This window comes from Rhodococcus sp. FH8, assembly GCF_019266085.1.
Taxonomy (GTDB): Bacteria; Actinomycetota; Actinomycetes; order Mycobacteriales; family Mycobacteriaceae; genus Rhodococcus_F; species Rhodococcus_F qingshengii.
Genome location: NZ_LPNQ01000077.1, coordinates 115,344 through 173,014, shown reverse-complemented (window position 1 = coordinate 173,014; position 57,671 = coordinate 115,344). Strand labels below are relative to the sequence as shown.

Genomic DNA, 57,671 nt, shown 5'->3' with positions numbered 1-57,671 from the left:
CATGTGGTTGGCACACAACGGGGTGGGCGACGCCGCAGCCACAGCGCTGAATATTCATCGGCATACGTTGCGCAGCAGACTCGCTCGGATCGAGAGCCTTCTCCAGCTCGACCTCGGCTCCCCCACGGAACGTGCGGAGTTGTGGCTCGAGTACCGCCTGCTCGGCGACGCCCCGACCATCTGACCGACAACCAACGAACCCTGAACGACCTGAAGGGCCTCCGCCGGGTTACGGCAGAGACCCTTCAGAGTCGATACGTGCGAGTCGGTACCGACCGACCTTCCCCTAGCTTCCGCCCGTCGGTATCCACTCGCGGAGCACGTTGGCATCAACTACCTGCGCGCCCAAAACCTTTGTCCAGATGATGGTTCCGTTTTCGTAGACACGGAAAGTGCCTGCTTCGGAGGGCAACTGCATCTCCGGGCCGGCAGGAGCACCGAGAGAGCCGCTTTCACCGCCGAGCTCCCGATACTTCTTCTCGATCTGCGTCTCCGTAACCGTACCCGATGGATCGTCGGATGGCGAATTAGATTCCGGCACTTTCGATTCCGAATCCGGTGCCACTACCACACCCGCACCGTCACCGATGGTGAACCAGTCGGATTTCAGGCCGAGTTTCTGGCGGAACTGAATTCCGGTGGCGCCAACAGTTGCATTTGTTCCGACTACCTCGACTGCCGTCACTCGCCCGCCGTCGGTACCGAATCCGTTGCGCGAGAGAATCTTGAGCGATTGCAGCTCACCCACATCGAAGGCGTCCGCAATCTGCCCTGCGGTCAGATTCACTGTCCAGTCATGATTCGGAGAAAGGGCGTCACCGAGATCCTCGACGGCCGGGAATTCACCGCCGGAGCTGTAACCTCCTGTGGACGAGGAGAATTCGGTGGCAACGATCTTGCCGTCACGCGACAGAACGGCGCCGGCGGTGGACCGGACGGCTTCGGTGGTGCGGGGATCTTCCTTGCCCGCTCCGCCGTAGACCTGGCAGTCCTGAGTGTCGCAGGTGTCGGCGTACGAGCTGCGATGCTCGGTCGCAGCGTACGAGCGTGCTGCCACGGCTTGCGCCCGTAGCGCTTCGGCCCCACCGGAATCGGCCCATTCGGCCTTCGCTTCGACCGGCACCACGCCGAGCAGGTAGTCCTCCATGTCGAGGAGATTGACTGTCCGAGCCGAGCCGTTGTCGAGCACTACGCCGAGGGCACCGCGATAGGGCGCGTCGTTGTTGCACAGCTTCAGGAACTGGTCGGCGGGTCGATCAGGACCGAGGTCCACCGGGTCCACCCACGGATGCTCGGTGACCGCTTCCCAGACAACCCCGCCACCACACCCGCTGGTGACCACTACCTGCGCACCGCCACCGGGCAGTGCAGTGAGATGGGCAGCCTCGCCGGGCGCGGTGCGCTGACCGTTGACCACGAGGCCGGCGTCGGAGTAGACGTCGAGCGTCGAGTTGTCCTGGGCCGTGAGCCGCACACTCATCTGGGCGGGCGGCATCGAGTCCAGGATGGTTCCGCCGTAGTAGTGACTGAGGATTCGCTCGCCGGACCAGCCGTCGTTCTTGGCGTAGCCGTAAGCGCCCCACTGGCCCATTCCACGGCCATGTCCGTTGCCGTGCCCGGAGAGCGTGAATTGCGTGTCGGCAGCGACGGCGTGCAGGATCGACGGCTCGTCAGCGCGGATTTGCGTGAAACCTCCGATCGCGACGCCGAGCGCAAGAGCCGGAACGAGACCGAGGACCGAGATCCGCATCAGCGAGGTTCGCCTCCCGGGTCCGCCCACCAGAAAGCGACCTGCGCGACCGGACACAGGCTTCTTACCTGCAGTTCCGCTTCTTCCGCTTCTCGCCATCAATGCTCTCCTCATCGCTACCGGCCTCACGAGTCCGCGAAGTCGGTACTTCGCGCGCAGGCCAGTCCACAACGATTTAACTAAAGTCTCACCCTAAGGTTGAGCGTTATGGACTTTTGTGACTAGTGTGGCAAGAGTGTTTGGAGTTAGCAACACCAGTCACACGAGTCACATCAGCATCACGAGTTGCAGACGTACGCGTCCGAAAACTGGAGTTCAACCCCAGAACATGGCATCCGACCTGCTCGGATCCGGTTTTGAAGGATTCCGTTCACGGCCGTCATCGGCCCTGAAGTTCGCTCGCAAGTAACTACAACCGAGGAGTAATCCCTTGCCACACCGTCGACCGAAGCCCTCGCTCGTACTCGGGGCTGTAGCCGCAGTGGCTGTCGCAAGTCCTTTTGCGGTCTACGGCTTCACGAGCACTACGTCCGATGTACGTTCCGCGAACGAGACGACGTCAGTAGCAGTGCCGACCCAGATCGCAGAGGTGCTCCTCGCGTCGGTGCCCGACATCATCATTCCGGTCAAGGAGCTGACCGGTCTCGATCTCCCCGACATCAACCTCGGTGATCTGAGAAACCTCAAGCTCCCGACCGAAATCCCGCTACCTCCCGGGATCACGCTGCCGACCGAGCTGTTCCCGGCACCCGCTGCTCCCGGCGCCCCGACCGAAACCGCTCCGGTTCCTTCCGAGGAAGAGCCAGGTGCCGTGGTCAAGGAAGTCACCCGCGACACTCCGTTCAGCATGGTCGCGTTGACCTCGGACACCATCGCCTCGGCGCAGTCCAAGGTCCGCGCCCTGGCCGAAGACGGCACCTGGGGCCCGTGGTTCACCCCTGACGCCATCGACTCCGCCAGCTCGGATCAGGCCACCAACGCCGGTACCGCCACCGAACCTGTCTTCGTCGGCGCCACCAAGTCCATCCAGATCCTCACGCCGCAGGGTGCCGCTGCTCCCGCAGCCGAGGTTGTGCCGGCCCCGACTCCGGAAGCTGCCCCCGCGCCCGCTCCGGAAGCTGCCCCCGCTGAAGCACCCGCAGCCACCGGCGAACTCGGGTACACACCCGCTTCGGTGTCCAAGCCGCTTCGCCAGGTGACGACGGCAGCAGATGCCGTCACCGCCGTGTTGATCGACCCGGGTGCCAGCGAGGCAGACAGCAATCTGCAGGCCGTCGCAGCGCCGCTCGGCGGCAGCGGACCGTCCGTCATCACCCGTGCTCAGTGGGGAGCAGACGAGTCACTTCGCTGCGACTCCCCCACCTACGACGACTTCATCGGTGGCGCGACCGTTCACCACACCGCAGGTAGCAACAACTACACGAAGGCCGAATCGGCCGGCATCGTCCGCTCGATCTACGCCTACCACGCACAGACGCTCGGCTGGTGCGACGTCGGATACAACGTCCTCGTCGACAAGTACGGTCAGACCTTCGAAGGCCGCGCAGGCGGACTCGACAAGGCAGTTCAGGGTGCACACGCGGGTGGATTCAACGAGAACACCACCGGTATCGCGATGATGGGCGACTACTCCACCGTCGAGCCTTCGCAGGCGACGCTCAACGCCGTCGGCAAGTTCCTCGGTTGGAAGCTCGGCATGGCCGGACTCGATCCCAAGGGCCGAACGACGATGTACTCCGAGGGCACCGAGTTCACGCCGTACCCGCAGGGCGCAGCAGTCGATCTGCCGATCATCTTCGCCCACCGCGACGTCGGAAACACCGCGTGCCCGGGTGATGCCGCATACGCACACATGAACGACATCCGGAACATCGCGGCCGCGAACATCGGGGGAACGTTGAACCCCTCGAACCCTTCCAATCCGTCGACGCCTGCGCCCAAGCCGACCACTCCGGTCGACACGGTCACCGGTGGCACCGGTTCGTCGATCCCGGATCTGGTCACCCAGATTCTGCAGATCACCGACAATTCACCGCTCGCGCAGAAGTGGATCGCCGAAGGTGGCGAGATCGGACGCCTCGGCCAGGCACTGTCCGGAATTCTGCAGGCGAAGCTCGGCAACCAGGGTGCGCTGTTCCAGAACGGCGCTGTCTACACCTCGCCGAACGGCGGAGTGTTCACCGTGCTCGGCGAGATCTTCAAGTCGTGGCAGAGCTTCGGTTCCGACGCGGGTGAACTGGGATTGCCGATCTCGGACGAGTACTCGATCCCGGACGGCCTGCGCAGCGACTTCGAGAACGGTTCGCTGATCTTCAACCAGATCACCGGCATGGTCACGAAGGTCCTCAAGACCTACAACGAGACCTTTGCCCAGGAAATGGCCAACAGCGCGCCTGTCGGCTGACACTCGCGCAGTACACGTCCTCGGGCGCTGGTGGGTTCTACGACCACCAGCGCTCGAGGACTTTTGCGACCCCGTGCGCCGAATTGGTGTCGGTGACCTCGTCGGCTGCGGCTTTGGCTTCGGGGTGAGCGTTGCCCATGGCAACGCCGAGGCGTGCCATCCCCAGCATCGGGATGTCGTTGGGCATGTCCCCGAAGGCAACCAGACCCGACAGGTCGAAGCCGAACCTCTCCGCGGCAGCAACCAGGCCCGACGCCTTCGTGATGCCCGGCGCCGAGAGTTCGATCAGTCCGTTCTCGGTGGAGTACGTCATGTCGGCGAGCGCACCGACGTGCGGAGCGAGCGTGTCGTACATCGCCGTGCTGGTCATGCCTGGACGGCGAATCAGGAGTTTGACGGCCGGCGCCGCAAGCACTTCGTCCTCGGACATCTCGGTGTTGTCCGGGTTGAGCCAGGCATGTTCGTAGTCCGGTGAGCTGACGAACTGTGGGGTGGCGGCGTCATGTGCGCTCTCCCCCACTCGTTCCGCGGCCAAACCTGCGCCCGGGAGTGCAACCAGTGCCAGCTCGGAGAGTTCGGTGAGTGCGTCGACCGACAAGGTCGCGGCGCTGAGGACGCGGTCGGCGTAGCTGTCGTAGACAACGGCTCCATTGGCGCAGACGGCGAGTGGCGCGTATCCCAAGCCCTCGACGACGGGCGAAATCCATCGCGGAGGACGCCCGGTTGCCAGCAGGAACGGCGTGCCGGATTCGACGACGGCATGCACGGCGGCGCGGGTGCGGGCACTGACCAACTCGTCGTGATCGATGAGGGTGCCGTCGACATCGGTCGCAACCAAGGTTGGGCGGTCAGGGCTGATACGACGGTCTGGGCTCACACCGCCATTGTGCCTGCCCGGTACGACGGTCTCGCTCAGCGCGCCCGCTTCGCGCGTTCCTGTGCGTCCATGGCCGCAGCTTCCTCCGGCGTCGGTGCGCCACCGCCGAGTCGACGAGGCACCCAGTACGCCCCGGGCTCGTGCACGAACCCGTCCTGAACGTGGCGCAGGATCGCATCCATCTCGATGCGCAGGATCTCGCTCAGCGCTTCGGCGGGCTCGACCGGATCGATCGGTGCACCCACCTCCACCGAGATCGGGAAATGATTGCGGCCCAGATTTTTCGGTCCGCCCTTGGTGACGATCCGCTGGGCGCCCCAGACGATCAGCGGAATTATCGGTACGCCGGCGTCGATGGCCATCCGAGCTGCTCCGGATTTCATTTCCTTGATCTCGAAGCTCCGGCTGATCGTCGCCTCCGGGTAGACGCCCACCAGTTCGCCCCGTTTCAGGGCGTCGACTCCGGCTCGATACGCCTGCGCTCCGGCAGAGCGATCGACTTCGATGACGCCGCATCCACGCATGAGGACGCCGAGGACCTTGTTGTCCGCCAACTCGGCCTTTGCCATCACCCTGAGCTTGCGTTTCGCGGTACCGACCGCCAGGGCCGCCGGTATGAAATCGAGGTAGCTCGTGTGGTTGATCGCGATGACGGCACCGCCGGACACCGGGACGTGTTCCGTCCCGGTGCGGGTGACTTTCACGCCCTGGAAACCGCTCAAACCACGCGCGACTACCTCGACAGCGGTGTAAACGGGTTCGAAGGACATCGGTCAGCCTTCGGACTTCCGCGCCTCGCGAGCCTTGGCTTTCGCCTCGGCCTCATCGGCATCCATCTTGTCGGCCTGCTCGAGCGTCGGCGCGCTGCCACCGAGGCGGGCCGGCACCCAGTACTCGCCGGCGGGATGGTCGTAGTTCTTCTGCAGATCGAGCAGCAACTCCTGCATCGTCGACCGCAGCTTCGCCGTCAGCTCACTCGCCGGCTCGAAAGGTGCAATCGGCTCGCCGACGGCAATGGAGATGGGAGTGTTGGTGCGGCCCAAACGCTTCGGATAACCCTTCGTCCACACGCGCTGAGCGCCCCAGATGACGACGGGAACGATCGGGACGCCCGCCTCGATCGCCATGCGGGCGGCGCCGGACTTGAATTCCTTGATCTCGAAGCTCCGACTGATCGTGGCTTCGGGGTACACGCCCACCAATTCGCCGCGCTTCAGGAAATCTACGGCCGCCTTGTAGGAGTCGGCGCCCGCGCCGCGGTCGACCGGGATGTGCTTGAGGGCCCGCATGATCGGTCCGGAGATCTTGTTGTCGAAGACCTCTTTCTTGGCCATGAACCGGATGTAGCGCTTCGGGGTCCGTGCCGGCAGTCCCGCATACGTGAAGTCCATGTACCCGGTGTGGTTGATCGCGATCACGGCGCCACCGGACGCCGGGATGTTCTGCTCTCCCTTGACGGAGAACTTCAGGCCCTCGAAAGCGAAGACGGTACGGGCGATGCCGATGACTGTTCTGTAAACGGGATCCACAGTTCGCTAGCGTAGACGGGAATCCGTGATCTGACCCGCAGCAGTTCTGGGGTGGATGTTGGTCAGAATGTCGCAAAAGGGGCGTACGAACGAATGAAGTCGGCAGGACGAGCGGCAGTGGGGGCAGTCGCACTCGCCATGACGTTGGCGATAACCGCATGTGAGGACGACGGACGGACGGGAATCCTGACGGACGAACCGTCTCCGCCGACGACTGAAACCACGACGACAACCACTCTCGCACCCACGACGACAATTGCGCCCGCTGCGCCGGTCGCGCCACCTCCGGTTGGTGACGTGCCCGGCAATCCGGCTGCTGCGCCGGCCTTGGCAGCTTGGGCAACGGACCTGGTGTCCTTGGACGTGGCTGCGCTCACGAATGCATGCTGGACGATGCCGCCCACAACGATCGCCGACCGATATTCGGATGTTCCCGCCATCTTGACGGCCGTCGCTGCACCAGGCGTCGACGGCCAGTACGCGGTCACCTGGAGCGGCGGCGGACTCTCCGTCGCCGCCAAGCGCTCGGAGATCGCTTCCGGCTATGCGTGCCCGTTCGTCTTCCCTGCGGGGCAATCAAACTTCTACACCGCGGCCGACGCTTCCCACGCCGTCGTCAGGTTTCTCTCACGCGCCACGGGACGGCCGGTCAATACCCGCGACGTCGAGACGTTCTATCCACTGATCTGCCCCGGCAACAGCCCGTGGGATCCGGACGGCACCGGCGCCACCGGCCAGCCGCCTCTCAAGCTCGATCCGAATCAGCTGGCCGGTATCAAGTCTTTCGACGCCGACGCTGCAATAGTCACTCCGGTTCGCGGCGACTACGTCCGTGTCACCCTGCCCGTCAGCGACGGAACCGGTAACTCGCGCTCGATGCAGTTCACCCTGTCGATCGGCCCCGAGGGATATTGCCTCGGGGCCGCGACCTGAACTGTTCCGGTCAGGAACCGAACGGAAGGAAATCGCTTGAGCCAGCGCTTCCTGAACCGAGGCTGCCCGTGCCACCGCCGGTTGCAGCCTTGATCTGAATTGCGTGGGCCGTCGAGGTGGATCCTGTGAATCCGGTTGCCCCGCTGTAGATTGCCGAAATCGAATGCGTGCCAGTTGTGGTGAAGGTGTGGTTCAGCGCCGCGATCCCGTTGACCACTGCCACAGCGTCACCGATCGGAGTATCCCCATCCATGAACTGCACCGTTCCACCGTTCTGCACCGAACTGACAGTCGCCGACAGGGTCACCGACTTGTTCACCACGGCATCACCAGGCACCGTCACCACAGTCTCCGTGGTGACATCCGAAGGCGCAGGGTCCGTTACATTCACCGTCCGCGCCTGGGCCGAGGATCCGACTACACCGGCTCCTCCCGAATAGACCGCAGTGATGCTGTGCGCACCCGCAGAGGTAAACGAATGCGTCAGGCCGGCAGCGCCGGCCGTAACCGCTTCAGGACCGCCGATCGCGACCCCACCGTCGTAGAACTGCACGGTTCCGACGCCGACAGCATCATCCGACGACGTTCGGACGGTTGCCCACAAGTCGGTCGCCACACCAGTTTTGGCGTCGGTCGGAATATTCAGTTCGACGACGGATTCCTGGTCGGCAACACTGACCTGAACTGACTTCGCACTCGCAACCGAGTTCTTGAATCCGGCACCCGCGGTGAAATCCGCGGTAATGCTCTGCGCGCCAGCGGCATCGAAGGAATGCGTAAGCGTCGCGGTCCCACCGGACACCGTCACCGGTGAACCGATCGCAGTGCCATTCGACTTGAACTGCACCGAACCCACAGCATTGTTCGGAGCTACCGTCGCGGTCAGATCAACAGCCGTGCCCGTGATGGCAGTCGCGGGAACCGAGAGTGAGGTCGTGGTCTGGACATCCACCGGAGCCGGATCCGACACCGTCACCGTCTGAGCAGGCGCCGACGAACTCACAAACCCTGCACCGGCAGTGAAGTCAGCCGTAACACTCTGAGCACCAGCAACATCGAACGAATGCGAGAGCGTCGCAACACCACCAGTCACCGTGACCGGAGTGCCGATTGCAGTGCCATTCGACTTGAACTGCACCGAACCCACAGCAGTATTCGGAGCTACCGTCGCGGTCAGATCAACCGCCGTACCCGTGATTGCCGTCGCCGGAACCGAGAGCGACGTCGTGGTCTCGACATCCACCGGAGCCGGATCCGACACCGTCACCGTCTGAGCAGACGCCGACGAACTCACAAACCCTGCAGCAGCAGTGAAGTCAGCCGTAACACTCTGAGCACCAGCAACATCGAACGAATGCGACAGCGTCGCAACACCACCAGTCACCGTGACCGGAGTGCCGATCGCAGTGCCGTTCGACTTGAACTGCACCGTACCGACAGCGTTGTTCGGAGCAACCGTCGCCGTCAGATCAACCGCCGTACCCGTAACCGCCGTCGCGGGAACCGAGAGCGACGTCGTGGTCACCACATCCACCGGAGCCGGATCCGACACCGTCACCGTCTGAGCAGACGCCGACGAACTCACAAACCCTGCAGCAGCAGTGAAGTCAGCCGTAACACTCTGAGCACCAGCAACATCGAACGAATGCGACAGCGTCGCAACACCACCAGTCACCGTGACCGGAGTGCCGATCGCAGTGCCGTTCGACTTGAACTGCACCGTACCGACAGCGTTGTTCGGAGCAACCGTCGCCGTCAGATCAACCGCCGTACCCGTAACCGCCGTCGCGGGAACCGAGAGCGACGTCGTGGTCACCACATCCACCGGAGCCGGATCCGACACCGTCACCGTCTGAGCAGACGCCGACGAACTCACAAACCCTGCAGCAGCAGTGAAGTCAGCCGTAACACTCTGAGCACCAGCAACATCGAACGCATGCGACAGCGTCGCAACACCGCCAGTCACCGTGACCGGAGTGCCGATCGCAGTGCCGTTCGACTTGAACTGCACCGTACCGACAGCGTTGTTCGGAGCAACCGTCGCCGTCAGATCAACCGCAGTACCCGTAACCGCCGTCGCGGGAACCGAGAGTGACGTCGTGGTCACCACATCCACCGGAGCCGGATCCGACACCGTCACCGTCTGAGCAGACGCCGACGAACTCACAAACCCTGCAGCAGCAGTGAATTCAGCGGTAACACTCTGAGCACCAGCAACATCGAACGCATGCGACAGCGTCGCAACACCCGACGCAACTGCAACCGGTGAACCGATCGAAGTGCCGTTCGACTTGAACTGCACCGCGCCGACAGCGTTGTTCGGAGCGACGGTAGCGGTCAGATCTACGGCCGTACCCGTGACCGCCGTAGCCGGAACTTGAAGCGTTGTAGTCGTACTCAGCGCTGAGCTCGAGATCTCGATGGTCTGAGCTTGCGCGGTCGAACCACCAAAACCTGCAGTACCTGAGTAGACCGCAGTGATCGAGTGTGATCCCGTCGTGGTGAACGTGTGATCCAGGGTCGCCGCTCCGCCAGTCACCGCGATGGGTCCGCCGATGTCGATGCCACCGTCCTTGAACTGGACCGTTCCACCGTTAGCTGCCGGTGAGATGTTTGCGGTCAGCGCGACCGAGGTCTGCTCGACGGCACTACTCGGCACTGTCAACGACGCAGTCGTCTGTACATCGGCAGCGGCCACGCTCACTGTGCGTGCTGGTGACGTGGATGTCAGAAACTCGAGAACACCGTCGTATACAGCGGTGATGGAGTGACCGCCTGCCGCGGTGAATGTATGTGGCAGTGTGGCAACGCCATTGACGACGGCCACCGGGGCGCCGATGTCAGTTCCGCCATCCTTGAACTGAACGGTGCCGCCTGTCGGTGCCGGGGAGACCTGCGCAACCAAATCGGTCGACTGACCGACCGTTGCAGCCGCGCCGGATGTCACTGTGGTCGAGGTCGCCGCCTGCGAGACGACGTTGACGGTGGCCAATGCCTGACCACCCGCATTCAACCCACCACCACTCGAATCGCGCGGAGAGCAGTTGTAGCGCTCCCAGTACCCCGGCCAAAGGGTCTCGTACTGCAAGAACGTGAACGCATTCTTCGGCGAATTGAACGCACCCGAATCACCATCTGTGGCACGCAACTTCGGCTGCACCGTACTACCCGCGGCACCGGCAACCACCGTCACGTCGATCGCGGGCAACCGGAAGGTCTTCCCTGCCCCTACCTCGATTCCACCGTCACTGTTCTTGCTCGTGCTCGGGCCGTTACCGCCCTTGTTGTTCGAGTCAGCAGTCTGATTGTTCCCCGAAATACGCAGATGCGTACCCGCGCCATCCGGCGAACCGCCGTCGTTGATCCGAATCACCGACGGAGTTACACCGGACAAATTCGACGAAGTACCTGCCACGACCTGAGCATCCACCAACGACACCCCTGCAGGTATATCGAAGTCGTACTTGAGCCGCGTCCATTTACCGACACTGCGGCCTGCATGCCCACCCGTCGGCACCGACATCACGTTCGGCTGAACCCGATAGGTGAACGTCGACCCCGCCACCACCTTCTCCGGTGCAGACACCGTCACACCCGTCGAATGAAACACATCCGCGATATCAACAGCCAGATGTTCATAACCATCGCAACCCAGCTTGAACCCGATCGAGTTCTCCACCGCGGGAGATGACGTCGGAGCTGCCGAAGCAACGCCACCTGCCACCAGCACGCCACCGACCAACGCCGCCACCACGACCGCGGAACTTCTTCTCACCAACACGAACTCTCCTCAGCTAGCAACAGACGTGGATCGGGAACCGCACGGAAGGAGGTCACTCGAACAGAGCGGAAATCGGAATGGAGCTGGACGCTCGTACAGTACCCGTCAAAAGTAGTACTTGTATCAGTTATTTCAGACAAATATTCACGAATTGCCAATAGTTCAGCTAACGACCAATCAGCGATTCCCGAAGAGCAATGCCCCCTTGCACCTATGGGCGCAAGGGGGCATCACATCATCGGAGAATCATGAACCGAACGGCAGCGACAGTGAACCGAGCGAACCGGAGCCACCACCCCCGTTACCGACGTTCACAACCGATGCAGTCGACGTGGAACCCGTGACGCCCTGGGCTCCGCTGTAGACCGCGGTGATCGAATGGTTGCCGGTCGTGGTGAAGGTGTGGCTCAGCACGGCCTGCCCACCGACAACATCAACGGCAGTTCCGATCGGAGTCGTTCCGTCGAAGAACTGGACGGTTCCCGACGTCGCGCCGGAAGAACTGACCACAGCCTTCAGCTGCACCGCCGTGCCGACCTTTGCCGAGGACGGAGCCGTCAACGACGTAGAGCTTTCGACATCCGACGGGGTCGGAACCGTGACATTGACGTCGACAGACTCCGCAGTGGACGACGTGAACACACCGGATCCACTGAATACAGCCGAGACTACAAAGGTGCCTTCTGCTCCGAACACGTGCGGGAGCTTGGCAACTCCGTCAACAACCGCGACCGGGGCACCCTGATCGACTCCACCGATCTTGAACTGGACCGTTCCGCCGGAAGGCACCAGGGCGTCCGAGGGATCTTCGGACACTGTCGCGAAGAGATCAACAGGCAGTCCGACCTTGGCTTCACCCTGAACACTCAGCACCGTCTTTGTCGCCTTGTCGACCGGAGCCGGATCAGAAACGGTCACCGTCTGAGCCGGCGCCGACGAACTCACAAACCCTGCACCAGCAGTGAAGTCAGCCGTAACACTCTGCGCACCAGCAACATCGAACGCGTGCGACAGAGTCGCAACACCGCCACTCACCGTGACCGGGGAGCCGATTGCAGTGCCGTTCGACTTGAACTGCACCGTACCGACAGCAGTATTCGGAGCCACGGTAGCGGTCAGATCAACCGCCGTACCCGTGATCGCCGTCGCCGGAACCGAGAGCGACGTCGTGGTCTCCACATCCACCGGAGCCGGATCCGACACCGTCACCGTCTGAGCAGGCGCCGACGAACTCACAAACCCTGCACCGGCAGTGAAGTCAGCCGTAACACTCTGAGCACCAGCAACATCGAACGAATGCGACAGAGTCGCAACACCACCAGTCACCGTGACCGGAGTGCCGATTGCAGTGCCGTTCGACTTGAACTGCACCGTACCGACAGCAGTATTCGGAGCCACGGTAGCGGTCAGATCAACCGCCGTACCCGTGATTGCCGTCGCCGGAACCGAGAGCGACGTCGTGGTCTCGACATCCACCGGAGCCGGATCCGACACCGTCACCGTCTGAGCAGGCGCCGACGAACTCACAAAGCCAGCACCGGCAGTGAAGTCAGCCGTAACGCTTTGAGCGCCAGCAGCATCGAACGCATGGCTCAATGTCGCAACACCGCCAGTCACCGTGACCGGGGAGCCGATTGCCGTGCCGTTCGACTTGAACTGCACCGTACCGACAGCAGTATTCGGAGCCACGGTAGCGGTCAGATCAACAGCCGTACCCGTGATCGCCGTCGCCGGAACCGAGAGTGACGTCGTGGTCTCCACATCCACCGGAGCCGGATCAGAAACGGTCACCGTCTGAGCAGGCGCCGACGAGCTGACGAACCCTGCACCAGCGGTGAAGTCAGCCGTAACGCTTTGAGCGCCAGCAGCATCGAACGCGTGCGACAGAGTCGCAACACCGCCAGCCACCGTGACCGGGGAGCCGATTGCCGTGCCGTTCGACTTGAACTGCACCGTACCGACAGCAGTATTCGGAGCCACGGTAGCGGTCAGATCAACCGCCGTACCCGTGATCGCCGTCGCCGGAACCGAGAGTGACGTCGTGGTCTCCACATCCACCGGAGCCGGATCAGAAACGGTCACCGTCTGAGCCGACGCCGACGAGCTGACGAACCCTGCACCAGCGGTGAAGTCAGCCGTAACGCTTTGAGCGCCAGCAGCATCGAACGCATGGCTCAATGTCGCAACACCGCCAGTCACCGTGACCGGGGAGCCGATTGCCGTGCCGTTCGACTTGAACTGCACCGTACCGACAGCAGTATTCGGAGCCACGGTAGCGGTCAGATCAACAGCCGTACCCGTGATCGCCGTCGCCGGAACCGAGAGTGACGTCGTGGTCTCCACATCCACCGGAGCCGGATCAGAAACGGTCACCGTCTGAGCAGGCGCCGACGAGCTGACGAACCCTGCACCAGCGGTGAAATCAGCCGTAACACTCTGCGCACCAGCAGCATCGAACGCGTGCGACAGAGTCGCAACACCGCCACTCACCGCGACCGGGGAACCGATTGCAGTGCCGTTCGACTTGAACTGCACCGTACCGACAGCAGTATTCGGAGCAACCGTCGCCGTCAGATCAACCGCCGTACCCGTGACGGCAGTCGCCGGAACCGAGAGCGACGTCGTCGTCTCCACATCCACCGGAGCCGGATCAGAAACGGTCACCGTCTGAGCCGACGCCGACGAACTCACAAATCCTGCACCAGCAGTGAAATCAGCCGTAACACTCTGCGCACCAGCAGCATCGAACGCATGGCTCAATGTCGCAACACCGCCAGTCACCGTGACCGGAGTGCCGATCGCCGTGCCGTTCGACTTGAACTGCACCGTGCCGACAGCGTTGTTCGGAGCCACGGTGGCCGTCAGATCAACCGCCGTACCTGTGATGGCAGTAGCCGGAACCGAGAGTGACGTCGTGGTCTCGACATCCACCGGAGCCGAAGCAATGCTGATCGTCGCGAGTGGACCTGCACCAGCGTTGAGAGGCGTGGTGTCCTTGTTCTCGCGAGGCGAGCACCGGGTCGGAGCCCACTGTGTACCAAGGAAACTCGCCTTTGCGAGCTGAGTGCTGAAGTTTTCGCTGGCACCGAGGTTGCCGGCCGCACCCGCGGTCCTCACCTTCGGCTGGATCACTCCCGTCGCACCAGCGACCATTGTTACGTCGACTGCGGGAAGTCGGAACCACGTGTCTCCGTTGCCGTTTGTCGAGCCATCGAGGTTCTTCTTGGACTTCGGTACTCGAATTCCACCCTCCGAGTTCGTGCTCGTCGTCGGACTGTTGCCGATCACCTGGTTGTTTCCTGACAACCGCAGGATCCCGCCGCTGCCGTCGACATTGCCAGAATCGTTGACTCTGAGAACATTCGGTGCGACATTGTCGAGTCCGATGGAGGTACCTGCGACGACGGTAGCGGAAACGTACGTCGCATTGCTCGGGATGGCATAGTCGATTTTCAGACGTGACAAGTTCGTAGTAGTCGCTCCGGAGTCCTTGTCCGGATATGACGTTCCGCTCGGCTGAATTCGGTAGGTGAAAGTCTCGCCGGGCTGGACAGAAGCCGGGGCGTCGACCGTGATGAGGTTGTCGGTGGCCTTGTGGACGTCTCCGATAATCGATCCGGCAACGCACGCTGTTTTGAAACCGGTGGTCGAGATAGCAGCTGACGCGGGCGTGCCGACCAGCAGCATTCCGGCGACCATGGCGGTTCCGGTTATGGGCACGGCGAATCGCCGCAACTGAGAGATTTGGGGCATGGGCACTTCCTTCGGAAGGGCAAACATGAGCAGTGGATTCGGACAAAACGTGTGCGCGCCGTCACAACATAACGAAAAAACTAGTACGTGTACTACTTTTGGCAAGACACTTGTCCAATTCACCCCGGACTCACCCTCGTATCACCAGACGCGGGATGGAAAGGCAGGGTATGGAAACTCGATTGAACGCAAAACTATCGCCAAAGCGGCCCATCGACAACGCTTTTGGTGGTCACCGCGCCAATCGGCGGGAAAAAGTTGATATTTCGTCAGTTCAGAAAAAGTTCCAAACCTACCAGTACGAAAGTACGAAAAGGGCCGCGACGGAGTCCGTCGCGGCCCTGATTGTGTTGGTTCAGCGTGTCAGCGAAGCACATCCGTGCCGACAAACGGCACCAATGCCTCGGGCACTCGCACCGAGCCGTCGGCCTGCTGATGGTTCTCGAGAATCGACACGATCCAGCGCGTCGTAGCCAAGGTGCCGTTGAGAGTGGCGGCCGTCTGCGGCTTGCCGTTCTCGTCGCGGTACCGAACTCCGAGGCGGCGGGCCTGGAACGTCGTGCAGTTGGACGTCGATGTCAGCTCGCGGTAGGTGCCCTGCGTCGGGACCCATGCCTCGCAGTCGAACTTACGCGCAGCCGAAGAACCGAGGTCTCCGCCGGCGACGTCGATCACGCGGTACGGAACGTCGATGGCTGCCAACATGTCTCGCTCCCACCCTAGGAGACGCTGGTGTTCGGCGTCGGCGTCCTCGGGACGGCAGTACGTGAACATCTCGACCTTGTCGAACTGATGGACACGGATGATGCCGCGGGTGTCCTTGCCGTAGCTTCCGGCCTCGCGGCGGAAGCACGAGGACCAACCGGCGTAGCGCTTCGGGCCTTCGTTCAGTTCGAGGATCTCGCCCGAGTGGTAGCCGGCCATGGGCACCTCGGAAGTTCCGACGAGGTACAGGTCGTCATCTTGCAAGTGGTAGATCTCGTCCGAGTGAGCACCGAGGAAGCCGGTACCCGCCATGATTTCCGGGCGTACGAGCACCGGCGGAATCATCATCGTGAATCCGTTGGCGATCGCCTTCTGCGCAGCCAACTGCAGCAGTCCGAGCTGGAGCATGGCCCCGTAGCCGGTCATGAAGTAGAAGCGCGAACCCGAAACCTTGGCGCCGCGTTCCATGTCGATCAGGCCGAGCGACTCGCCCAGCTCGAGGTGATCCTTCGGCTCGAAGTCGAACTTCGGAATCTCACCGACGTGTTCGAGCACGATGTAATCGTCCTCGCCGCCGGCCGGCGCACCTTCTTGTACGACGTTGGAAATCGCACGGTGTGCGGCGTCGAGCGCGGCCTGCGCCTCGTGCTGCGCGGCCTCGGCTTCCTTGACCTTTGCGGCCAGTTCCTTGGAACCTTCGAGCAGCGCGGGACGCTCCTCCGGAGATGCCTGTCCGACCTTCTTGCCGAAGGCCTTCTGCTCTGCGCGGAGGTTGTCTCCGGTCAGAACGGCAGCGCGTCGGGACGCGTCGGCTTCGAGCAGAGCGTCGACCAGTCCTGGATCTTCTCCACGGGTGCGCTGCGACTCGCGGACGATTTCGGGGTTCTCACGGAGAAACTTGAGGTCAATCACGACTTCGAACTTTACCCACTCACTGCAGCTCTCCGACGGTCACGTCCACGTCGGAGAGGGGGAGATCACGATTCGAGCAGACTCAGGTAGTCCTCGCGTCCGAACATCCGAGCCGCGTCGACCGCCGTCGGGTGTCCACCTTTCGGGTCGGCTCCCCCGCTCACCAGCGCTTTCACCACCGCATCCTCGCCCTTGAAGACCGCTCCGGCAAGGGGCGTCTGGTTCTTGTCGTTGGGCCGGTTGACGTCGGCGCCGCGCTCGATCAGGGCAACGACGGCGTCAGCGTGACCGTGGTACGCCGCCAACATGACGAGCGTGTCGCCACTCTCGTTGGTCAGATTGACGGGAACTCCGGCATCGACGTACGACGCCAGCCCGGCTGCATCACCGGTTCGTGCCATGTCGAAGAGCCGGCCCGCCAGCTCGACAGCCTCGGGATCGAGTGGGGTGTTTTCGCTCATGACTACAAAATACTCACAGACGCGATTGTGAGTTTTGTAGTGAAGGTTCGATATCGCCACGGCAACAGGCATGATGGAATCGATGTCCGAAGACAAGATCGAGAAGTCGCCAGATCCGGCCGATCCCCAGGGGACGCCGGCGAAGAAAACTGTCTCCGCGAGTCGCACCCGTCGGGTCCTGGCTGCTGTGGCGGTAGGTGCGGTGGTCGCCGCGATCGCAACGATCGCGATTTCCGGTGGATTGAACAAGGACGACTCGTCCTCGGTCAGTGTCAGTGGTGGCGGTCCCGCAGCGACGGGATCTACTCGCGACGACGCTTTCACCGCGGCTGCGGCCGGAGACTGCCTCAACTGGACGCCTGCGACCGAGTCGGGCGGGGACCGCACGGACATGTCGAAGGTTCAGTGCGGAAGTGAGCATCGCTTCGAGGTCGCCGGTCCACTCGACCTGTCGGTGTTCCCCGGCGCCGAGTTCGGCCCCGGTTCCCGGTACCCGGGCGCCCTTCGATTCGCCGAACTCCGCGACGAGCACTGCACACCCATCGTCATGTCCTACCTCGGTTCGAAATTCGATCCCAAGGGCAAGTTCAGCGTCGGCCTGATGTTCCCGAGCGAATCCGGTTGGGCCTCGGGCGAGCGCGCACTGCGTTGCGGCTTGCAGTTCTCGACGACGACCGGCGAACTTCAACCGTTCGCGGGCCGCGTGGCGGATCAGGACCAGTCGAACGTGTGGGACGTCGGCACGTGCATCGGCATCAACCAGAACCTCCCGACCGATCCGGTCGACTGTGCGAAACCGCATGCATACGAAGTTATTTCGGTGATCGACCTCGGCACTCAGTTCCCCGGCGCGATGCCGTCGGTGGAAGATCAGGACCGCTATCTCGAAGGCGTCTGTACTCAGGCATCCAACGAGTACCTGGGTTCCGCAGACGCACTTCGCGACAAGACGCTGACGCTGTTCTGGGACAACATTTCACTGGAAAGCTGGTTGGCCGGTAGCCGCCGAGTCAATTGTTCGATCGGCAAAGAGGTCGAAACCGGCGGGTTTGCCGCGATCACCGGAAGCGCCAAGGGCGAGATCCTGATCAACGGTGCCGCTCCGGTTCCGCCACCCGCTGCACCGGAAGGTCGGTCGTTGCCGACGCCGTTGCCCGGCGCAGCTCCGCCGTCGTAAGCCATGACAGTGACTATGACGCCCGACCGATTCGAGGAACTGGTCGGCGAGGCACTAGATCTGATTCCGCCGGAACTTGCGAAGGCCATCGACAATGTCGTGGTGCTGGTCGAAGCACGTGACGAGGAAGAACCGGGGCTGCTCGGTTTGTACCAGGGCGTCGCTCTGACCGAGCGGGATTCTCATTACGGCGGGTACCTGCCGGACACGGTCACAATTTTCCGCGATTCGATCCTCGATATCTGTGCATCCGAGGACGAGGTAGTTCACGAGGTTGCAGTGACCGTCATCCACGAGATCGCGCATTACTTCGGCATCGAAGAAGACAGGTTGCACGAACTCGGCTGGGGCTGAGGACAAAGTCGTCCGATTTCGGGGGGAACCAAAAGCGGGCGGTATGCATCAAAGTATGTGCGGGGGGAATATCGACGGCTGTGCGCACGGCCTCCCGACCACTTATCCGCCCTGGTCAGGAAGGAGTTCGGCACTATGCACGTCGACCCTCAAGCCCTAGTTGCCGCCGCACTGGAACTCGAGTCTGCGGCGACGCGATTGCGCGGAATCGTCTCTACTGCGCAGCCGACGCTACGCGTTCTCCCAGCCGGATCCGAGGAAGTGTCCGGTAGCGCGGCAAATTACTTCAACACCATCTCGGGCAGCCTTGCCTCGTCCACCGATCGGGCAATCGAGGAGCTCACCGCGGCTGCGGCAGCTCTGCGCAAGAATGCAGCTGCCTACGAGCTCGAAGACCAGCTCACCAAGTCCAGCCTGGCAGCCGCACCGATCTGATCGACAGAAATCGAACTCGGTAACTCGGCAACACAGTCACACTTCCTGGGGGGAAGAACAATGGTCGGCATCACCGGCGTCATCTGGTATCCACGGGGCGCAGCACCCAACTCCGCAGCACTGGTCGCCGGAGCCGGGCCGGTCCCTCTCGGCGTGGCGGCCGGAGCCTGGTCCACCGTGTCGTCCGGACTCACCGACACCGCTGCGTCCATCTCTCGCGTGATGGCGGATCTTCGCACCGGGTGGTCCGGAGAAGCAGCGGATGCCGCATTGAGCAAATTCGCACCGTTCCAGGAATGGGCTGCAGCGGCCGCGTTGCTCGCGGGAGAAACCGCAGGTAAGGCCCAAGTACAGTCCGGTTCCTACACCGTCGCCACCCTGGCCATGCCGTCGCTGGCGGAGATCGCGGCAGTTCAAGCGGCAAAGGTAGCCGCGTACTCCATCGGCGGTGCCCTGGTCGGCGGTGCCGCCGCCGCCGAGGCTGCCGAAGAAGCTCTCAAAATTCGAGCGGCGGTGACAATGGAAACGTACGACGCCGCAACGGCCCACCTGGCCGTGCAGCAGAACTTCGACTCACCACCGTCCATCGCGGAACCCACAGCTGGGGCATCCGCTTCGGCCGAAAGCCCAGGCAGCGCCGCACGACAGTCCGTCGTGCAAGCGGCATCCACGCTCGCTGACGCAATCGCGGATCCCGTGCGCGCCGCCACCGCTGCTGTCGCATCCGTAGTTTCCAACCCGGTATTTGCCGCCGCTGCCTCACAGGCCGGTGCCATCTCCGGTGGAGTTGCCACCGCAGCCAGCGCCACCACCACCGCAGTCACAGGCGCCACCACTGCCGCATCAGCTCTCGCGACGGCAGGAGCAGGACTCACCGGACTGGGCGGCGCGGGACTCGGCGGCGCAAGACTCGGCGCTTCCACACCATCACTGTTCGGCACCCCGTGGGCAAGCCGGGCACCGGCACAGGTCAGCGCAGCATCCGCGACTACAGGAGCCGGAGCAATCGCGGGCTCGTCGTCGAGCAGCAACACCGGTCGGCACGCTCTTCCTGATCCCTCCACCGGCCAGAGCGCCACGCGCCAGAACCCCGTGACCTCGCCGGTTCAGGGCACCGCGCATACCGTCAAGGTGGATCCGGCCCGAACCGCAGGCGGATCTGCGCCGATCGCCGGCGGCCGTCATGCGGCCCAATCTGAAGACGAGACCGAGCACGACACACCCGATTACCTGAAGCACTTCGAGCACTTCGCCGACGGCCGAACAGTCATCCCGTCCGTGATCGGTGGCGCACTCGAAACTGCAGAGCATTGATGGTGGATCTCGGCACCTCACCTGAGGGGTGGAATTTACCTGTCGTCGCCCTGTCACAGGACGAAATCGACTATGTACGTGAGCGACTCGGACTCGATGCGCTTCCCGTGGTTCTCGGTGGCGCGACGGTTCACGGCAGTGCGAGCGCTCACCGTACGGCGATGCAGTCCGCGGCAGATTCACTCTCCGAGCGCGATCTCCTCCCCGGCGGGGAGATCCATCACGACCTCAGTGCCCGCCTGCGCGTCCTGACCCACCCCAAGTGGGAGTTGGCGCTGCGTCGGCATGTCGGTGGAGGGATTTCACGCCTCTGCGTCGCGCAGGGCGAGTTCCTTTGTGTCGAAGCAACTTCAACCGGTTCTTCGTTCGCATTGCGCAGCGTCACCGCCGAACCGACTGCACCCGTTGTCACCGCGCTCGGCAGCGCCGAAGCAATGCCGATTGCCGTGATCAACGCACCGACCGAGATGCTCAGCCTGGCATTCGGCGTCGGCCCGGATGCAGACAGCGTGAGCTCGGCCTTGATCAACGCCGGGATACCCGAAGACGACGCGCGCCAACTGGGTAGCGCAATCGTCACATGCACCGCCTTCGCCGAATTGGTCGGAATACCACACAGTTTGGGAGCGACGACGCTCATGACCGGCGCAGTGACTGTGTACGACACCTTGTCGGGTCGGCTGGTCGGTTCGACCACTCGGGCCGCCGACGGCACCGAATGGACGTCCATCAGTTCCGGAACACCCCATCGCCTCCGACAAGCCGTGAACGCTCTGGTAACTGAACTCGAGGAATCGGCGCCGGAGACTTCCGGGTAACCTCGGGGCGTCCCTTCAACGCCCGGAGCCTTACTTCAGCATGCAGTTCTCGCGTCAACCGTCGTCACCGGGCGAACAAGGCTCGGTCGCCACGATCGACCGGCCGAACGAAGAACGGGCAACAACACCGCACCGACAAGACCTGAACGGACTGCGTGGCCTCGCCATCGGTTTGGTGGTCGTATTCCACGTCTGGTTCGGACGGGTATCGGGCGGGGTGGACGTCTTCCTGGTTCTGTCCGGATACTTCTTCGTCGGCTCACTGGTTCGACGCGCCGAAGCCGGGGGTTCACTCAACCCGGTCCCGGCACTGCGGCGGGTGTTTCTGCGGCTGTTCCCCCTGATCGCGGTGGTCAGCATTTTGACCGCACTGGGGACCGCGTTGCTGCTGCCACGCACACGCTGGGCCGATCTGGGCGATCAACTGATCGCGGTGCTCGGGTTCTTCCAGAACTGGCAGCTCGCCAGCACCGCAAGCGACTACCTGGCCGCCGACGGCTCGGTCACTCCCCTGCAGCACCTGTGGTCGATGGCCGTACAAGGTCAGTTCTATCTCCTGGCCATCGCACTGGTCTCCGTGATCGCTTATGTCGCTTCACGCGTGAATCCCAACTATTTCCGCCCGTCACTCGCGGTCACCCTTCTGGTTCTGACCGCAGGATCTTTTCTCTACGCACTCGCCAAATCTTCGCGTCACCAAGCCTGGGCGTACTACGACTCCGGCGCCAGGTTGTGGGAATTGGCCCTCGGTGGTCTGCTGGCCGTTCTGATGACCAGCACACGCAGTCGGCAGATCGCATCCCTGCCGTTCTCGGTCAGAGCAACGATCGGCTGGGCGGGGCTTTCGTCGATCCTGTTGTGCGGCATAGTGCTCGACGGCGCCCAGCAGTTCCCCGGCCCGTGGGCGCTGGTGCCGGTGCTGGCCACTCTTGCGCTGATCCTGTCCGGAGTCGGCGACGACACGCCTTGGACGTCGAAGACTCTTGCCCATCCGGCACTGACGTGGCTCGGCTCGTTCGCATTCGCGCTGTACCTGATTCACTGGCCGATTCTGGTGTTTGCACTCGTGATCACCGGACGCCCCGAAGCCGGCCTGCTCGGCGGGGCACTGATCATCGCCCTCTCCGTCGCGGGGGCGCTTGCACTCCGGCGCCTGGTCGAGGTTCCGGTGGAGCGCGGAGGCCGCTCGCGCCGGTACACCGTCCTGGCTTGCGTCGTCACCGCTGCCGTGGTCCTCGCCGCTTCGGTCGCCTGGCAGTCGTACGCGAGCAGCCAGACGACGGGCCAGCGGGCAGTCGACACCCTCGACCTCCCGACCCATCCCGGCGCACTCGCGCTCACCGACGGTGCCGAAGTACCTAAGGCGTCGATGGTTCCCTCGATCTTCGATGCGCCACTGGACCTTCCGGCCAGTACGCTCGACGGCTGTATCGCCGATTTTCTCGAGCGGGACGTCGTCCACTGCACCTACGGCGACGCCGATGCAGACAGAACCATCGCGCTCGCGGGTGGTTCGCACTCCGAGCACTGGCTCACTGCGCTCGACGAACTCGGCAAGAGTCACGGGTTCCGCGTCGACACGTATCTGAAGATGGGCTGCCCGCTCACCATCGACTCCATGCAGACGTTGTCGGACAACGACTATCCGGATTGCGTCGACTGGTCGCGTGGAGTACTGACCGAGTTGGCCGACGCCTCACCCGATTTCGTGTTCACGACGGCAACCAGGCCGAGTTCCGACGGCCCTGGCGACGTGACGCCCGAGTCTTACGTACACGTGTGGGAGGAACTGGAGCGCGACGGTATCGACGTACTCGCCATCCGCGATACCCCCTGGCTGCACCACGACGGCGTCGCCTACCGCGCGATCGACTGTCTGGCGACAACCACGTCACCCGATCACTGCGCGATGCCACGGTCCGAAATGCTCAGCGACGTCAATCCGGCGCCGTCGGCAATCGGCGATCTGACCAACGTCCGTCTACTCGACCTCAGCGACGGCGTGTGCGGACCGGAGCTGTGCCGCGTCGTGGAGGGAAATGTGTTGGTGTATCACGATTCCCACCACCTGACAGCCAGCTACGTGAGAACGCTGTCCGCTGAACTAGGGCGCCAACTGAGCGTCCAGACCGGTTGGTGGTGACGCCGGCCGTCAGCCCATCACGTCGTCGGCACCGGGGATGAGTCGGTGCTCGAACGGCGGGTTGACGGTTCCCCAGCGCAGGCACTCCCAACCGCCGTCGACCGAAGGCAACAGTTCGACAGTCTCGGTGTTGGCCAAGTGGTTGTTGGCTGCGAACAGACCGGGGACACCGGCAAGCTGGGCTGCGACAAGACGGATCGCTGCACCATGACTGACCACGACGATGTCGCCGCCGTCTCGTGAGCCTTCGAGAAATTCTTCGCGCAGCGCATTGACGACGGGGACGTATCGCTCCAGGACGTCGTATCCCGTTTCACCACCGGGGATGCGAGCGCCGAGGTTGCCGGTGTGCCAGTGATGGAACGTCTCCATGAACAGTCGGTGCGCGGCCTCGTCGGTACGATCTTCGAGGTCACCGGCCTGCACCTCGTGCAATCCGTCCCGCACATCCAGGGATACGCCGGCGGCCTGCTCCACGAAACCTGCAGTCTGCCGGGCACGCAAAGCCAACGACGATACGAGTGCCAGCGGCGGCGCCGAAGCCAGGCCGATGCCCAACGTCTCGGCCTGTGCCAACCCTTCCGGCGTGAGCTTTGCTCCGGGTAGTGCGGTGTCGAGACGTTTGGCGACATTCGCCTCCGTCTGACCGTGCCGAACGAGGATGAGCCTTCCGGTCATCGTTCTCCCCCTCCATGCTTGAGTTCGTCGATCCACCGAATCGCTTCTTCGTCCGAAGGAGGTTGTGGCCCGGTCGAATTCGCTGTCGCCCACGACCCCAGGAAGCGGACTCCGGATTTACGATGCAGCGCACGCATCGCCTCGGCCACCAGCGAGTCCTCGACGTGTCCGACGCAGTCCACGAAGAACCGGTACGTGCCCAATTCCGTTCGCATCGGCCGTGATTCGATCCGAGTCAGATCGATACCGCGAGCGGCGAATTCGGAGAGTGCACGCACCAGGGAGCCGGGAGCGTTGTCGAGGTGAAGCACCAGCGCGGTGCGATCGGCACCGGTCCGCGCCGGAACCGGGGCCGGCTTGGTGACCAACACGAAACGTGTGCGGGCGCCGCCTACATCGGCGACGTTGTCCGCCAGGCTGTCGAGTCCGAGCATCTGACCTGCCAAAGCCGTGGACACACCGGCGTCGACGGTTCCGGCCTGCACATCCAGGGCCGCACCGGCGTTGGACGACGCCAGCACCACCTCGGCCTGGGGCAGGTTCTCGGCGATCCATCCGCGGACCTGCGCGCCCGCATGCGGGTACGCGCCGATCGTGCGGACCTGATCGGCGGTGGTCCCGGCCCGAACCAGGATGGAGAAACTCACGTCCAGATCGGTTTCGGCGACGATCTGCAGCGGCGAACCGAGAGCGAGTGAATCGAGCGTCGGAGCTACGCCGCCTTCCACCGAGTTCTCGAAGGGAACCACGGCTCCGTCCACGGAACCGTCGCGAACCATGTCGAGAGTCGCCGGCGGACTGCCTGCCGGTACTCGCTCGACGGTTTCGCCGAACGCGCCCTCAGCCTCCAACTGGGCGAGAGCTATCTCCGTGAAGGTTCCCGACGGACCGAAATACGCGATTCTTGGCACGCCTAAAAGATTACGCACCGACCCACGCCGGTCACTGCAAACCCGCGGCACGCAAAGCCGTTTCCACTGCAGGCAGATCCGCGACCTCGATCGTGAGCAGCACCTCACGCATGGCCGACGCGGCTTCGGGGATCAGCGCGGCAAGTTTTTCCGGCTTCGGATCGACCATCGCGGCGCGCACGTCGTCGCCGCGCAGTGCAGCGACGGTGCCACACAGCAGGGCGATCACCTCGTCGCCGTCGGCCGCGCGGGCTACGAAACCGACGGACTCGTGCGCGAGTACCGCCAGGAAATCAGCCACTTCGGTGGGCGTAAGACCGGCGGCGAGTCCGGGGATCCGGCCACCTTCGCACAGACGCAGCGCCGCTTCGGCGGGTGTCAGATCCTCTTCGCCGCCGTCGACATACACAGCGAGCGGAGCGGGCAGGCGCAGCGCGATCGCGTCGTCGATCTGGTCGGTGGTGACGTCGACGTCGAAACGGACGGCCTCGTACGACGCTTCCGTGTCCGCACGCAGTTCTTCCGGATCGATATCGAGACGGACGACAACCCGGCCTGCTGCTTCGCCACCGATCAGAACCGACGCCGGAACAACCGGGAGAAAGAGTGCTTCGAGGAGTCCGCGCGAGTTTCTCGGGGCGGGCAGCCCGAGTGAGAGAGGAATGGCCACAGACAAACCGTAACCCCGGCGCAGGCGGCGGATTCCACGCGAGTTGCGCAAAAGTCTTGCGATTCACACCGAAGCGCCTTAGGTTAGGGTTACCTCATCATCCGATGGAGTTCGAGAGAACACCCGCCAAGGGGGCAGCATGGCAACGAAGACCAGCACCGGCCCGTCCACCGCCGAACGCGTCCGCAGCGCCTGTGTGCGCGCACAAGACGCAGTTCTCGCCATCGAAGGCAGCGATCCCACCGTCACGTCGGTGCATCACCTGCGTTCGAACGGTGACGTCGTCGTTGCAGTCCCACATGCCTCCGCTGCTGCGGCTCTGGCCTGGAACTCCGGCGGCGGCGGCCTGCCTGCCGTCCTCGAGATCACCGATCACGCACCACTGCGGCTGCGTGAGCCCGTGCGCTCCCTCGTGTGGCTTCGCGGCTCGTTGCACGCCGTGCCCGACTACGAGGCACGCGTTCTCGCCGACGACGTCGCATCCGAACATCCACACCCGGGGCTCCTCGACATCGGCCACACCTCGGTCCTCCTTCGCTTGAGCCTGGCCTCGGCTGTAGTCGCTGATTCAACGGGGGCAGAACCCGTCGCCGTGGACGAACTGCTGAACGCCAGCCCCGATCCCTTCTGGGAAATGGAGACCGCATGGCTGCAGCATCTCGACGAAGACCACCGCGACCTCGTGGACCTGCTCGTGCGCAAGCTTCCCCCGTACATGCGCACCGGACGCGTTCGCCCACTCGGCATCGACCGCTACGGACTTCGCCTGCGGGTCGAGGATCACACCGGTGACCGCGACGTGTGGATGCCGTTCGCCAACCCCGTCGACGACGCTCCCGCGCTGAGCCGCGCCATCCGCATGCTGGTCGGGTGCCCTTTCCTCAACGGCCTCCGATCGGGCGGCGCATCAAACGGCTAGCGTTGCGCGGGTGAATGCCCGCGAAACCGTCCGCACCTGGTTACGGCCGCCGACTCCCGTCCCGGCCGGCCCGGCCCTCGATCCGGCCGCCAGACGCGGAGTCTGGATCGAGATCACGATCGTCCTGCTGGTCACCTTCGGACTCAGCGGATTGTCCGGGATCCTCTCACTCGCCGAATCCTTGGCGACGCCGGTTGCGCTCTCGGATCAGACGGTTGCACTCAACCCGTCACGGGCCGCCATCGACTGGATCGACCTGGCGCGCCAATTGCTGGGCGTCGCAAAGCTTCTCGCGTGGGCAGCGCTGGGACTCTATCTACTGTGGCGTTCGGGGATCGGTCCACGTGCTGCGGGACTGACCCCCAAGCCTCGATTCGGGCGCGACATCGCTCCGGGATTCGGCCTCGCCGCTGTGATCGGTCTCCCCGGTCTGCTGTTCTATCTCGTGGCTCAGGCACTGAGCATCAACCTCACCGTCCAGGCCAGCGCGCTCGACGATCACTGGTGGCGAGTGCCGATCCTCGTACTGTCCGCGATCGCGAACTCCGGTGCCGAAGAGGTGCTGGTCGTCGCCTACCTGATCACTCGCCTCCGAACGCTGGGTTGGAGCGAGAACAAATCACTGCTCGCGTCGTCACTCCTGCGCGGCAGTTACCACCTCTATCAGGGGTTCGGTGGCGGCGTCGGAAACGTGATCATGGGGCTCGTGTTCGGCCGGTACTGGCAGCGCACCGGGAAACTCTGGCCGCTGGTCATCGCCCACGCTCTCATCGACATGGTGGCGTTCATCGGTTACGCCCTCCTGCGCGATCACATCTCCTGGCTGCCGTGACCGGTACCGTGAACTGGTGACCGGCGACTCCGAATATCCTCAGCGCCCTCCGCGGCGCCAGCCGCCAGGGCCACCTCCGCGTGGACCGATGCCTCCGAGGCAGAACCCTCCACGCCAGAATCCACCCCGTCAGGGCCCACCCCCGCAGCGGCGTCCACCGATGCCGCCGGAAGGGCCGACGGTCATTCGCCGCGACGGACGCCCGCAGCAGCAGAATCCGGCCAATCAGGCCTGGTCACAGGTCCCACCACAAGCGCCGCAGCAGCCCAGGCGTGAGGACTGGGCGCCGACCCAGCGCCCGCAACCGTTTCAGGACGACCCGCGCAGGCAGGGCCCGCCGCGTCAGGATCCGCAGCGCCAGGCGAAGTATGCGCCCGCACCGCCGCGCCGAACCCCGCCGAACGCCCCGCCGCGCCCTCCCGAACCTCCGAAGCAGCGACGCCCCCGCAAGCGTCGTAGCTGGGGTAAACGTATCGGCATCACGTTGTTGGTCTTGCTGCTCGCGCTGGCCGGCGCGATCTACTACGTCGACAGTTCCCTCAATCGAATCGACGCGCTGCCCGACTACGCGGGACGCGTCGCCGATACTCCGGGCACGAACTGGCTGATCGTCGGCTCCGACAGTCGTGAGGGGCTCACCCCCGAGCAGGAGCAAGCCCTTGCGACGGGCGGCGACACCGGTCCCAAGCGCACTGACACGGTCATCTTGGTCCACGTCCCCAAAAGTGGGAAGACGACGATGGTCAGCATCCCTCGCGATTCGTACGTTCCGATTCCCGGCTACGGGTCGGACAAGATCAACGCCGCCTTCGCCTTCGGTGGCGCTCCATTGCTGGTGCAGACCGTCGAAGAGGCAACGGGGCTTCGCATCGACCACTACGCCGAGATCGGATTCAGCGGGTTCGCCGGCATCGTCGACGCCGTCGGTGGCGTCAACGTGTGCCTGGCACAGCCGATCGACGATCCGCTGGCCGGGATCAACCTCCCCGCCGGATGCCAGGATTTGAAGGGTTCGGACGCACTCGGGTTCGTGCGAACTCGCGCGACGGCGCTCGCCGACCTCGACCGCATGAACAACCAGCGCCAGTTCATGTCGGCGTTGCTGTCGAAGGCGACGAGTCCGACCACGTTCCTCAATCCGTTCCGGTTGTGGCCACTCGTCTCCGATACCGCCAAATCTCTACAGGTCGACGAAGGCGATCACATCTGGAATCTGGCCTCACTCGCCTGGGCGCTTCGCGGCGGGATGACCACCACGACGGTTCCGGTCGCCGGTTTCGAGGACGTGGACGGTTCGGGCAACGTGTTGTTGTGGGACAAGGCGCGCGCTTCGCAGTTCTTCGACGCCCTGGCCAACGATCAGCAGATTCCACAGGATCTGATCACCACGGGGTAATCGCCCTGAGTTCCGGTAGTACCGCGGGAGGACAAGCCCGGCGAACAAATCGCTTTCCGGCAGGACGCGGAATCGGCGGCCGAAAAATACCGTGAAGGTATGAACACAACATACCGCCGATTCCGCACTCTCGCCGTCGTTGCCGCCGCCGTCGGAGCTGCTGCACTCGTGACGTCCTGCTCCGGAACCTTCGAGAAGTTCGACGACTCCAAGGCGTACAAAAAAACCGAAACCTTCTCTTTTGCACAAGCATCCAACGGAATCGACACACTGCCGAGTTGGGTTCCCGCCGGCGCAACGGGTATCGACGAGGTCATCCGCACCACCGGCAACGAACGCATCCTGCGAATGACTGCGAACATCGCGGAGATAGATCACAACAGCTGCATCGCACGACCCACCGTCGAAACTCGTCCCGCATCGTTGTCCGCACAGTGGTGGCCGACGGGGGTCGAGAAGGGCAGTTCTTTTCAGTGCGGCGATTGGTACGTCGGCGAAAAGGACTCGTTCGTCTACGGGTACCGACCGGAAACTGTGGGCTTCGTCATCGATCAGCTCGACAAGAAGTAGCTCCCTCTCAGCGGCGACGACCCAGTAACCTGTTGGGATGACACAGGCGAAGAACTCGAGCGAATTCACCACTCTGCTGCGTCAGCAGATCCGTAACGAGTTCACTGCATCGCAGCAGTACATCGCGGTAGCGGTGTACTTCGATGCACACGATCTTCCGCAGATGGCCGCGCGCTTCTACAGCCAGGCCACCGAGGAACGCGGTCACGCGATGATGATGATCCAGTACCTGCTCGACAACGACCTCGACGTGGACGTTCCGGGCATCGACGACGTCGTGACGAAGTTCGACAGTGTCCGGGCTCCGGTCGAGTTGGCACTCGAGCAGGAGAAGACGGTCACGGAGCAGATCACGCAGCTGGCACGCACCGCGCGCGATACCGGCGACTACCTGGGCGAGCAGTTCATGCAGTGGTTCCTCAAGGAGCAGGTCGAGGAAGTGGCAAGCATGACAACACTTCTCACCATCGTCGACCGCGCCGGCGACAACCTGTTCCACCTCGAAACATTTGTCGCACGCGAGATGAACACCCCGGCCGCTGCCGACGCAATGGCGCCGACGCCCGCCGGCGGCGGCGTCTGAGGGCCACCGGCCTACCGAGTCTCAGGCCGCTCGGCGGCGTTCAGTGATCTGAGGAAATTGTTGTACGCCTCAAGATCACTGTCGCCGTCGATCTCGGCGCGGCGGTCCAGGTCGGCATTCATCCGTTTGTCGTCGCGGTTCCAGCGCATCGCGAAGATCACGACCACCACCAGCGCGACGGGCTCTCCGTACGACCACGCGAGGGCGCCCGCCAGCTGCTGATCCTGCATCACGTCCACGCCCCACTCCGGAGGCGGATCCACGAACGTGGTCAGCAGCGGCTTTGTCGCCATCATGAGTACGACGCCGATGAACACGTGCAGCGGCATCTCCACGAACAGGTCGAAACACCGGCCGAGGTAGCTCTGTCGCACCGGCAGTGGGCCGGTGGCGAGCACCGGCATGATGAAGAGCAGACCGCTGGCGAGAAAGAAGATCTCGAGAAAGACGTGTCCAGCCGGTAACGCCGAGACGGTGTCGAAGATCGGCGACAGGTAGATCCCGTAGTAGCTGAACAGAAATACCGGGATCGTGAACCCGGGGTGCAGCATCCACCGCGCCGGCGGGCTGCGCAATGCCGAGAGGGCAAGCGCGAGAATGCCTTTTCCTATTCCTCGGTGCGGCGTCGAACGTAGTAGCAGCAGTCCCGGCGAGCCCAGTACCCAGAGCGGCGGGATCGCCATCGAGAGCGTCAGGTGTTGGAACATCCAGACGCTGAAGAGTTCGTAGCCGTAGCTCTCGACCTTCAGTCCGGTCACCGCGATCAGCAGCAGGCACCCACCGAGGAAACACGCTGTCCGATGCCACGGCCATGGTCGCCCACTCGCGCGAACTCGCTGAGCGCCAGTCCAATACCAGAGTGCAAGAACAACTCCCAGGGCAGGAAGAAGCGGGAGGGATGAGGTATCCCACTCCAGCATCTGCCCGATCGACGGCGGCGGCGTGTCATTCACGAACGCTTCACCGGCGGGTCCTCCTTCGTCTCCATGCGGGTACCGTCGACTCTACACCTAACTACTATGTTGGATAGTATTTAGGAATTCGACGGAAGGTACAGGTGCACAGCAGTGTCCAGAAGCATGAAGATATCCGCCGCCCTGATCGCGGTGTTCGCGGTAGCACTGATCACGTTCATCACCGTCGATCCGATTCGGGCAGACAACGAGAACGCCGATCGGGCAGCACAATCCACCGCCGTCCTCACCGACGACGCGTACCGATTGACCTCGGCCGCCGACGGCAAGGTGAACCTGGTCGAATTCCTCGACTTCGAATGCGAAGCCTGCCTCGCGCTGTACCCGACGATGGAGCGGATCAGAGCGGAGTACGAGGGTCGAATCACGTTCGGCATCAGATACTTTCCGATTCCGAGTCACACCAACAGCACTCTCGCGGCGCAGGTCGTCGAATCCGCATCTCGCCAGGGCAAATTCGTCGAGATGTACAAGCGAATGTACGAGACGCAGTCGCAATGGGGTGAATCCGCCGAATCACAGGAGGCGCTGTTCCGTTCCTACGCACAAGATCTCGGACTTGACATGGCCCGATTCGAATCCGACCTCGGCAGCCGCGGCGTCCGCGAGCGGGTCGAGCGCGACTTCGAAGAAGGCCGACGCCTCGGCGTCCAAGGTACTCCGACGCTGTTCCTCAACGACGTGAAGCTGGACCAGATGCCGAGCTACGAGCAGTTGAAAGCCCAGATCGATTCGGCCTTGGGAGAATGATCAGGTCAGAACAGCGCAGATCCCCGCGGAGACGGCCACCGTCACGGCTGCGGCAACGGCCGTCGTGACAGCGGCCGGCGCACAGGCCGCCACCGCGCAGGTCAGTCGCCGAGGCGACGCCACGTCGCCGTCGACCAGGGAACTCAATCGCACCGCGGTCGCGCTGCCGCGATCGCTCAAGCTCCAGTCCGGCTGAGGAAGCGGCGATTTCGACACCACGGCAAGGGCGGAACGCACCGCAGCCGGGCTGGTGACGCGAGCGGCGTGTCTGTCCGCCGACAGTTCGACGATCGCGCCGACGGCAGCGGGTGCCGCCGCGAACAACGGCACTCGCGGAAGAACAGCGGCCAAGACTTCGCACGCACCGACAATTCGGTGATGACCGCCGCTCAGGTGTGCACGCTCGTGCGCGAGGACAGCATCACGCTCGCCTCCACTGAGAGCGGATGACAAGCCTTGCGTCGCAACAACAAATCCAGGCTTTCCGGCGACGCTGTACGCCATAGGCAGCGGATGATCCAACCACAACACGTCGGACTCCGAGTTGTCGCGGCGCGCGACGATCGAGAGAACATCACGATGGAAATCTCGGACCCTCGCGTGCTCACGTGCCTGCTTGCGGCCGGCCAGCACGATCCGAACGGCGATCACACCCACCACAGCAACGGCTGTACCGGTGATCAGTTCACCCACCCATGAACTCGTGCCGTGCGCGAAGGCGCTGAAACACCGAGCGATACCGTCGACCAGCCCCTCGACCGGCGCGTGGCTCGGCCACACCAGAACCAAGACCGCGGAGAGAGCGAGATACAAAGCCGACGCCATGCTGCCGAGCCACGCCGCGAGCAGCACCGCCGGTGACAACGCCGAGGAAACGGCTCGCAACACTCTCGGAACCAGGAATCCCACGAGCATCGCACCGAGAAACATCGGCAACGCCAATGTCATTGCACACCTTCCCCGGAAAGACCCCGGCGCAGGGCCTCGTTCTCGGCATCTGTCATGGTCTTGGCGAAGTGCAACAGCACGGCAGCGGAATCGGAACTGCTGTCCAACAATTCGCGCAGTGCTCTGGATGTGGCCTCTTCACGGCTGCGACTCGGCCGATAGAAGTAGGCGCGACTCTTCTTCTCACGACTCACCCAGCCCTTGTCGTAGAGATGCGTCACGACGGTCAGGATGGTGGTGTACGCAAGTTGTCGACGCTCACCCAGGGTCTCGACCAGATCCTTGACCGAGAGCGCGTCGTCGGACTGCCAGAGCACATCCATGACCTCGGCTTCGAGTCCGCCAAGCCCCTGCATTGCTCCTCCATCGCGTCGTGACAGAACTTCAGTCGCCCGTGGTCTTCTCCCCGAACGACACGCCCCGGGAATTCAGGTACGCGAGCGGATCGGTCTTCTGTCCGTCAGATTGCCACACCTCGTAGTGCAGGTGTGGTCCTGTCGATTGTCCACGATTGCCCACGGTCGCGATCAACTCACCCGCCCGCACCTTCTGACCCGCAACCACGAGCGCCTCGTTGATGTGTCCGTAGACGCCGACGGTCCCGTCGTCCTGCTGGATGCGGACCCAGAGCCCGAATCCCACGGCGGGACCGGATTCGAGCACAACACCGTCGGTCGCCGACACGATGGGCGTTCCGATCGCGTTCGCGATGTCGAGACCGTAGTGGGTGGTTCCCCACCGTGGACCGAAGTTGGACGTCATCGTCCCGCTGACGGGGGCCATCACCTGTGGCTTTTCGGCCTCGAACGCCAGCGCCGCTCGCTCGGATTCGAGTTGTCGCGTCTTGCCGAGTTGTTCGGCTATTCCAGCAAGATCCGTCGGCCGGACAAGGTCGAGGATCTCCGGCGCCGACACCGCAGATGCATCCTCGACTGCAATCGGCGGCGGCGACGCGTGCCCGATGGAAGTGCCGGACGCGAGGATTGCACCCGTCGCCACGGAAACCGCGGCCATGCGCCCGCCGGGTCTGATCGGCTCGGATTTTCGATGTCTTCCCACTTCTCGGTCCTCGCGTCGATGACAAATGAAGGTCTACGCCGCCACCTTACAACTATGTTGCATAGTTTTTAAGACATGCACTATTGCGCATATATGCATATGTGTCTAGGCTGGCGTCGACGAAAGGACCTTCGATGTCACACGGACACGGGCACGGAATCTCCCCCGCCGAGGCTGCGACCAGCAACAGCGGCAAGCATGTCAACAAACTGTGGATCGCCGCCGGCCTCGGGTTGGTGACCTTCGTGCTGCAGGTGACGGTCGGCCTCTTCACCTCGTCACTGGCCCTGCTCTCGGACTCGGCGCACGTGTTCACAGACATCTTCGGCATCTTCATGGCGCTCGCCGCGATCCTCGTCGCACAGCGTGCCGCCCGGCGCCCCGACCGTACTTTCGGCATGTACCGCACGGAAGTGTTTGCGGCACTGGCCAATGCGATCCTGCTCTTCGCAGTCGCCGGGTGGGTGCTTTACGAGGCCGCCAGCCGCTTCACGGATCCGCCCGAGGTTCCCGGCCTTCCCGTCGCGACAGTCGCCGTCGTCGGTCTGGCGATGAACGTCATCGCCTTCCTCATGCTGCGCAGCGGCGCGAAGGAAAGCATCAACATCCGCGGCGCCTACCTCGAAGTCATGGCGGACATGGTCGGGTCCATCGGCGTCCTGGTCAGCGGCTTGGTCACGCTCGCGTTCGGTTGGCGCTACGCCGACCCCGTCATCTGCGTCGCGATCGGCCTCTTCGTCTTGCCACGTGCCTTCAACCTGGGCCGCCACGCCGTTCGCATCCTCCTCCAGCAGGCTCCCGACCGCATCGACGTCACCTCGATCATCGAGAAGATCAACGCTCTGCCGGGAGTCGTCGACGCGCACGATCTGCACGTCTGGACACTCACCTCGGGGATGGAAGTTGCTTCCGTTCACGTCACCGCGGTCAGTGACGCCGATCCCACAACGGTGCTCGCAGCAACCCGAACCTTGCTTGCCGAGGTATTCGAACTGGGGCACGCCACCGTACAGGTGGAACTACAGGGAAGCGACGGTAAATGCGCGGAACTCGCCTGGTGAAATGGACATTCCTAAATGAAACATTCGAATTCACCGGGCTCGATAACCTCACCGAATTCGAAGAAAAATTAGGTCTTCTTTAGTTTGGGAACGCTTACCACAATAAGGTCATACTGGGATGACAGGGCCTCTGACCTGCACTATCTTGGAATTCATGACTTCTGGGGAGACTCACATGACCAAATTCCACGCACTACTCCGAGACCAGATTCGCAACGAGTTCAACGCTTCGCATCAGTACATCGCGACAGCGGTTTACTTCGACAATGCGGATCTGCCACAGCTGGCAAAGCACTTCTACAAGCAGGCTGTGGAAGAGCGTAACCACGCCATGATGATCGTTCAGTATTTCCTCGATCGCGACATCAATGTCGAACTCACCGGCGTCGACGCCGCGAAGGCCGACTTCAAGGATGCCCGCGAGCCCATCGCTCTCGCGCTGACGCAGGAGAAGACGGTCACCGAGCAAATCGTCCAGCTCGCGAGCACTGCCCGCGAAGAAGGCGACTACCTCGGCGAGCAGTTCATGCAGTGGTTCCTCAAGGAGCAGGTCGAGGAAGTTGCAAGCATGACAACACTTCTCACCATCGCGGACCGCGCAGGCGCCAACCTGTTCGACCTCGAAGACTTCGTGTCCCGCGAGATGAGCACCGTCGGTGACACCACCGGTGCACCGAGCGCAGCCGGCGGAACCATCTAGCCTGCAGCACTCACGGATTTTGCCCTCGAGCCGAACGGTTCGCTTCCTGCCAGCAGGATCGAACTGATCAGCTCGGGGGCATCTGTCATCGGTACGTGCCCCAGGCCGGGCAGAACCATCAACTTTGCCTGCGGGAACGGCTTTTTCACGCGCTGCGCCTGATACACGGGCAGGATGAGATCGCGTCGACCCCACGCAACCGTCACCGGCACAGTGGGATCCACGATGGGCGGCAGCACGAAGTCCATCTCGAGACCGAGATCGACGAGTTCGTTCGACACGAGCGAACGGCAGTCGGCCAACGCCGCTGCATAACCGACATGACTCGGATGAGCGAAGAACGCGGCGAGCGCCGGATAGCGAATCAGCTTGTACCGCAATGCGCGTGGCAATCCGTCACCCATGAGCTTGGCCGTGCCGCGCAGTGCACGGAACGTGTTGATCGCTCGCACCTGATCGAGGTGATTCACAAAGAACCCGGCCGGCGAAAGAGCTGTCGCCGACGCGACATCTCCGCGCGCTGCCAGCGAGAGGGCAATCCAGCCGCCGAGGGAGTTTCCCGCGACGTGGGCACGCTCCCCCGCCGGCGTCACTTCCTTGACGAACTCACTGACATCGTCGATCAGCTGTCCCATGACGTCCGGACCGAGTTCGGGCAGCAGCGACTCTCCGTGACCCGGCAGGTCGACGGTGACGACGCGGCGGTACGGCGTCAGCTGGTCCAAAAGCGAATCCCACGCCTGCCGTCGATGGACGATGCCATGGACGAGCACAAGCGTGGGACCACTACCGGAGATGTCATGCGACAAGGTCATGTCACCAACATTAACCGTAACTTCGCGTAACGCCTATAGTTCGGGCGAAAAAATCAGCGCAGCGTGACCTGACGACCACGAAGTCCGTCGCGCGAGCGAAGCTCGGCCGAGGTCAGCGGAGCATCGACGGCCAGAGCCTCGGCAAGACGCTCACCGAGCTCGACGGTTGCCGCTACCCACTCGTTTGCATGCTTTTCGCGGTCGAGGTCGAAGACGGGAACCAACAGGCCGTGGGTGCGGAACGAGCCTGCGTAGCGCGAGCCCTCACCCAGATGCAGTCCACCGGTCGCGTGCACGCGCGCCAGCGCGAGCATCAGGTCGTCTTCGCTCTCGGGACGAACCCAACGCAGGTGCGCCTTCTCGCCGGCGTCGACCCACCACGCGGCAACGAGGCCGTCGCCTTCGAGGCGTGCAGAGGGCATGATCGCCGAGTTGGCGTGCTGCACGGTGGCGGCAACCTCGGGATCGGTTTCGACGCCCTCGGGGATCCACCAGTTGAAGTTCTGGTGCACGGTGATGTCGAGCAGGGCCGAGGGATCGACGACAGCGGTGACTGCGGGGGTCTCGGAATCGGGGTTCGCGGCAGAAAGCGCGTCGCCGGGGGCCGCGTCCTTGATCCAGTTCACCGAAGCGGCGAGGTCTGCGCCGAGGTCGGCCGAGTGCGCCTGAACCTGGACACCGACAAATCCTGTGGCCGTCTCGCCCTCGTCGCGGACGAGTGCGGCAACAGCGCCGGGGAGGACCGTTGCCAACGTGACGGGACGGTCGGAGCCGATGACCGGCAACGGAGCCGTGGCGGACGGAACGAATTCGCGCAGCGCAACCAGATCGCACTCGGCGGCAAGGCCCTCGAACGGGCGGCTGACTACGCCGGCAGCGGCTTCACGCTCTGCTTGGCGTGCCGCCAGCTTCTCTGCGCGTGCGCTGCCCTGCTTCGGTCCACTGTTTCTTTTGCTCTTCTTGGCCACGAGGGCAAAATCTACACGCTGCCCAGCCATTGCTTCGTGCGCCCGGGATGGTTGGTGGCAACCCAACTGACCCCGAGCTCACGACACAGGTCCACATCCGCCTTGTCGTCGACGGTCCAGCAGTACGTCGCGCGACCCGCAGCAGCGGCCCGATCGACCAGATCGGGATGTTCGCGCAGAGCCTTGATCGACGGCCCGATCGCCGTAGCGCCCACAGCCGTCGACGCACCGCCGCCGAGGTACCGCGACGCGTCACCGAGCAGGACCGTCGGCAGCAGCGGTGCCGAACGACGCACTCGCCAGACCGCACTAGCCGAGAAAGACATGACCACTGCCCGCGAGTGATCGGCCGACGGCGGCGACGCGATCCCGAAGCGGTGCAGTTCCGCCAGGAGTTTGGCTTCGACCAATCCGCCGAACCTCACGGGGTGCTTGGTCTCGATGAACAGCTTCACCGGGCGCGCAAAATCCAGAGCGAGGGTGATGAGGTCGGAGAGAGTCAGCAGTTCGGCCGGTTCGCTCGTCGACCCGTAGTCCAGAGCGTTCAGCGAATCGAGCGTCATCTCGCTGACGATCCCCGTCCCGCTGGAGGTGCGGTCGACCTTGCGGTCGTGAACGCAGACCAGGTGTCCGTCGCGGGTGAGCCGGACGTCGCATTCGAGCCCGTCGGCACCCTCCTCGAGGGCCAGTTCGTAGGCGGCGAGGGTGTGCTCCGGCCGCGCAGCCGACGCACCTCGGTGCGCAACGACGAGTGGACCTCGACGATCTGGGCTCACAGGGCAGCGGTCTCCTTCTCGTCCAGCACCGTCTTCTCTTCCAGCACCGTCTTTTCTTCCAGCACCGAGCGCGGCACTGGCACCCACCGGGTTTCCGATTCCGGTTCACCGCGCCAGCTCTTGCGCTCGATCCGGCGGATCACGACGAGTGTCAACGCCGCGGTGACGGCAGCGATCAGTGCGATGAAAGCGTTCAGCAGAACCCCGTCGGCCATTGCCTGAATCCCCGGGCGTGATCGCCAGTACGCGTTGACCACCAGCAGCAGAGCGCTGAATCCCCAGAAGCCCCACCAGATCTTGACCAGCAGGGTTCCGCGCGGATCGCGGCGGACCAACTCGAAGAGATAAACGGCCGGCATCACCAGGTTGAGGATCGGCACAGCGCAGCCGACGACAACTTCCGACGCTATGCGTGGATCGGATTCCCGGACGCCTGCGAAGTGTTCACGACGCCGACGAAGCAGCCAGCACACAGCGGCGATTGCCGCGAAGACCGAGATCAGCAGTCCACCCAACTGAGTGAAGTACACGGCGGCGTCGGAGACCGTGAGCAGCGGCTGCGGGATCAGCCTGGTGCGGTTGCGGACCAGGATCGCGTATCTGCCCAGTTCGGCGAACACCGCCAGTCCGTAGAGGATCGTTGCGAGCGTCAGCAACGGCCCGACTCGGTCGGCCATCCGGTCCGCTCGCGAGGGCGGCACCGGTGAGGTGTCGACGACGTCCTGGAGTCCCCACCGCGGGACAGCGTCGTAGCGCGGAGTGGAGAAGCTACGACGCACTGGTGCGTCCCCCACGCCGCGGGGGTCGGACGGGGAGCGCGCGATCCAGCGGAAGCCACGGCGGTTGGGCGGTTGGTAGATCTCGGTGCGGGTGGGGATCAGCAGGACGCCGCTGCAGCGCGGGCACCACTGCGTCGGGCCGCCGACGACAGGCCAGCGTGCGGCGCACCGGGCGCAGACCTGAACGACACTCACAACTTCGATTCTGTCACGCCGTATCGGTAACGGCAGCAAATGGATTCACTCCCGATTTGTGATCGAACCTCCACCGCGTTCACCTGCATTGTTCGAATAATGTGACCTCCGCCACTTAAAAACTCGAGTTATCCACAGTTTCCACAGGTTCATCCACAGTTCTGGATGAATGAATCGGGCTTTATCCACAGGTCACGGGCAAGACCCTGAGAATTTGCTGACAGGTGTTAGCGAACGATGCACAGGCTCGAGGATGAATTTGACACCGCAGGTCAGTGAACTTTCGGGCGTCGACGTCATTTATCCCGGCAAAGTTCACAATCCATTCAGAAATTGCTCCCGAAAAGACAGAAAAGACCGGTATCCCCTTTTTATGAGAAGTCGGTTTTTGACACACCTGGAAGCATGACCGTCGATGACTTCTCCACAGCCCGAGCCAACTCTGACGTTCACCCCGAGACGGGTCACGCAGCTCGCGTTCGTGTTGATCGGATGTCAGCTCGTCATTCGCGTCTGGGTTGCCGCGAGCAATTACTTCTACTGGGACGACCTCATCCTGATGGGCCGCGGAGGACGCTTCCCACTCTTCTCGAGCGAACTCCTGCTCTACGACCACGACGGTCACTTCATGCCCGCGGCCTTCTTCTTCACCGGGTTGATCGCCCGTTTCGCGCCGTACAACTGGGCGCTGTCGGCAACGCTGCTCGTCATCGGTCAGGCCGCCGCGTCGTTGGCGCTTCTGCGCACTCTTCGGTTGGTCCTCGGCCGGCGACCGGCACTGTTGATTCCGCTGCTCCTGTATCTGTTCGTCCCGCTGACACTTCCGGCGTTCTCGTGGTGGGCAGCCGCGCTCAATGCATTGCCGCTCCAGATCGCGCTGGCCTGGGCATGCGGCGACGCGATCAAGCTGTACCGCACCGGGCAGGTGCGCTACGTGTTCTCGGGCACCGCGGTTTTTGTCATCTCCTTGCTGTTCTTCGAGAAAGCAGTGCTCGTTCCGTTCGTGGCACTCGCTTTTCTGGTGCTGTACTTGCGCACACAAGGTGAAGGAACGCCGATACGAAGTGCGATCACGAAGTGCCGACTCCTGTGGACGGCCTGCGCCGCCGTGCTCGCGATCTGGATTCCGGTGTATCTGACAACTGTCGAATCTCCGATCACCGGATACGGCCGTTCGATGTCCACCGAACTGCTGCATCACGGAACGTCTTTGGGGATGCTTCCCACTCTTCTCGGCGGCCCCTGGCGCTGGGAGCGGTGGATCCCCAGCCCCGCCTGGGCCGATCCGCCGACGCTCTTGGTGGTCGCATCCTGGGCCGCGCTGCTGACGACGGCCGTGATGACAGTGCGTGCCCGACGCGGCGCTGCCTGGATCTGGGCTGCCGCGGCGCTGTACTTCCTGGCCTCCGTGGTGGCGATGACCGCTACCCGATCCGACACCGACACCACTTACGAGTTGGCGCAGACCTTGCGTTACTTCACGGATTCGGCGACGGTGTTCGCCCTCGCCGCCGCTCTTATTCTCGCTGCGCCTCGGCGACGTCCGGCCCGTTTGCCCGTCGCAGTCGCCGCCGGCCTGTCAGTGCTCTTCGTGATCAGTTCGCTCGTCTCGACCGTCACGTTCGTCGACATCTGGCGCGAGAACCCGACCCGCGACTACCTCGCGAACGCGCGAATGTCGTTGTCACAGAATCAGGATGCTCCACTGCTCGAGCAACCCGTCGCGATCGAAGTGCTCCTTCCCGTCGCCTTTCCGAACAATTTGGCAAGCAACGTTCTCGCGCCGCTGCCTGATCGCCCCGAATTCTCTTCCAGCACTCCGATTCTGCGCACCATCGACGACGGCGGTCAGATCGTCGATGCCGAAGTGACCTGGACGAGAAGGATTCCCGAAGGAACGGCGCCGAACTGCGGCACCCGTGCCGAAGGCCCGACCGAGCTCCCCCTCGACGGCCCCCTGGCCGGCTGGGAATGGACGGTTCAGCTCAATTACCTCGCCAGCGCCGACGGAACGATCGATGTTGCGTTGGAGTCCGGCGACGCAGTATCCGTACCCGTCACCCAAGGTTTGCACTCGGTGTTCGTGCGCCTGGTCGGCCACGGAAACAGCGTGAAGATCACGCCGACAACACCGGGACCGACCCTGTGTTTCGGCGCCGGACAAGTCGGTGCCGTCGTCCCGACCAAGTGAAATAGTGGCAGAGTGGAAGTCATGGAGCTGCGTATATTCACCGAACCCCAGCAGGGCGCTACCTACGAACAACTACTGACTGTTGCCCAGACCGCCGAAAAACTCGGCTACGGCGCATTTTTCCGCTCGGACCACTATCTCGCCATGAATTCCGACGGTCTTCCCGGACCCACCGACGCATGGATCACGCTCGCCGGAATCGCCCGCGAAACGTCCACCATCCGCCTCGGCACTCTGGTGACGTCGGCTACGTTCCGTCACGCCGGACCGCTGGCCATTTCGGTCGCACAGGTCGATCAGATGAGTGGTGGCCGCGTAGACCTCGGCATCGGCGCCGGCTGGTACGAGGAAGAGCACCAGGCGTACGGCATCCCGTTTCCGGCGCTCAAGGATCGCTTCGAATTGCTCGAGGAAACTCTCGACGTCGTGACCGGTCTGTGGCGTACGACGGTCGGCGACACGTTCGACTACGACGGTAAGCACGTGCAGATCAAGAACTCTCCCGCGCTTCCCAAACCGCACCAGGTCGACGGTCCGCCGATCCTGATCGGTGGCACGGGCAAGAAGAAGACTCCGGCGCTCGCCGCTCGGTTCGCAAACGAGTTCAACATCCCGTTCAAGTCCCTCGAGGAAACGAAGGACATCTTTGCGCGGGTTCGTCAGGCTTGCGTCGAGCACGAGCGCGATCCGAACGAATTGGTGTACTCCAACGCTCTCGTCCTGTGCTGCGGCCGCGACGAGGCGGAGATCAAGAAGCGCGCCGAGGCTATCGGACGCGACGTCGACGAGCTACGTGAGAACGGTCTGGCCGGAACACCTTCGGAGCTGGTCGACAAGATCGGCACTTTCGCCGAGGCCGGTTCACAGCGCGTGTATCTGCAGACTCTCGATCTCGCCGATCTGGATCATCTCGAACTCGTCGCAAGCGAGGTCATGCCCCAACTGCAGTAAAGAATGGGCCGGGATCTACAGCGCGTTCGCGTCGAGGAACGCGCGTAGGTCTCGGTCCCACTGGGCCGAGCGGGAACGGTCGAGAAAGACGCGCACCAGCATGAAAGCGATGACCAGCAGCGACATCACGCTGAACCAGGTGAAAACCCCGGTCACCACGGCTGCGACGTCGGCAGCGCTCTGAGTGATCGGAGCTACGGTCTTGTCGCCCTGATCATTGACGTAGATGGGGACCTCGGTGCCGGCGGGCGTCGCCGAGTCGACAGTGACATCACCCGTATGAACCTGGCCGTTCCAGTTCCACTGCGCGCTGGCCATTTCGGTGGTCGGCGCAATGTAATCGGCTGTCGAGGCGGTGGTCTGCGTCGAATCTGCAGTCGTCGTCGCCGAAATGCTGTGTAATTCGGCGGATTGTTTGGCGATCAGTGCGTTCTGGCTCGAAGCAGTCGCAGCCCCTGCCCATACCGCGAGAGGCAGCAGAAGAATCGCGAAAATGATCAGACCGAAGGACATGAACCCTTCGATCCGATCACTGCGGCGAACCATCGGATCGTGGCCTACATGAATGGTGCGTCGGAGCAGCGACGCAGTTCCTCGCGTACTACCTGACATTGTGAGCTCAGTTCTCTCGACGACACACTCTTACATCGAGATTCCCTTTGTTTCGATCTAGTTGCAAGTGTTAACGAGCTGAATCACATGTGTCCTCCAACACCTGTCCAGTTATTCGCTCGGCGGAAGGATGTCCGTCTGCGCCGGAACCTGATCCTGACGGAGCAATCCGACCGGGCAACTGACGCCCGTGGCATGCACCGGGCAGTAACCGCCGGGATTCTTCGCCAGATACTGCTGGTGGTAATCCTCCGCGTAGAAGAAGTCGCGCAGCGGGCCGATTTCGGTGGTGATCGCTCCATATCCGGCTTCGGCAAGCCGTTCACCGAAAGCGACGGCCGACGCATGAGCAATTTCTTCCTGCTCCGCGGACGTCGTGAAGATCGCCGAACGGTACTGCGAGCCCTGGTCGTTACCCTGACGCATCCCCTGCGTCGGATCGTGGTTCTCCCAGAAGTGCGCCAGGATCTGCTCGTAGGAGATCACTGCGGGATCGAAGACCACCAGCACGACTTCGGTGTGACCCGTACGTCCGGAGCACGTCTCTTCGTACGTCGGGTTGGGCGTGAAGCCGCCCGCATAACCCGCAGCGGTCGTGTACACGCCGGGAAGCTGCCAGAACTCCTTCTCGGCGCCCCAGAAACAACCCATCCCTACGACGACCGTCTGCAGTTCGGCCGGAAACGGCGGCGTCAGCGGATGCCCGTTGACGTAGTGCGCGGTCGGAACCGGCATTTTCTGCTCTCGGCCCGGGAGTGCGTCCTCAGGCGCGATCAGCGTGGATTTTGCGGACGCTCGTCCCAGAATGTCGTCGTACCAGCTCATGCTTCGATGCTACGCGCGAGCGACTGTTTCGCCACGCCGTGATCGCCCGGGCGCCGGGCAGCTCCACCCACCGGTAGCCGATTTCTGCTACCGCGGCCGTGGCCAGAAGGAAGAGCGCAAACGCCAGGGTCGGTCCGACGTACAAAACAGTGTTCTCGACGACGCGGTACAGGATCAGGGTGTGCACGAGATAGATGACGTAACTACGCGTCGAGAGCCACTTCACGACCGGCCAGCGCGTCGGGACGCCGTCGTAGCGGCCGATGAGAACTACCGCTGCGGCGACTACCGAAATGGTCCACAGATAGTGCTCACCGGCCCAGTAGACGCGGAACTGGGTCGCCACGATGATGACGTGCATCTGGACGAGGACGGCCGCGATCAGCCAGCGGCCGGGAGCGAGCTTCGCCCACGCGAGGTACATGATCTGGCCGAGGAAGACGGCCGGCAGCGTCGCGGCGATCTTGGACAGCATCGGCACGGTGTACGGCAGCGGCGCGTAGACGTTGTAGAGCAGCACCAGCGAGCACAGCGCACCACCGGCGAGCGGCATGACGATCGGTCGCAGCCGCAGTATCGGGCGAGCCGCTACGCATGCGAGATAAAAGAGGAATTGGACGGTGAGTGTCCAGGTCACTCCCAGAACTGCTACCTCGGGCTTGAGAAAGAATCCGCCGAGAAAAAAGCTCATCAACGCTTCGGTATCGGAAATACCTTCCTGACCGCTGAACATTCCGTTGATTCCGAGGCGGACCAGAAGAATGGCAATCGCGGTCGCCACCCAGAATGCGGGCAGCAGTCGACTGAATCGGTTGGTCAAGAACTTTCCGGGGCCGTCGCGAATCGCGGATCGCGTCACCAGAGCACCGGTAAGCATCATGAATACTGCGACGCCGACAAAAGAGAGGTGCTGGTTGAGTTCGGCAGGCTCGATCAAAACGCCGTAGACGACGTCGATCACCCACCAACCCGAGCCGAGATCGTCGATGACGTAGAAAGAGATGTGGGAGTAGATCACGGCGGCAACCGCCAGGGCTCGCAGCAGGTCAGCGCCCGGAAGATTCACCCGAGGCGCGGCCGCCTCTGGTGATTCCGGGAGGAAAACTGGTGCGGGCATCGCGCAAGTTTAAGGTTCCGTTCACCTTTACGACGAATTTGCGCATATTAGCTTACCCTTAGATCGGGGCAAGTTCGGTTTCCCAAACTTTATTCTTTGGTGATTACTACCTGAGCCGGACTGTTGCGGACGGTGTACGAATGTTATTGGGTGGAAACCCGAAGAATGATTTGCACATACGCGAGTGACGTCACGCCGTGACCGGTGATCGACGCACTCTAAAGCACCAGGGCTCACCAGCCCGCAAAGAAGGGACCCTCGTGTCTGTTTACACGCTGCCGGAACTCCCCTACGACTACGCAGCCCTCGAGCCGCACATCTCGGGCAAGATCATGGAGCTGCATCACGACAAGCACCACGCGGCTTACGTTGCCGGTGCCAACGCTGCACTCGAGAAGCTGGCCGAGGCTCGTGAGAACGACACCATCGCAGCGCAGGCCAACCTGCTCGAGAAGAACCTGGCGTTCCACCTCGGTGGCCACACCAACCACACCGTTTTCTGGAACAACCTCAGCGCTGACGGTGGCGACAAGCCCGAAGGTGAACTCGCCGCAGCGATCGACGACAACTTCGGTTCGTTCGATCTCTTCCGCGCTCACTTCTCCGCGAACGCCAACGCCATCCAGGGCTCCGGCTGGTCCATCCTCGCGTGGGACTCGATCGGACAGCGTCTGATCATCGTCCAGCTCTACGATCAGCAGGGCAACATCTCCATCGGCCTCACGCCGCTGCTGCTCCTCGACATGTGGGAGCACGCTTTCTACCTCGACTACCAGAACGTCAAGGGCGACTACGTCAAGGCATTCTGGAACATCGTCAACTGGAACGACGTTTCGGCTCGCTTCGACCGTGCACGTACCCAGACCGCAGGTCTGATCGTCTAGTCACGCACTTCTTGCGAACGGCGGCGCCTCACCAGGGGCGCCGCCGTTCGTGTCAGCAGAGCACCACCGAGCAGGACCGTCGTGGCTCCGAAGACCAATGCCAGTGTGCGAGTTCCGGAGTCACCGCTGCTCGCGGCGGTCTGATTCACGGCCACCGGATCCGACAGCACCGAGGTCAGCTGAACCTGCTGCGGGGTGGTCATCGCGGGGATACCGGATTTTGCGCCGTCGAGGCCCGTGACCAGTGACTTGGCGATTCCTTGCAGCGTCGTGAATCCCTGGGTGATCTGATCGGTCACGTCACCGAGCATCTGCGGCGCCTGATCAGCGATGGGAATGAGGCCGTCGTTCAATTGTCCGGCAGCACTGCTCAGTTGATCGCTCGCGCCTTGCAGCTGCCCGACAGCGGTGCGGACTAGATCACCGAGCTCCGTATCGGGCCCGACCGAGCCACCCAACAGCGCCGGAACGGTGCCCAATTGCGCATTCAGCGCACCGAGATCCGAACTCACACCGGCCAGTTGCGCTGTCACGTCAGGCGGGATCGGAAGGCCGTTCAGCGCAGTCTGCAGCGTGTCGATTCGTGTCTTCAGTTCCGCGGTCGAGGAAGACGCCTCCCCCAGCGTCAGGCCCAGTGAGTCCGCGCGCGTGGCCAGCTCTTCCGCCGACCCCGACGCCTGATCGACAACACCGGACACCTGATCCGCGACGCTCATCAGCTCCAACGCCCCGGACCGTGCGGTCTCGAGGTACGGCAGCAGAGTGCCTGCGCCTGCTTTCACCTGATCGATCGACTTTCCGGCCTCGTTGGTTCCGGCGACCAGAATCTGTGCGGTGGTGAGGTTTTGATCGATCGAGCGTCTGGCGGCCGACGTCTGAGCCAGCAGACCCTTGATGCCGTCCGCGCCGACCTGCGCCGACACGGCCCGAGTCAACTCGGCCGACTTCTCCGAATCCGAGCCCTTCACCTCGAGGTCGACGCTCGCCTGCCGTGGATCCATGCCGAACATCGACGCGACGGTTTCGCTGAAGTCCTCCGGCACGGTCAACGTCGCGAAGTAGTTCCCGCCGGGGTTGTCGACCACCTGGAAGTCGAAGTCTTCGTTCTTGCCCAACGTGTCCACCAGCGTGTCGCCGGCCCGAAGTTCCTTGCCGTCGAGCGTGGTTCCCGCGTCGGCGTTCACGATCGCGACGGTGTTCGAGGTGTCGGCACCGCCCGCGAAGATCACGAACCCGATCCCCGCCACCGCAGCCGCGACGATCGCGGCCACACCACCGACTGCCAGCCGTCGACCGAGTCGTGACGGCCGGCGATGGGAGTTTTCTGTGGTGTTCTCGGCGCTCATGGGCGAGACGATAAAGCAACAACTTGTAGAAACACTGAGAGCCCTAGCCTGCGGGCGTGGCCGGCTTCTCAGACTCCTCTGGTTCCTCCTTCGGCATGTCCCGAGGGCCACTGATCAGGATGTCGGCCCAGCGCGTGGCTGGGTCGATATCGAGCAGGACGGCCTTCACCAACAACGAGAGCGGGATCGCCAACAGCGCTCCGAGCGCCCCGAGAACCCACGACCAGAAGACAAGTGAGAGGAACGTCATCGTCACCGACAGTCCGACGGCGTCGCCGACGAACTTGGGTTGGATGATGGACTGGATCACGAAGTTGATGACGGAGTAGACGACGATCACCCACAGCATCAGCCACGGCCCGCCCTGCAACAGTCCCAGGAGCGCCGGTGGAATCACGCCGATGACGAACCCGATGTTGGGGATGTAGTTGGTGATGAAGGACAGCAACGCCCACAGGACGGGCAGCTGAATGCCCATGAGCCACAGCGCGCCACCGTCGAGTACCGCCACGATGAGACCGAAGACCGTCGAGACCACCAGGTATTTGCGAGTTCCGGCGGCAAAGGTGGAGAGCGCGTAGGAGATTTCTGGACGTTGCTCGGACAGCACATGCAACCGCGAGCGGATGCTCATGCCGTCGAAGGCCATGAACAACAACAACGCGAGAATGAACACCAGATCCGACAGGATGCCGAGCAGGCCCTCCAGCCCGCTTTCGAGGACACCCACAACCTTCGTGAGATCGACACTGCTGAGCGTGCTTTGGATCTGTTCGGTGCTCACGCCGAAGTCGGCCAACTTGTCGCGGCCCTCGTTGAGGAGGTTGGTCATCTCCTCGGAGTACTGCGGCAGGATCGTCGCCAACTGAGCCGTCGACACGATCAACGACGCCGCCAACCCGAGCAGGATCAAGTACACGGTGACCAGTGAGCCGAGCATCCCGACCCACTTGGGCCACCCTCGGCGCTGTGACCAATCCTGAATGGGCTGAACGGCAATCGTCAGCACCAGGGCCAGGAATACCGGTCCGAGGATGCCGCCGAACACCTTCATTCCGCCGACGGCGACCACGGTGGCGGCAATACCGAGCAGGACGATCAAACCGCGCGGGATCGACCAGTTCTCACTACCGGACAGCGTGGGGATCGGAGTGGGAGCCTCGACGGCCGGCTTTCCCTTCTTAGAGAACACCGGCTTCCTTTGCCCGGCTCCTGATCTGGAATGCTCCCACGATCATGAAGAGGCCGAACAGGATTGCGTACCAACCCAACAACCAGATGAGGCTGATGATGCCTTCGCCGGGCGCGATGAGAAGAATGATGCCGAAGATGACAGCAAGCACCGATGCGGCGAGCAACCATCCCCAACTGGATCCGGGCAGCGCCTTCATCTTGAAGGCGCCGACAATTCCGAAGATTCCGAACATGATGGCGTAGAAGGCAATTATGTACAGCAGCACCAGCGCAGTGATGCCCGGCCAGACCAGCGCGACGATGCCGGCTCCGACCGAGACGACGCCCGTGAACACCCACCAACCCCACGAGCTCAGATGCTCGCGGTCCCGAATGGCGCGAACTATCGTGATCAAACCGTCGGCGATGGAGTAGATACCGAACAGGAAAACCAAGGCCACCAGGGTAATTCCCGGCCACACGAGCGCGATGATTCCGAAGATCACGCCGAAGATTCCGCGGATCAGGATCATCCACCAGATCTCTTTGCCGTACTGCACGAACGGATTCTGCGTGACCATCAGTAGCCTCCGAAACAAGCGGGTGTCTCTGACCGATTCAACAGCTCTTCAAACAGGGCAGTACCGACAGATCGTATGACTCTTGTGACCTTTCCGCCCATCGAAACGCGCGGCTGATACCGAGTTGTGCTCTTCGGGTACGAAGCGAGGGGACTTTCAGCCTGCTTCTCGAATACTTGCTTCTCGAATACCGGGCGCAGTCCACGATCCCGACAGCACTGCAGCCTTCGGCCAGTACAGGCGCAGAAAGACGTTGAAGTCGCCGGACGGAGCCGGCAGCCAGTTCCGCTCCTTCTCACCACCAGGGGATTCGTGCTGAAGATAGATGTCGAGGGAACCGTCGTCGGCAAACACCAGATCGCTTCGATCGCCAATCGCGTATCGGTCGATCGGGTTGTCCACGAAGAACTGCCGCTCGTTCATCATCGTGAGCGACCAGAAGCCCTCGACCGGTGGCAGCTCGTCCTTCTCGAAGTGCAGGACGTACTTCTTCGCCCCGGTCAGCGGCTTCCCGTCGACGTCCGTCGTGGCATGCGGGTACACGGCATCAGCGTCGAGATTGGCCCCGAAACCGAGCCAGACGATCAGAGCCCGCTGAGCGTAATGGGTTCCGTAGTGCCCCAAGCCGCGGTGCATCGTCCAGCCGTTCTTCGGACTGCCCTCGGCCTCTTCGGCGATCTCGCTCAGCACGTCCATACCGGTTCGCGCAGCTCTATCGAGGGCATCACGTACCTCCTGCGGACGCGACCTCCAGGGCAAGGAGGAGCCGATTCCTATGTCGGACAGTTGTTTCATCATCTCGGTGTCCTCCGGACGCGGAGGATTGTCGTCGAGAAGTGCGTCGAGTCTGGTGAAGAATGCCTCGCCGTCCATGGCGGCCACCTGGTCCACCGGCGGCGTCCGCGTGTCGACGGCAGGGTTCACCGGCATTTCACCAGGCGTGTAGTCCTGCGGGTCACCCGTCCACTCCGACAGAGGAGTGAGTCGCGTCCGGTCCTGCAGGCTGTGCACTTCTGCCAGGTCTGTTCCCCCCGACGTCGCGTAGCGGGCGACTATCCAGTTCATCGCCGTCGGAGACCGCAGCAGCGTCAAACCCTTGGGCACGTTGCCTTTCCAATTCGGCCCGGCCACCAGGTACGGTCCCCCGGTCCGCCCGACTGTCCGAGATCCCGGAACCGTGAACACGTCGCTCCACGCGTCGAGGATGGGGACCAGCCAGTACCGCGTGCCGAAGTCCGGCAGTGAGAGCACCTGCGGTTCCGTCGAGACGTCCAGCCACCCCGACGAGTAGAGAGTGTCCGCGTTGGGTGAGACGACATCGGTGAAGGTCGCATCCGGCGTCGTACGCGCATATGCGAACTGGTTGAGCGGGGCTTTCATCGCCACCGGCGAAGGCACCGCCGTCATGACATCCCGCGATACCGCAGCAATCAACAGGGGATATCCGAAGATCCACGCCTGCGTTGCCAGGTCTTCCAGCCGAGAACGGTTCTTCGACAGAGTCATGTCTGCGCATACCACCGCCCTCACCAGCGCAAACCTGGCTGGCACTCTCCCTGTCTTGTGTGCCAGTACCGAATGGGTGCATATTTCGATTACCCAACGAGGTGTGCCGGACCGACGCATGCGCGTCTGCCCGAGATTTGCCCCAGCACCGAGGGAGGAACAGAAATGAACAGAAACGAAGCAATAGGCATTTCTCCGTTCCAAGCCGCTGGGTCTTTGCAGGGGTTCGTCATTTCCGGTCGTTGGCCGGACACCACCCAGGAGTGGGCGCAGCTTCTCGCATTGGCTGTCCGCGTGGCCTCGATGCCAGGTTTGTTGCCGACCACGACGGTCTTCGGGGTCCGTGAAGACGTTCCCGAAGATCCGCAGCCGGGCACCGTCGGTCTGGTGGTCGCCGAAGGTCCGGTACTCGGCGATTTCGCCTTGACACCCGGCCGTTTCTCCGACCATCAGCCACCGGCGCTGATCATGCTGCACCCACCGTCGGAAACCACGCCCAGCCTGCCGGAATGCGAGGGCAGCGCGTCGGGGTGCGTACTGCTGCCAGGCCTTCCCTATCTGGGTTTGGAGCATCGTGCGGCGTGGGTCGAGGCTGAGCCGGACGGCACAGTCGTCTCCATGATCAGTCGTGTCGGCATCGATCCGATCAGCGATCCCGACACCGCTGTTTTGGCCATGCTCCTCGCCTCGTGACGGCCCCGGTAAGCGATAAGTTCGGACTCCCAAACTTGCTGTGCGCTTTGCCAATTCGTTTCAGGCGCGCTAACGTGGGCAGCAACGAAGGGGAGTAGCCCCCAATCGCCCGTGTCGACATACTGGTTCGACGCGCTCCGCCTGGTGCGGATCGCGAAGCACCCGGCCTGGCGAACCGAAGGTCCTGTGGCCTCGGTGGGCGAGACCTTCGGCCGGACAAGCGCACCCACTGCGCCTGCCCAGGCCGGAGGCTCGCATTTTTCCTCCGACCTACACCGACCGGAGGAGTAAATCTTGCTTGCCGCAATACTTTTGAGTTTCGGCGTCATTTTTGTCGCAGAACTCGGTGACAAGTCGCAACTGATGGCAATGACGTTTGCCTTGCGCTATCGCTGGTGGGTCGTCCTCGGCGGAATCACCGTCGCCACCACCCTTGTTCACCTCGTCTCGGTCGCCGTCGGCCACTACCTGGGCGTCGCCCTCCCCACCGCGGCGATTTCCATCGTCGGCGGTATCGCTTTCCTGATCTTCGGCCTCTGGACCTTGCGCGGTGACGATCTCACCGACGACGAGCAGAACAAGGCCGGTCGCGTCACGCGATCCGCCTTCATCGCCGTCGCCTCGGCCTTCTTCCTGGCAGAACTCGGCGACAAGACCATGCTCGCCACCATCACCCTTGCGACTGACAACGACTGGATCGGCGTCTGGATCGGGTCGACGGTAGGCATGGTGGCGGCCGACGCTCTAGCCATCATCGTCGGCTCGGTGCTGGGCAAGCACCTTCCGGACGGATTCATCAAGATCGGCGCCGCGGTGCTGTTCTTCGTCTTCGGTGTCTGGCTGCTGCTCGAGGGCATCTTCCCGGACTCGTCGGCCGGCATCATCGGCGGTGGCGTTGTCCTGGCAGTGTCCGTACTGGGTGCGCTGGCACGGATGATCTGGAAGCGCTCCCGTGCGACCGACTCCGCTACACACCTCGTCGACGACAATCGGACGCCGATCGACTGACGCTCAACGAATAACGTCGCCGGCACCCCAAATTGCGACCGGGACATGACCTTCCGCCACTCCGCTCGGTCCGAGTAGCTGCCCGAACCGCTTCATCGGGTACAGCGAGACACGTCGATCGAGGATCCGCACACTACCGATTCGGCGGAGTCGATCCTCGACGACAAGACTCTGCGCGAGGCTGCTCAGCCACACGCTGATCAACATGTTCGCTGTTCCGGTAGTCGCCACCAACAATCTGATCTCCGGCCAACTCGACACAAGATTGCCGAGTTCGTCGGTGGAACCGTCCACAGCGACATCGAAGATCACTTCGAACGGTGAACCGACAGCCTGTTGCGAGACATCGCAGCGGAAAATCAACTGTTGCGACGCAGTCAGTTGGGCCAAGCGCCGTCGAATCGCAGTCTCGTTCGTTCCACAAATCGCGGCGAGGCGCGCGTAGCTGGCACGTCCGTCACGGCCGAGCGCCTCCAACAGGGCACCGTCGGACTCGCGGAACTCTGTCGGATCTGCCGGCACCGCAGCGCCCTTTGTCGATGCCGTTGCCAGCTGAGCCCGACCCGCTTGCCCCAGAGCGCCCGGCTCCCAGCTGAACCCGTCCCGGTACACCTTCACCCCGACCCGGCTTCTGATCGACAGAATTCCAGGGTCGGCGGCAAGGTGCTCACACACCAAAGCGTCCAAACTCTTGTGGTCGGCGGCCACGACTCCGACGAAGTACTCGTACTCGCCTTCCGTCCTGGCCAACAGATAGGCACAGGAGAGTTGACGTAACAGCTCCCCCACGTCGGCAACGGAATCCTGTGTGGTCCTGATCAGGAGATAGCCGAATATGTGGGTTCGACCGATTGCGACCGCGTTGACCCACGAATGACCGTTCGAGACGAGGCGACGCCACCGGCGGGCGATCGTCGTCGAATCCATGTCGAGCACTGACGACAACTGCGTCCACGACGCGCGGGGGTTGAGCTGAAGTGCATTGATGATCTCCAGATCAGATTCCGCGATGACAAATGCGTCGGATTCCGGCTTCATCGGCACAGTATTGCCGGATTACTGCATTCTGGTCGGTGATCCCTGCCTGTTTGCCAAAGATGTGTGAATCACTTCACAGGTTCACCACTTGGAGGCCCAGTGCTTCGCTCCACCAAAGTCACGGTCGCGTTGCTGTTCGTCGCGTACGCGATCGACTACATAGATCGGCTGGCGATCAACCTCGCTCTCCCCTTGCTCGGTGAGGAGTTCGATCTCGACTACTCCCAGCGTGGATTGATCATCTCCACGTTCTTCATTGCATACACGCTGGCCCAACTGCCTGGTGGACTGCTCGCCGATCGATACGGCGCAGTCCGGATGGCTCTGATCGGGTTGGTGGCGTGGAGTGTCTTCACCGGCCTCACTGCCCTTGCCTGGTCGTTCGGGACGCTTCTGGTTGTTCGCTTTCTCTTCGGTCTCGCGCAGGGCGTGTTTCCGGCAGCTGCAGTAAAGCTCGTTGCCGAGCGGAGCATCCCGGAGCAACGTGCCACTGCCACAGGATGGATGAACAGTTCCAACGCCGTCGGTACGCTTCTTGCCATCGTTGTTGCGGCAGCACTTCTCCCGTTGATCGGCTGGCGTGGAATGTTTCTGGCCGTCGCGGCGCTCGGCGTACTCTCGCTTGTCAGCATCAAGTTGTGGCTCCCGCCGGCACTTCCGGCGGAGAACGACCACGGTCCGGATTCCTCCTGGGACAACATGCGCACCGTACTTCGCTCCCGCGCGATGTGGCTCTTCGCCTTGATGTTCTTCGGATACGACTTCGTGATCTGGGGGATGTCGTCGTGGGTTCCGTCCTACCTCCATGACGAACGTGGAATCGCCCTCTCGAGCGCAAGCCTCCTTCTGATTCCGGCTACCGTGGTGGCCGCCGTGACCACCGTCATCGGCGGGCGAATCTCCGATCGGCTGGCTGGCAACAGTCGTGTCGTCGTAGTGCCGTCCATGCTCGCGTGCATCGTGATGCTCGTTTCGATTCCTTTCGTCTCCAACACGGCCTTGTTCGTCGTTCTCGTCACCCTCGGATCTGCTGCTGCCTCTTTCGCTTTCATGCCGTGTTTTGCACTGCCCCTGCGGGCTCTGCCTTCTTCGGTGGTCGGGGCTGCGTCGTCGATGATCATTTTCGGCGGCATGGTCGCCGGAATAGTCGCACCGCTTGTATTCGGATTCATCGTGGAGCATCTCTCCTGGTCAGCGGCGTTCGTATCGCTCGCACTCGGGCCCGTCGTGGCGATCGTCGCGGTCATGGCAGCACCACAAACCCGAGAAAAGATGCTGAACCTGGTGCAACTGAAAACCGCCAACTGAAAGAAGATCAACCATGAATCAACTGCTTTCGAATCTCGAGTTCGGAGACCCGTCGCGGTTGCGAACCGTCGAGCCGCACTGGTTCGAGCTCTACCGGGACCTACACGAACACCCCGAGTTGTCCGGCGACGAAACTCGCACCGCCGCAATTGTTGCCGAGGAACTTCGGCGAATCGGTGGCTGGGACGTCACGGTCGGGGTCGGCGGTACGGGTGTCGTCGGTGTTCTCGAAGGGAGCAGCGGTCCGGTGATCCTGCTACGCGCCGACATGGACGCGTTGCCGGTGGCAGAAGACACCGGGCTGTCCTACGCCTCCAGAACTGATGGAGTCATGCATGCGTGTGGCCACGATGTCCACGTAACCGCGCTACTTGCCACGTGCGCAGCACTTTCCGCGGATCCGACATCGATCACCGGGACTGTTGTCGCGGTCTTCCAGCCTGCTGAGGAGACCGGCTCCGGCGCTCGTGCGATGGTCGACGACGGAATCTTCGACCGCTTCCCACGACCGGACCTCTGCCTGGGACAGCACGTGGGCCCGACTCCGGCGGGGATGTTGGTCAGCAAACCCGACATCTTGATGGCAGCATCCGACACGATACGAGTGGTCTTTCACGGCCGTGGTGGACATGCGTCATCGCCGTACGCATGCATCGACCCTTTGTTGATGGCAGCGTCTTTCGCGCTGCGCATTCAAAGTCTGGTGGCTCATGAAGCGGCAACCCCGACAGCACCTGTGCTCACGGTGGGAGCCTTGCACGCCGGCACGGCTGCGAACATCATCGCCGATGAAGCCGAACTACTGCTCAGCCTGAGGACTTTCAGCGCAACGTCACGAGAAAACATGCTCGAATCGGTGCGCCGGATAGCCCGCGCAGAAGCGGACGGAGCCGGCGCCGTCGAGACGCCGGACGTTCATGCGTACAACGGCTTTCCGGCCACGGTCAACACTCCGGACGCCACGTCCACAGTGATGTCCGACCTGCGACAGGCCGGCTTGGGAATGCACACTCTGTCACAACCACTTTCAGGTAGCGAGGACTTCGGAATCTTCGGCATCGCCGCCCAATGCCCCTCCGTGTTCTGGCATTTCGGCGGAACGGCACTTCAAAGTTTCGACGGAACCGCCCTTGCCGCGCTCGCCGAGGGACGGATACCACCCGGCACGCCGTCCAATCATTCACCGCGCTTCGCCCCCGATCCCGCCGCTGCCCTACCCGAAGGTGTCACGGCCATGACCGCAGCTGCACTGGGAGCCCTTGCGCGGAGCGCGTGATTCTCACACAGACTTACCCAGGGAGATAACGTCATGTCAGACGAACTGCACTACCTCAGCGCCACCGAAGCCATTGCTCACTTTCGCGCGCGAGAATTGTCTCCGGTCGAACTGCTACAGGCAATCATCGACCGGACACAGAATTTCGAACCTCACATCAATGCCTTCACCGAAGAGATGTTCGACGAGGCCCTCGCCGGCGCCCGGGAAGCCGAGAGCCGATACCTCGGCCACGGACCCGAACCTCGACCGTTGGAGGGAATTCCGGTAGCTGCCAAGGAAAAACATGCCATTGCGGGAAAGTCTCTGACCGAAGGTTCGCTGGCGGGACGCGGCAACATCGCCCGCGAGAACGCACCGGTGATCGACCGAGTTCTGGCAGCAGGCGGCCTGATTCACGCACGCACGACGACACCGGAATTCTGCGTCGCGGCGTTCACACACTCTCCTTTGTGGGGCGTGACCCGCAATCCCTGGAACCTCGATTACAGTCCCGGCGGCTCCTCCGGCGGAGCCGGCGCCGCACTGGCCGCCGGAACTACTACTCTGGCAACAGCATCCGACATCGGCGGGTCGACACGAGGCCCGGCAGGCTTTACCGGCACCGTCGGTCTCAAGGCCTCGTACGGGCGTATCGCCGGGGTCGCCCCGCTGTCCATGGATTCCTACCGTGGCGACGGTCCGATGGCCCGAACTGTCGACGACGCAATTCTTTTGGCCAACGTTCTGATCGGGCCGGATCCGCGTGACCATTCTTCCCTGAGGCCGGCGATCACGCTGCCACACGAGTACCCGTCGGTCGAGGGAATGCGAATTGCCTTGTGCCTGCGGCTCGGTGACTTCCCCATCGAGCCTGACATCGAGGCGAACACCCGGGCTCTCGCACAGTCGTTGGTCGATGCCGGCGCGATCGTCGAGGAGATCGAACTGCCGTGGACTCGCGACTCGATGGCAGCAGCGGTGAAAGTCCATTTCGGAACGATCATGGGGGCATCCGTCGCGGAAGTTGCTCGCGTCCACGGTGATCTTCTTGCCGACTACACGCTCGACAACGTCGCGGTCACGTCGAAGGGCGCTGCGGAAATGTCATTTCTGGACGGCCTTCGCAAGGAAACCCAAATGCAACGAGAGCTCGCCGAGGCGATGGCTCCCTTCGATGCGCTGATCTGCCCGACTTCGGGCACCATCGCCTTCCCGGCAGGCGAGTCTTTGCTCGACGGCCTCACTGTGGCGGGTCAGCACGTGAACACCACCGCCGAAGCACTTCTCACATTGCCGTTCAACGTCGCCAATCGGTGCCCCGTATTGGCGGTGCCGAGTGGACACGCACACAACGGCGTTCCCACGGGCGTCCAGATCGTCGGCCATACGTACGACGAACCGACCGTGTTCCGGATCGGCAAAGCACTGGAGAAGATCCGCCCGTGGGCATACACCGACCAGCATCAACCGAAGCTGAATGTGGTGACGCCGGCGTCCTCTTGATTGCTGAGGAGATCAGAGCTTGGCTCTGATCTCCTCAGCGATCGGCTGGAACTGCTCGAGGAATGTCAGGGCCCAACCGAAGGACGCGACGCCCTCGTAGTCGAACGAGTACACCTGATCATTCTTGACGGCGCGCAGACGCTGGAAGATGGTGTCGTTCGCCAACTTCTCGTTGATGGGGCCCTTGCCACTGTTGGTGATGATGACGTCGGCCTCGTCGAGTAGCTCCAGCTGCTCCCTCGGGAACCACTCGTTGCTGCCGGCGGAAATTGCGAGCGAACGGTCGTTGAACTGGAACCCGGCCTCGCTGATGACCGTCGTCTGATACTTGGTCGGCGAGTACAGCGAGAAACCACTCTCCTCGAAGTACGTGGTGTAGACGACCTTAACCTTGCTCAGCACATCAGCGTTGTCGCTGCGGAACTTGGCGATCCGCGCCTCGTACCGATCTGCCAACTCTTGAACCTTCGCGCTCTGGTTCAGCGCGTCCGCGACTCCGAAGGCGCGCTCCTTCCATGCGTACTGCCCGTCTTCGGCAAAAACCGCGGTCGGTGCGATCGACCGGATCTGCTCGTAAAGATCCGGGTTGTTCTCCGACAGCAGGTTGGTCATCACGATCAGGTCGGGAGACAAAGCCGCTATCGCCTCGGCGTTGGGCTCGTACCAGCGTCCCACCTTCGGGAGAGACCGCAGAGCGGACGCATAGGGTTCCGGGACGCCGTCGGCGTTCTCGTAGTCGACCGGCAA

The 57,671-nt window shown here is 62.9% G+C and carries 53 protein-coding genes (2 of these 53 cut by a window edge); 25 read left to right on the top strand and 28 right to left on the bottom strand.

Annotated features, from left to right (window positions below; all coding sequences use genetic code 11):
* On the top strand, positions 1 to 184 hold the end of the coding sequence (locus ATN38_RS22515) for a PucR family transcriptional regulator (protein WP_003943944.1). It extends 1,310 nt beyond the left edge of the window; only the last 184 of its 1,494 coding nucleotides appear in the window; its start codon lies off the left edge, out of view; it ends in the stop codon at positions 182 to 184.
* A 102-nt stretch (positions 185 to 286) separates the two neighbouring features.
* Here ATN38_RS22515 and ATN38_RS22510 read toward each other — a convergent pair whose 3' ends face one another.
* Positions 287 to 1,849 carry a SpoIID/LytB domain-containing protein gene (locus tag ATN38_RS22510; RefSeq protein ID WP_042447603.1) on the bottom strand — a complete coding sequence of 521 codons (1,563 nt, stop codon included), beginning with the start codon at positions 1,847 to 1,849 and terminating at the stop codon, positions 287 to 289.
* A 331-nt stretch (positions 1,850 to 2,180) separates the two neighbouring features.
* Here ATN38_RS22510 and ATN38_RS22505 point away from each other — a divergent pair, with 331 nt between their 5' ends.
* The gene (locus tag ATN38_RS22505) at positions 2,181 to 4,154 is read left to right on the top strand and encodes an N-acetylmuramoyl-L-alanine amidase (RefSeq protein WP_065455065.1); all 1,974 of its coding nucleotides are present in this window, start codon (positions 2,181 to 2,183) and stop codon (positions 4,152 to 4,154) included.
* A gap of 37 nt (positions 4,155 to 4,191) precedes the next feature.
* On the opposite strand, the gene ATN38_RS22500 is transcribed toward ATN38_RS22505, so the two are convergent.
* The 3 genes from ATN38_RS22500 to ATN38_RS22490 are packed head-to-tail and all read right to left on the bottom strand — an operon-like array spanning position 4,192 to position 6,560.
* Positions 4,192 to 5,013 carry a Cof-type HAD-IIB family hydrolase gene (locus ATN38_RS22500; RefSeq protein WP_037131235.1) on the bottom strand — a complete coding sequence of 274 codons (822 nt, stop codon included), beginning with the start codon at positions 5,011 to 5,013 and terminating at the stop codon, positions 4,192 to 4,194.
* Between the two features lie 53 nt (positions 5,014 to 5,066).
* Complete coding sequence (locus tag ATN38_RS22495) at positions 5,067 to 5,801, bottom strand: 1-acyl-sn-glycerol-3-phosphate acyltransferase (protein WP_042447599.1); 735 nt, start codon at positions 5,799 to 5,801, stop codon at positions 5,067 to 5,069.
* A 3-nt stretch (positions 5,802 to 5,804) separates the two neighbouring features.
* Positions 5,805 to 6,560, bottom strand: a complete 756-nt coding sequence (locus tag ATN38_RS22490) for a 1-acyl-sn-glycerol-3-phosphate acyltransferase (protein ID WP_003943903.1) — start codon at positions 6,558 to 6,560, stop codon at positions 5,805 to 5,807.
* Positions 6,561 to 6,653: 93 nt separating this feature from the next.
* Here ATN38_RS22490 and ATN38_RS22485 point away from each other — a divergent pair, with 93 nt between their 5' ends.
* On the top strand, positions 6,654 to 7,493 hold the full coding sequence (locus ATN38_RS22485) for a hypothetical protein (protein ID WP_218748707.1): 840 nt from the start codon (positions 6,654 to 6,656) through the stop codon (positions 7,491 to 7,493).
* A 10-nt stretch (positions 7,494 to 7,503) separates the two neighbouring features.
* Here ATN38_RS22485 and ATN38_RS22480 read toward each other — a convergent pair whose 3' ends face one another.
* From ATN38_RS22480 to ATN38_RS22465, 4 genes are all read right to left on the bottom strand, one after another.
* The gene (locus ATN38_RS22480; protein ID WP_218748705.1) at positions 7,504 to 11,268 is read right to left on the bottom strand and encodes an Ig-like domain-containing protein; all 3,765 of its coding nucleotides are present in this window, start codon (positions 11,266 to 11,268) and stop codon (positions 7,504 to 7,506) included.
* A gap of 252 nt (positions 11,269 to 11,520) precedes the next feature.
* Positions 11,521 to 15,027 carry an Ig-like domain-containing protein gene (locus ATN38_RS22475; protein WP_256932078.1) on the bottom strand — a complete coding sequence of 1,169 codons (3,507 nt, stop codon included), beginning with the start codon at positions 15,025 to 15,027 and terminating at the stop codon, positions 11,521 to 11,523.
* Positions 15,028 to 15,390: 363 nt separating this feature from the next.
* A complete protein-coding gene (gene serS / locus ATN38_RS22470) occupies positions 15,391 to 16,644 on the bottom strand; it encodes a serine--tRNA ligase (RefSeq protein WP_007736032.1) in 1,254 nt (417 codons plus the stop codon).
* 65 nt (positions 16,645 to 16,709) lie between these two features.
* A complete protein-coding gene (locus ATN38_RS22465; protein ID WP_003945404.1) occupies positions 16,710 to 17,105 on the bottom strand; it encodes an ankyrin repeat domain-containing protein in 396 nt (131 codons plus the stop codon).
* Positions 17,106 to 17,175: 70 nt separating this feature from the next.
* Here ATN38_RS22465 and ATN38_RS22460 point away from each other — a divergent pair, with 70 nt between their 5' ends.
* From ATN38_RS22460 to ATN38_RS22435, 6 genes are all read left to right on the top strand, one after another.
* The gene (locus ATN38_RS22460; protein ID WP_374104627.1) at positions 17,176 to 18,282 is read left to right on the top strand and encodes a septum formation family protein; all 1,107 of its coding nucleotides are present in this window, start codon (positions 17,176 to 17,178) and stop codon (positions 18,280 to 18,282) included.
* 3 nt (positions 18,283 to 18,285) lie between these two features.
* Positions 18,286 to 18,636 carry a metallopeptidase family protein gene (locus tag ATN38_RS22455; RefSeq protein WP_007736028.1) on the top strand — a complete coding sequence of 117 codons (351 nt, stop codon included), beginning with the start codon at positions 18,286 to 18,288 and terminating at the stop codon, positions 18,634 to 18,636.
* A 135-nt stretch (positions 18,637 to 18,771) separates the two neighbouring features.
* Entirely contained in the window at positions 18,772 to 19,071 is a 300-nt protein-coding gene (locus tag ATN38_RS22450; protein WP_063315263.1) for a PE domain-containing protein, read from the top strand.
* Between the two features lie 60 nt (positions 19,072 to 19,131).
* Positions 19,132 to 20,385: a PPE domain-containing protein gene (locus ATN38_RS22445; protein ID WP_218748699.1), complete on the top strand. Its 1,254-nt coding sequence runs from the start codon at positions 19,132 to 19,134 to the stop codon at positions 20,383 to 20,385.
* A complete protein-coding gene (locus ATN38_RS22440) occupies positions 20,385 to 21,203 on the top strand; it encodes an ESX secretion-associated protein EspG (protein WP_218748698.1) in 819 nt (272 codons plus the stop codon). The genes ATN38_RS22445 and ATN38_RS22440 overlap by 1 nt, the downstream gene beginning before the upstream one ends.
* Positions 21,204 to 21,243: 40 nt before the next feature.
* The gene (locus ATN38_RS22435; protein WP_218748697.1) at positions 21,244 to 23,346 is read left to right on the top strand and encodes an acyltransferase family protein; all 2,103 of its coding nucleotides are present in this window, start codon (positions 21,244 to 21,246) and stop codon (positions 23,344 to 23,346) included.
* Positions 23,347 to 23,355: 9 nt separating this feature from the next.
* On the opposite strand, the gene ATN38_RS22430 is transcribed toward ATN38_RS22435, so the two are convergent.
* Genes ATN38_RS22430 through ATN38_RS22420 form a run of 3 tightly spaced genes read right to left on the bottom strand, consistent with a single transcriptional unit; the run spans position 23,356 to position 25,605 of the window.
* A complete protein-coding gene (locus ATN38_RS22430; protein WP_042453186.1) occupies positions 23,356 to 24,024 on the bottom strand; it encodes a histidine phosphatase family protein in 669 nt (222 codons plus the stop codon).
* Positions 24,021 to 24,935 (bottom strand): prephenate dehydratase, encoded by a 915-nt coding sequence (gene pheA, locus ATN38_RS22425; RefSeq protein ID WP_003945402.1) that lies wholly within the window; start codon positions 24,933 to 24,935, stop codon positions 24,021 to 24,023. Before pheA ends, ATN38_RS22430 begins: the two co-directional genes overlap by 4 nt.
* A 31-nt stretch (positions 24,936 to 24,966) precedes the next feature.
* Entirely contained in the window at positions 24,967 to 25,605 is a 639-nt protein-coding gene (locus tag ATN38_RS22420) for a hypothetical protein (RefSeq protein WP_007736015.1), read from the bottom strand.
* Between the two features lie 139 nt (positions 25,606 to 25,744).
* On the opposite strand from ATN38_RS22420, the gene ATN38_RS22415 reads away from it, so the two are divergent.
* The 5 genes from ATN38_RS22415 to ATN38_RS22395 all read left to right on the top strand — a co-directional run bounded on the left by ATN38_RS22415 (position 25,745) and on the right by ATN38_RS22395 (position 29,905).
* Complete coding sequence (locus ATN38_RS22415; RefSeq protein ID WP_003945406.1) at positions 25,745 to 26,524, top strand: DUF2470 domain-containing protein; 780 nt, start codon at positions 25,745 to 25,747, stop codon at positions 26,522 to 26,524.
* A 10-nt stretch (positions 26,525 to 26,534) separates the two neighbouring features.
* Positions 26,535 to 27,356 (top strand): CPBP family intramembrane glutamic endopeptidase, encoded by an 822-nt coding sequence (locus ATN38_RS22410; protein WP_218748696.1) that lies wholly within the window; start codon positions 26,535 to 26,537, stop codon positions 27,354 to 27,356.
* Positions 27,357 to 27,516: 160 nt separating this feature from the next.
* Positions 27,517 to 28,752: an LCP family protein gene (locus ATN38_RS22405; protein ID WP_007736010.1), complete on the top strand. Its 1,236-nt coding sequence runs from the start codon at positions 27,517 to 27,519 to the stop codon at positions 28,750 to 28,752.
* A 99-nt stretch (positions 28,753 to 28,851) separates the two neighbouring features.
* Positions 28,852 to 29,322 (top strand): hypothetical protein, encoded by a 471-nt coding sequence (locus tag ATN38_RS22400; protein WP_218748695.1) that lies wholly within the window; start codon positions 28,852 to 28,854, stop codon positions 29,320 to 29,322.
* A 37-nt stretch (positions 29,323 to 29,359) separates the two neighbouring features.
* Positions 29,360 to 29,905, top strand: a complete 546-nt coding sequence (locus ATN38_RS22395) for a ferritin (protein ID WP_003944176.1) — start codon at positions 29,360 to 29,362, stop codon at positions 29,903 to 29,905.
* 11 nt (positions 29,906 to 29,916) lie between these two features.
* On the opposite strand, the gene ATN38_RS22390 is transcribed toward ATN38_RS22395, so the two are convergent.
* Complete coding sequence (locus tag ATN38_RS22390; RefSeq protein WP_042920585.1) at positions 29,917 to 30,858, bottom strand: cytochrome c oxidase assembly protein; 942 nt, start codon at positions 30,856 to 30,858, stop codon at positions 29,917 to 29,919.
* Between the two features lie 126 nt (positions 30,859 to 30,984).
* Here ATN38_RS22390 and ATN38_RS22385 point away from each other — a divergent pair, with 126 nt between their 5' ends.
* On the top strand, positions 30,985 to 31,629 hold the full coding sequence (locus ATN38_RS22385; RefSeq protein ID WP_083057965.1) for a thioredoxin domain-containing protein: 645 nt from the start codon (positions 30,985 to 30,987) through the stop codon (positions 31,627 to 31,629).
* On the opposite strand, the gene ATN38_RS22380 is transcribed toward ATN38_RS22385, so the two are convergent.
* The 3 genes from ATN38_RS22380 to ATN38_RS22370 are packed head-to-tail and all read right to left on the bottom strand — an operon-like array spanning position 31,630 to position 33,591.
* Positions 31,630 to 32,577, bottom strand: a complete 948-nt coding sequence (locus ATN38_RS22380) for a M56 family metallopeptidase (RefSeq protein ID WP_003944128.1) — start codon at positions 32,575 to 32,577, stop codon at positions 31,630 to 31,632.
* The gene (locus ATN38_RS22375; protein ID WP_003944179.1) at positions 32,574 to 32,933 is read right to left on the bottom strand and encodes a BlaI/MecI/CopY family transcriptional regulator; all 360 of its coding nucleotides are present in this window, start codon (positions 32,931 to 32,933) and stop codon (positions 32,574 to 32,576) included. The genes ATN38_RS22380 and ATN38_RS22375 overlap by 4 nt, the downstream gene beginning before the upstream one ends.
* 28 nt (positions 32,934 to 32,961) lie before the next feature.
* Positions 32,962 to 33,591, bottom strand: coding sequence for a M23 family metallopeptidase (locus tag ATN38_RS22370; protein ID WP_218748774.1), 630 nt, complete (start codon positions 33,589 to 33,591; stop codon positions 32,962 to 32,964).
* A 179-nt stretch (positions 33,592 to 33,770) separates the two neighbouring features.
* On the opposite strand from ATN38_RS22370, the gene ATN38_RS22365 reads away from it, so the two are divergent.
* Both ATN38_RS22365 and ATN38_RS22360 read left to right on the top strand, forming a co-directional pair.
* Positions 33,771 to 34,697 carry a cation diffusion facilitator family transporter gene (locus ATN38_RS22365; protein ID WP_218748694.1) on the top strand — a complete coding sequence of 309 codons (927 nt, stop codon included), beginning with the start codon at positions 33,771 to 33,773 and terminating at the stop codon, positions 34,695 to 34,697.
* 154 nt (positions 34,698 to 34,851) lie between these two features.
* Positions 34,852 to 35,397, top strand: coding sequence for a ferritin (locus ATN38_RS22360; protein ID WP_030535839.1), 546 nt, complete (start codon positions 34,852 to 34,854; stop codon positions 35,395 to 35,397).
* Here ATN38_RS22360 and ATN38_RS22355 read toward each other — a convergent pair.
* Genes ATN38_RS22355 through ATN38_RS22340 form a run of 4 tightly spaced genes read right to left on the bottom strand, consistent with a single transcriptional unit; the run spans position 35,394 to position 38,930 of the window.
* On the bottom strand, positions 35,394 to 36,212 hold the full coding sequence (locus tag ATN38_RS22355; protein WP_003944129.1) for an alpha/beta fold hydrolase: 819 nt from the start codon (positions 36,210 to 36,212) through the stop codon (positions 35,394 to 35,396). The two genes, ATN38_RS22360 and ATN38_RS22355, sit on opposite strands and share 4 nt — an antisense overlap.
* A 53-nt stretch (positions 36,213 to 36,265) precedes the next feature.
* A complete protein-coding gene (locus ATN38_RS22350; RefSeq protein ID WP_003944127.1) occupies positions 36,266 to 37,180 on the bottom strand; it encodes a DUF5926 family protein in 915 nt (304 codons plus the stop codon).
* Positions 37,181 to 37,191: 11 nt separating this feature from the next.
* The gene (locus tag ATN38_RS22345) at positions 37,192 to 37,956 is read right to left on the bottom strand and encodes a glycerophosphodiester phosphodiesterase (RefSeq protein WP_003944175.1); all 765 of its coding nucleotides are present in this window, start codon (positions 37,954 to 37,956) and stop codon (positions 37,192 to 37,194) included.
* Positions 37,953 to 38,930 carry a DUF4328 domain-containing protein gene (locus tag ATN38_RS22340; protein WP_218748693.1) on the bottom strand — a complete coding sequence of 326 codons (978 nt, stop codon included), beginning with the start codon at positions 38,928 to 38,930 and terminating at the stop codon, positions 37,953 to 37,955. Before ATN38_RS22340 ends, ATN38_RS22345 begins: the two co-directional genes overlap by 4 nt.
* 415 nt (positions 38,931 to 39,345) lie before the next feature.
* Here ATN38_RS22340 and ATN38_RS22335 point away from each other — a divergent pair, with 415 nt between their 5' ends.
* Both ATN38_RS22335 and ATN38_RS22330 read left to right on the top strand, forming a co-directional pair.
* Positions 39,346 to 41,121, top strand: coding sequence for a hypothetical protein (locus tag ATN38_RS22335; protein WP_218748692.1), 1,776 nt, complete (start codon positions 39,346 to 39,348; stop codon positions 41,119 to 41,121).
* A gap of 21 nt (positions 41,122 to 41,142) precedes the next feature.
* Positions 41,143 to 42,072, top strand: coding sequence for an LLM class F420-dependent oxidoreductase (locus ATN38_RS22330; protein ID WP_058038067.1), 930 nt, complete (start codon positions 41,143 to 41,145; stop codon positions 42,070 to 42,072).
* Between the two features lie 15 nt (positions 42,073 to 42,087).
* On the opposite strand, the gene ATN38_RS22325 is transcribed toward ATN38_RS22330, so the two are convergent.
* From ATN38_RS22325 to ATN38_RS22315, 3 genes are all read right to left on the bottom strand, one after another.
* Positions 42,088 to 42,684 carry a hypothetical protein gene (locus ATN38_RS22325; RefSeq protein ID WP_223304488.1) on the bottom strand — a complete coding sequence of 199 codons (597 nt, stop codon included), beginning with the start codon at positions 42,682 to 42,684 and terminating at the stop codon, positions 42,088 to 42,090.
* A gap of 111 nt (positions 42,685 to 42,795) precedes the next feature.
* Positions 42,796 to 43,509: a peptide-methionine (S)-S-oxide reductase MsrA gene (msrA, locus tag ATN38_RS22320; RefSeq protein WP_020905733.1), complete on the bottom strand. Its 714-nt coding sequence runs from the start codon at positions 43,507 to 43,509 to the stop codon at positions 42,796 to 42,798.
* Complete coding sequence (locus tag ATN38_RS22315; protein ID WP_047272742.1) at positions 43,448 to 44,626, bottom strand: acyltransferase; 1,179 nt, start codon at positions 44,624 to 44,626, stop codon at positions 43,448 to 43,450. Before ATN38_RS22315 ends, msrA begins: the two co-directional genes overlap by 62 nt.
* Positions 44,627 to 44,886: 260 nt before the next feature.
* Between ATN38_RS22315 and ATN38_RS22310 the strand changes: the two genes are divergently transcribed.
* Positions 44,887 to 45,510 (top strand): superoxide dismutase, encoded by a 624-nt coding sequence (locus ATN38_RS22310; RefSeq protein ID WP_003944189.1) that lies wholly within the window; start codon positions 44,887 to 44,889, stop codon positions 45,508 to 45,510.
* Here ATN38_RS22310 and ATN38_RS22305 read toward each other — a convergent pair.
* From ATN38_RS22305 to ATN38_RS22290, 4 genes are all read right to left on the bottom strand, one after another.
* Positions 45,507 to 46,856 carry a hypothetical protein gene (locus ATN38_RS22305; protein ID WP_218748691.1) on the bottom strand — a complete coding sequence of 450 codons (1,350 nt, stop codon included), beginning with the start codon at positions 46,854 to 46,856 and terminating at the stop codon, positions 45,507 to 45,509. The two genes, ATN38_RS22310 and ATN38_RS22305, sit on opposite strands and share 4 nt — an antisense overlap.
* Positions 46,857 to 46,899: 43 nt before the next feature.
* Positions 46,900 to 48,048 (bottom strand): AI-2E family transporter, encoded by a 1,149-nt coding sequence (locus tag ATN38_RS22300; protein ID WP_042453218.1) that lies wholly within the window; start codon positions 48,046 to 48,048, stop codon positions 46,900 to 46,902.
* On the bottom strand, positions 48,038 to 48,610 hold the full coding sequence (locus ATN38_RS22295; RefSeq protein ID WP_042453221.1) for an HdeD family acid-resistance protein: 573 nt from the start codon (positions 48,608 to 48,610) through the stop codon (positions 48,038 to 48,040). The genes ATN38_RS22300 and ATN38_RS22295 overlap by 11 nt, the downstream gene beginning before the upstream one ends.
* Before the next feature lie 156 nt (positions 48,611 to 48,766).
* The gene (locus ATN38_RS22290; protein WP_003944160.1) at positions 48,767 to 50,116 is read right to left on the bottom strand and encodes a DUF1254 domain-containing protein; all 1,350 of its coding nucleotides are present in this window, start codon (positions 50,114 to 50,116) and stop codon (positions 48,767 to 48,769) included.
* 165 nt (positions 50,117 to 50,281) lie between these two features.
* On the opposite strand from ATN38_RS22290, the gene ATN38_RS22285 reads away from it, so the two are divergent.
* Both ATN38_RS22285 and ATN38_RS22280 read left to right on the top strand, forming a co-directional pair.
* The gene (locus tag ATN38_RS22285; protein ID WP_003944138.1) at positions 50,282 to 50,809 is read left to right on the top strand and encodes a hypothetical protein; all 528 of its coding nucleotides are present in this window, start codon (positions 50,282 to 50,284) and stop codon (positions 50,807 to 50,809) included.
* A gap of 294 nt (positions 50,810 to 51,103) precedes the next feature.
* Positions 51,104 to 51,817: a TMEM165/GDT1 family protein gene (locus tag ATN38_RS22280; RefSeq protein ID WP_058227350.1), complete on the top strand. Its 714-nt coding sequence runs from the start codon at positions 51,104 to 51,106 to the stop codon at positions 51,815 to 51,817.
* 3 nt (positions 51,818 to 51,820) lie between these two features.
* Here ATN38_RS22280 and ATN38_RS22275 read toward each other — a convergent pair whose 3' ends face one another.
* Positions 51,821 to 52,855: an Lrp/AsnC family transcriptional regulator gene (locus tag ATN38_RS22275; protein WP_047272740.1), complete on the bottom strand. Its 1,035-nt coding sequence runs from the start codon at positions 52,853 to 52,855 to the stop codon at positions 51,821 to 51,823.
* A gap of 99 nt (positions 52,856 to 52,954) precedes the next feature.
* Between ATN38_RS22275 and ATN38_RS22270 the strand changes: the two genes are divergently transcribed.
* Genes ATN38_RS22270 through ATN38_RS22260 form a run of 3 tightly spaced genes read left to right on the top strand, consistent with a single transcriptional unit; the run spans position 52,955 to position 56,924 of the window.
* The gene (locus tag ATN38_RS22270) at positions 52,955 to 54,163 is read left to right on the top strand and encodes an MFS transporter (protein WP_218748690.1); all 1,209 of its coding nucleotides are present in this window, start codon (positions 52,955 to 52,957) and stop codon (positions 54,161 to 54,163) included.
* A gap of 13 nt (positions 54,164 to 54,176) precedes the next feature.
* Entirely contained in the window at positions 54,177 to 55,439 is a 1,263-nt protein-coding gene (locus tag ATN38_RS22265) for an amidohydrolase (protein ID WP_218748689.1), read from the top strand.
* A gap of 33 nt (positions 55,440 to 55,472) precedes the next feature.
* Complete coding sequence (locus ATN38_RS22260; RefSeq protein ID WP_218748685.1) at positions 55,473 to 56,924, top strand: amidase; 1,452 nt, start codon at positions 55,473 to 55,475, stop codon at positions 56,922 to 56,924.
* Positions 56,925 to 56,936: 12 nt separating this feature from the next.
* Here ATN38_RS22260 and ATN38_RS22255 read toward each other — a convergent pair whose 3' ends face one another.
* Positions 56,937 to 57,671, bottom strand: the 3' portion of a protein-coding gene (locus ATN38_RS22255; protein ID WP_218748684.1) for an ABC transporter substrate-binding protein. 279 nt of this gene lie beyond the right edge of the window; 735 of the gene's 1,014 nt are visible here — the last part of the coding sequence; its start codon lies beyond the right edge, outside the window; its stop codon occupies positions 56,937 to 56,939.

Coding starts and splice junctions, on each gene's coding strand:
- ATN38_RS22370 (WP_218748774.1), bottom strand. CDS start 33,591: ATGGCCGCGGTTTCCGTGGCGACGGGTGCAATCCTCGCGTCCGGCACT.
- ATN38_RS22325 (WP_223304488.1), bottom strand. CDS start 42,684: ATGTCAGGTAGTACGCGAGGAACTGCGTCGCTGCTCCGACGCACCATT.
- ATN38_RS22450 (WP_063315263.1), top strand. CDS start 18,772: ATGCACGTCGACCCTCAAGCCCTAGTTGCCGCCGCACTGGAACTCGAG.
- ATN38_RS22395 (WP_003944176.1), top strand. CDS start 29,360: ATGACACAGGCGAAGAACTCGAGCGAATTCACCACTCTGCTGCGTCAG.
- ATN38_RS22430 (WP_042453186.1), bottom strand. CDS start 24,024: ATGACCGGAAGGCTCATCCTCGTTCGGCACGGTCAGACGGAGGCGAAT.
- ATN38_RS22445 (WP_218748699.1), top strand. CDS start 19,132: ATGGTCGGCATCACCGGCGTCATCTGGTATCCACGGGGCGCAGCACCC.
- ATN38_RS22335 (WP_218748692.1), top strand. CDS start 39,346: ATGACTTCTCCACAGCCCGAGCCAACTCTGACGTTCACCCCGAGACGG.
- ATN38_RS22265 (WP_218748689.1), top strand. CDS start 54,177: ATGAATCAACTGCTTTCGAATCTCGAGTTCGGAGACCCGTCGCGGTTG.
- ATN38_RS22260 (WP_218748685.1), top strand. CDS start 55,473: ATGTCAGACGAACTGCACTACCTCAGCGCCACCGAAGCCATTGCTCAC.
- ATN38_RS22465 (WP_003945404.1), bottom strand. CDS start 17,105: ATGAGCGAAAACACCCCACTCGATCCCGAGGCTGTCGAGCTGGCGGGC.
- ATN38_RS22440 (WP_218748698.1), top strand. CDS start 20,385: ATGGTGGATCTCGGCACCTCACCTGAGGGGTGGAATTTACCTGTCGTC.
- ATN38_RS22360 (WP_030535839.1), top strand. CDS start 34,852: ATGACTTCTGGGGAGACTCACATGACCAAATTCCACGCACTACTCCGA.
- ATN38_RS22475 (WP_256932078.1), bottom strand. CDS start 15,027: ATGCCCCAAATCTCTCAGTTGCGGCGATTCGCCGTGCCCATAACCGGA.
- ATN38_RS22305 (WP_218748691.1), bottom strand. CDS start 46,856: ATGAGCGCCGAGAACACCACAGAAAACTCCCATCGCCGGCCGTCACGA.
- ATN38_RS22380 (WP_003944128.1), bottom strand. CDS start 32,577: ATGACATTGGCGTTGCCGATGTTTCTCGGTGCGATGCTCGTGGGATTC.
- ATN38_RS22485 (WP_218748707.1), top strand. CDS start 6,654: ATGAAGTCGGCAGGACGAGCGGCAGTGGGGGCAGTCGCACTCGCCATG.
- ATN38_RS22355 (WP_003944129.1), bottom strand. CDS start 36,212: ATGACCTTGTCGCATGACATCTCCGGTAGTGGTCCCACGCTTGTGCTC.
- ATN38_RS22285 (WP_003944138.1), top strand. CDS start 50,282: ATGAACAGAAACGAAGCAATAGGCATTTCTCCGTTCCAAGCCGCTGGG.
- ATN38_RS22405 (WP_007736010.1), top strand. CDS start 27,517: ATGCCGCCGGAAGGGCCGACGGTCATTCGCCGCGACGGACGCCCGCAG.
- ATN38_RS22385 (WP_083057965.1), top strand. CDS start 30,985: ATGAAGATATCCGCCGCCCTGATCGCGGTGTTCGCGGTAGCACTGATC.
- ATN38_RS22400 (WP_218748695.1), top strand. CDS start 28,852: ATGAACACAACATACCGCCGATTCCGCACTCTCGCCGTCGTTGCCGCC.
- msrA (WP_020905733.1), bottom strand. CDS start 43,509: ATGAGCTGGTACGACGACATTCTGGGACGAGCGTCCGCAAAATCCACG.
- ATN38_RS22315 (WP_047272742.1), bottom strand. CDS start 44,626: ATGCCCGCACCAGTTTTCCTCCCGGAATCACCAGAGGCGGCCGCGCCT.
- ATN38_RS22435 (WP_218748697.1), top strand. CDS start 21,244: ATGCAGTTCTCGCGTCAACCGTCGTCACCGGGCGAACAAGGCTCGGTC.
- ATN38_RS22375 (WP_003944179.1), bottom strand. CDS start 32,933: ATGCAGGGGCTTGGCGGACTCGAAGCCGAGGTCATGGATGTGCTCTGG.
- ATN38_RS22455 (WP_007736028.1), top strand. CDS start 18,286: ATGACAGTGACTATGACGCCCGACCGATTCGAGGAACTGGTCGGCGAG.
- ATN38_RS22275 (WP_047272740.1), bottom strand. CDS start 52,855: ATGAAGCCGGAATCCGACGCATTTGTCATCGCGGAATCTGATCTGGAG.
- ATN38_RS22330 (WP_058038067.1), top strand. CDS start 41,143: ATGGAGCTGCGTATATTCACCGAACCCCAGCAGGGCGCTACCTACGAA.
- ATN38_RS22460 (WP_374104627.1), top strand. CDS start 17,176: ATGATGGAATCGATGTCCGAAGACAAGATCGAGAAGTCGCCAGATCCG.
- ATN38_RS22415 (WP_003945406.1), top strand. CDS start 25,745: ATGGCAACGAAGACCAGCACCGGCCCGTCCACCGCCGAACGCGTCCGC.
- ATN38_RS22495 (WP_042447599.1), bottom strand. CDS start 5,801: ATGTCCTTCGAACCCGTTTACACCGCTGTCGAGGTAGTCGCGCGTGGT.
- ATN38_RS22295 (WP_042453221.1), bottom strand. CDS start 48,610: ATGGTCACGCAGAATCCGTTCGTGCAGTACGGCAAAGAGATCTGGTGG.
- ATN38_RS22510 (WP_042447603.1), bottom strand. CDS start 1,849: ATGGCGAGAAGCGGAAGAAGCGGAACTGCAGGTAAGAAGCCTGTGTCC.
- ATN38_RS22290 (WP_003944160.1), bottom strand. CDS start 50,116: ATGACTCTGTCGAAGAACCGTTCTCGGCTGGAAGACCTGGCAACGCAG.
- ATN38_RS22365 (WP_218748694.1), top strand. CDS start 33,771: ATGTCACACGGACACGGGCACGGAATCTCCCCCGCCGAGGCTGCGACC.